A 57,671-nucleotide genomic window follows, 5' to 3' on the forward strand; every position below is an offset into this window, starting at 1 on the left:
CTTCTGCCATAACTGATACATTTAGGGTTACACTATACAAAGGTAACTTCAGCTTGACTATTTACATTCTCTTTGGCGTGATTTTTTTATCTCATGGGAATTTCATTTTAATATTCATTTTAATATTTATTTGTCCTTTTTTTATCTTGCTCCTGTTATTAGCGGTTCATAATCAGACATCTCATGTACCAGCCATTCACCATCAATATTGTCGTATAATACTGATGAACCTTCTTCCAGACGTTGGTATGTAGTATCGCATATTTTCACATTACCGTTTCCGAGACTGAAAGTGGCATTGTTTCTTGTATTTACAATACGTAGGCTTGCGGGTTTGCTAGGGTCAAGTTCCGCTTCTATATTCCATTTTTCACAACTGAATATATTACCTTTTCTGTTTACATTTAATTCTTTTTGTTCATCAGGTTGTATCCTTATAATGGTAAGAATGCGGTTGGCTTTACTTGGTTGGAATTTTGCTGTCATGTGCCATTGGTTTACGTATTTGTCTTCCTGACCTTTTTTCATCTTTTTGGGATCAGGTGGACATACGAATTGGTCTGTCTGGCTAATTTCGCAAGACTGGTTACTGAATATTTGTGCTATTGATGTAAAGTTCTTGCTGTCATATCTCGTAGTAAGTTTGTTATTTTTATTGTCGATATTGAATTTCACCGGACTATGAAGCATCCAGTCCCATGTGACAGGCTTGGTGGCTTCCAATTCATCATATATCACTACAATGTTTGGATGCAACATAAATATATGTCTTCTGTATTTTTTTAGTGGTGTCTCTCCGAAGCCATTCTCAGGAGTCTGAGTAATTCCAGCCTTCTTAAAGTTTTCTATCCACATAGGATATTCACTTGTTCCACAATATGCATTCGAAGCATCACCAAGTGCATAGGTGATGTTCTCGCCGTTCAGCATACGTGTTATCTTTCCGTAGGCACGTGTAGTGAAAGGCTGGCCTATTCCATCTACTAATATCGTATTATGTGCACGTGTATGTCTGTATGACATAAGGTTATGCGCATCACTGAAGTTCAGATAATATCCTGTAGAACGATATACCGGAACGCCTCTGAAGTGTAAGTTAAAGCTGTTCTGATCGGCCAAGGTATGACTTCCTGAACCGAACTGGCTTGAACGGAAACTGAGAAAAAGATTTCGGTTGGTGTTTTGTATGGCAGAATGTGCCAAAACTTCACCTATATCTTCCAGCCATACAGCATTAGGTCTGTCTTTAGGTAATTCCTTGCTTTGTGAATATGTTTTGTTGCTGCGGGCCATACGGTACAGTCTCATTTCAAAGTCACTTCTAACTTGTCTGCTACAGTGATTTGCATACCATGCAGCATATGGATTGCCTGTTTCACGCGCAAGAAAATCTACGAATGCCATTCGTTGTCTGTCAGGAATAGGTTGTCTTTCGTTACCATCACCAAATCCTGCACTCATAGTCCCTACAGGAAAAGCATATAACAGTGAGCGTCCAGCATTCTGATACCATGGATGTTTGAGAAAGTCTGTCCCTGTTATATAGGAAAACAAACTTGGTACATAATATAGGGTATGAGTGTTAGCGGTAAAATATCCGGTTCCGTTATGCCATTCACCATCGCGGTTGAAACCTGATGCAGGAGCTCTTGCAGTCCACACTTCATAGCAGTACTCCAGCATTTCGTATGCGGTTTTGTTTTTGTCTGCAAACATTAAGCCTACCTGCATCATTTGTCTGAAACAGTGTTGCCAATAATGATTGTTGAATATATGTGTCTCTTCATGTCCTTGCCTTTGTACCATGTGGTGGCCTTTCGCTACCTCAAAGACCATAGCTTCAATTTTGTCAAGTTCATCTGTTGAAAGTATTTTGTTGCATGAATCATATATGTACAGAAGACTTTCAATAAGTTCTCCTGAATAGAAGTCATCTTTGAGTAGTTTGGGGTCTAATTTACTGTTTATGAGATTTCGTACATATGTTACCATTTTGTCGGAGTATTTTGTATCTCCGGTTAGAAGGTACGCTGTGTTAAGCCATACAATAAAAGAGTTATTCTTTCTTGCATTTCGATACGTGTTCTTGGCTGTGTCAAAATCTGATTTCATAGCTGTATTGGCACGCCCTGTCATATCTTTATATTCGGGATGCGACGTTATGTTTTTTCTTGCATCCTTCAGATCTTTTTCGAGGAAACAGTATAAGCGTGGATATCCTTTAGGCATATTTCTATAGAATACATCGAATTCTGGAGTTACAAATTGTGGCTCTTCGCCTGTTACGGTAAACTCGAAAGTTTCGCTCCATTCTTTTTTTTCGCCTTTAGATGTGATATTCCTTACTCTCCAGAACCATTTTCCTGTTTTAAGAATACGGTGAGGATTAAACATGAGCCATGGTTTGGGGGCTGAGGTGATTGTAGCATTTTCAGGAAAAGCGGAATCCATACTTAATTCGAATTGTATCAGTTCATCGGTTTTCATTCTTTCAGGGATAATAAGTGGCGACGGATTTATGTACAAGGTATGGAATTTTTGTGGATAGGCCGTTTCCCTTACATTTTCATGAACTCTCGTCAATGATGTTTTTTGTGCTAAAACGATTGTAGAAAACATCAACAAGCACAGTAGTGAGATGATGGTTTTGGATAAAAAATAATGTTTGTTCATAAAATAAGTTTTATTTAGGTAAAATGTTTTCTGCAAAAATAGTTCTCATGAAAGAGAAAGACTTTCGATGGTGTTTAAAAATATGGTGAATTTGTTTGATTCTGGATTTATGTTGATATTATATTATGTAAAAACCGGATTTAAAGTTAATTTTGTACACCGTAAAATCATAAATGACCATGAAACTACATTTGTTTTTTATACTTTCGTTTTTATTTTCTACAATAAGTGCCATCGAAAAAATTAAATTCTCAAAGATAGGATTAGAGGATGGATTATCAAACAGTACTGTAGTTGATATACTTCAAGATAATAAAGAGAGGTTATGGGTAGCTACATATAATGGATTGTGTCTGTATGACGGATATGAATTCATGGTATATCATCATGACGATGATGACTCTTTAAGTATAGGAAGTGATGTGATCCGATCGTTGGATATCGATTCCGAAGGTAAGGTGTGGATAGGTACAAGTAGTGGACTGTCTGTTTATAATTCTGCATTAGACAGATTTAGTAATTTCGTTTATACAAATGGTACAGCAAACGGAGTTTGGGATGTAGTATGTCTTGATAAAAATAAAGTGTTGGTTGCTACTGATACGGGACTGAAAGTATTCAATACCGTAAAGAATGTGTTCGAAGACATATCTTTATTAGCCAAATTCCCTCATATAAGACCGAGAACAATACGAAAATTCGATGATAAGCTTTATGTAGGTGCATATGAAGGTCTGTATGTTTATTCTTTGAAAGAGAAGGTGGTAAAGCCTATTATGAAGGGAGATTACTCTTTGCATATGATTTTATCGATACTTGAAGTTTCAGATTCTGAATTATGGATGGGAACTGAAGGGAAAGGACTTTACAAAATAAATCCAAAAAACGGCGAGTATAAAGTCTTTAATAGCAAAAATTCTAGATTGAGTTCTGATTATATACGTTCATTGTCATTGGATATGTTCGGTCACTTATGGATTGGTACCTTAAATGCTCTTAATATATATGATGAAAAGAATGACAGTTTTTCAATCTACAATAGCGAAAATACCAATGATGGAAGTCTTTCACATACATCAGTAAGGAGTCTGTTTAAAGACAGGCAGGGAGGTATGTGGATAGGTACATATTTTGGAGGATTGAATTACTATCATCCTTTGTCACAGAGGTTTACTAATATCAGAAATATACCATATTACAATTCTTTGAGTGACAATGTTGTAAGTTGTATAGTAGAAGATAAAGATTTTAATTTATGGATAGGAACTAATGATGGTGGAATTAATAAATACAATACCTTGAAAGATAAGTTTGTCCATTATACAGTAAAAGAAGGTCTCGCATCCAATGATATAAAGTCTATATATATAGATAGTGTAAATCAAAAAGTATATGTAGGAGCACATGCATCAAGGGGACTTGACGTAATAGACATTAAAACCGGAAAAATAAGTAATTATAGACCTGGAGATGAGATGCAGACCGGAAGAGGCATTTATGGTATATTGCCTATGAAAAACGGAGAGGAACTTATATGTGGCTCCGTAACTGGTAGCATTGTTTCCTTTAATATCAGGACAAAAAAGTTCAAACGTTTGAAATATGACGATGGAAAAGATTTTGAAAAGCGTATTGTGACGGTTTTTATGGATTCATTGGAACGTTTGTGGGTAGGAACGATTGAGGGGGTACGAGTTTATGAAATAAAAGATGATGTTCTGAAAGATTGCAAAATATTGCCAGATGATAATATCTTAGAGAGGACTCATATTAATGTTATAACAAAAGACAGTAAGGGAAATTTTCTTTTAGGAACACGAAAAGGGCTATATATCTTTGATGAAAGGCAGGCCAGCTTGAAAAATTATGATGTAAAGGACGGACTTCCGAATAATGTAGTATATGGAATATTGGAAGATGATGATAATAATCTTTGGATAAGTACTGATTATGGTTTGTCATGTTATAATCCATCAGAAAACAGTTTCCGTAATTTTACGAATATAGATGGCATACAAAGTAATCAGTTTACATCATATTCATACTGTAAGACTAAAAGTGGAAAAATGTATTTTGGCGGAATAAATGGAATAACAGTCTTTAACCCTTCTATATTTCCTACAAATCCTTTCATTCCGTCTGTATTGATATCCGATATGCAGATAATGAATAAAAGTGTCCATCCGGATGATAATACAGGAGTGTTGACAAAACATATCAGCGAGACTGATAATATAACATTGAAATCAGACCAGACTATGATTTCTCTGTATTTTACAGTTGCCGATTATATCTCAGGCAAACATAATCAGTTTGCTTATAAACTTGAAGGCTTGGATCAGGATTGGGTTTACACTGATAATAATAAACGTTCGGCATCTTATTCAAATCTTGAGCCTGGTAATTACTCATTTAAGGTAAAGGCATCAAATCGTGACGGAGTGTGGAACGATAATCCTACTACATTGAATATAGAAGTCCTTCCGGCATGGTATGTCACATGGTGGGCAAAACTTTTATATACTATTATATTTATTGCGCTATCTGTACTTTTATTCAGGTATTTCTGGATGAAAAAGAGTATGAGAATTCAGCTTGAGATGGAACGGGTTGACAAAGAGCGTATAAAAGAGGTGAATGAGATGAAGTTGCGTTTTTTTATAAATATTTCTCATGAATTGCGTACACCGCTTACTCTGATTCTTGCGCCTTTATCAGACTTGTTAAAAGATATAACCGATAAGACTGTCCTTTCAAAAATTAAATATATAAATGATAACGCCAACAGGTTACTGCATCTTGTAAATCAATTGATGGACTATCGTAGGGCAGAGCTTGGAGTCTTTAAGTTAAAGGTAAAAAAACAAGTATTGGATAATACCGTATTGCGTATATTCAGATGTTATGAATCACTGGCAAACTCATCAGGTATAGATTATCATCTGGAAAATATGCTTGATGGAAAAGAAGTGTGGTGTGATGCAAACTATATTGAGTTGATACTGAATAATTTGTTGTCAAATTCATTTAAGTACACTTCTGCCTGTGGCTCTATAACAATAAAGGTAGATGAGGAAAATGGTACACTTTTATTTGAAGTAAGCGATACCGGTAAGGGTATTCCTGTTGAAAAGCAGAAGTTCATTTTTGAGCGTTTTTATCAGATTGACAATGAGCATGTAGGAAGTGGTATTGGTCTTTCGCTGGTAAAAAAACTTGTCGAATTGCATCATGGAGAAATAACTTTTAAAAGTGCTTTGGGTGAGGGATGTACTTTCTATATCAAACTTCCTTCCTTGGAAAGGGCTTATTCTAAGGATGAAATTTCTTATTCAGATGGTATTGTAAACGAAAATGAACAGGTGTATTCTACCAATTCACAGGAGATGTACCTTGCCTCTGCCGAAAATCATGAAACAGATGAGGCTTTACAAGAAGAAAATACGTCGGCTGATGTAAACACATCTGCAAATAATAAAAGACCGGTTATACTTGTTGTGGAGGACAATATTGATATACAGAATTATTTGGTTGATGGGTTGTCTGGCATTTTCGATGTTATCAGGGCTAACAATGGCAAGGAGGCACTTGATATGCTGGAAGAATGTGATGTAAATTTGATATTGTCGGATGTGATGATGCCTTTGGTGGATGGTATAAAATTGTGTCGTGACGTTAAAAGAAACATCAGGACATGCCATATACCTGTTATAATGCTTTCTGCCAAGACTGAAGTAAAAGAACAGTTGGAAGGATTGAAAGTAGGAGCGGATGACTATATATCGAAACCGTTTTATATGGAAGTTGTACTTACGAAAATAAAGAATATTTTGCGCACATATTCTTTGGCGGTTGAGTATTATTCCAAATCTACTAATGTAGAACCGGAAAAGCTGGCTTTAAATACTTTGGATAAAGAATTTTTGGAGAAAGCAGTTGCTGTTGTAAAGAAGAATCTTGACAGTGTTGTTTTTTCTGCAGATTTATTTGCATCGGAAATGAATATGTCACGTTCTACTTTGCATTTGAAAATGAAGGCTATAACAGGTGAAAGCACTACTGATTTTATAAGGAAAATACGTTTTTCCGAAGCTTGTAAACTACTGAAAGAGGGTAAATATAGTATAACTGAGGTAAGTGAAATGGTAGGTTTTAATACTCCGGCATATTTTGCTACGAGTTTTAAAAAATACATGGGTTGTATGCCTTCTGAATATGTAAAGAAAGGGTAAGGCGTTTTTAAAACGCTTTTCCTTGAATCAGCTTTGTGTATTAATGCTGTGTGTTGGTCAGGATTCAGACTGATTATAATTTACAGCTTGCCCGCAAGAATAGATAGGATGAATGATATCAGAAAAATAGTTGCGTTTTTTTAAAGCTGAAAAATGTTGCATTTTTTTATAAGCTCTATTTTTGTGTTATTGTAACTGAATTCATTATAAGTATTATAAGAAAAGACGGAAATGCAAAAACTGCGCTGTGTAGTAGAACGTATCACATACCAGAATCCTGAGAACGGATATTCGGTGATGAGGGTTAAGGTAAAAGGTTATGATGAACTGGTTACTCTGGTGGGAAATCTCCTGGAGGTACCGGCAGGAAGTGTGCTTTTGTGTGAGGGCGACTGGAAGGTAGACAAACGCTATGGCAGTCAGTTCGTGGCTCAGACATGGGAAGAGGTGATGCCAGCCACTCTTTACGGCATAGAAAAGTATCTGGGAAGCGGACTGGTGAAAGGTATCGGACCTAAGTTTGCACAGCTCATCGTGAGCCGTTTCGGTCTTGATACTATCGAAATTATAGAGACAGATATAAAACGCCTCTATGAAGTGCCGGGAATAGGCCAGAAACGAGTAGAGAAAATAGCTGAGAGTTGGGAAAAACAGAAGGACATTAAAAATGTAATGCTCTTCCTGCAGGGTTATGGGGTGAGTACCGCTTATGCCGCAAAAATTTACAGACAATATGGCAAGGAGAGTATCGACACAGTGAAAACCAATCCATATAAACTGGCAGATGATATTTGGGGAATAGGTTTCAAGACAGCCGACACTATTGCTTCTAAAATGGGGTATGAGAAGAATGACCTGCGCAGACTGAAAAGTGGAGTCACATACACACTGAGCCATATCGCTGAGGAAGGCAATGTCTATGCCGAGGAAGAGCAGCTTGTAAAATCTGCAATTGAACTTCTGGATGCCGATGAGGCTCCCGTTCGTCAGGCTATATCTGAGATGCTGCAGAGTGAAGACCTCATAGCTGATGCCGAAGCCATATATATGCCACCGTTCTATTATGCCGAAGTCGGTACAGCGAATCGCCTGAACAAATTGATGGACTGTGTGGAAGGCAGTCTGTTCAATATAATTCCTGATATTTCAGTTATATCAAAACAAACTGGTGTAGAGTATGACGAAGTGCAGGCAGAAGCCATTCGTGAGGCTGTATCTTCTAAAGTGATGGTTCTTACAGGAGGTCCCGGAACAGGAAAGACTACTACCACACAAGGTATTATAGCGGCCTTGAAAGCTATGGGCCTACGCATTCTGCTCGCGGCACCGACCGGTCGTGCCGCCAAGCGCATGAGCGAGGCTACCGGGATGGAGGCCAAGACCATCCACCGTCTGTTGGAGTACAATCCTAAAGATGGATATAAACGTAATGATGATAATCCTTTGGAAGGAGATGCTCTCATTGTAGATGAATGTTCTATGATAGACCTCCTGCTGATGAACAATCTGATGAAGGCAATTCCGGCAGGCATGCGTCTTGTATTGGTAGGCGACATTGACCAGTTGCCGAGTGTGGGTGCCGGAAACGTGCTGCGTGACATCATCGACAGCAAGAGAATACCCGTCATCCGTCTGACACGTATTTTCCGCCAGGCACAGGAAAGCCGTATCGTCATGAGTGCGCATGCCATAAATAAAGGTGTATTCCCAGATACAAGCAACGGTAAAAACACTGATTTTTTCTTTATTCAACAGGAAGATCCGGAACAGGCAGTAGATACAATCGTGAAGTTGGTGAAAGAGCGTCTGCCTAATGCGTATAAGCGTCCGACAAGCGATATACAGGTCCTTACACCCATGCAGAGAGGGGTAGTGGGGGCCGCCAATCTCAACATGGCGTTGCAGACTGTCTTGAATCCCGGGCAGGTGTCATTGAACCGCAGTGGATATTCATTCCGTCAAGGGGACCGTGTGATGCAGCTGCGTAATAATTATGATAAAGAGGTTTTCAACGGTGATTTGGGCTATATAGAGAGAGTAGATATGGAAGACAGAACATTGTTTGTCTGCTTCGACGGAAGAACGGTGGAATATGATGTCTCTGAACTGGACGAGCTGACACTTGCTTATGCTACTACCATCCATAAGTCACAAGGTTCTGAGTATCCCATTGTAGTAATGCCTGTGCTGATGACCCACTATGTAATGCTTCAGCGCAATCTGATTTATACCGGAATTACACGTGCTAAAAAAATCTGTGTTTTGGTAGGTACAAAAAAAGCATTAAGCTTCGCCATACGTAACTTGTCGGTGCTGAAACGAAATACGAAGTTGAAGGAACGCCTGAATGCGCTTGAAGTTCAGTCTGCAGAAATATATATGGCTGCCGAGCCGGATACAGATTATGGAAAGCGTGGATAATGTATATAATATTTGAAGCATCTAATTCAAAATATGATTTTCTATGAAAAGGAAACGTGACCGTTCAGAGTCTGGACATTTAAGGAGAAAAATTAATAGTTGGACTCGCTTTCTGTCAAAAGAAGGAGACTGGGATTATTCATTCATGATTGAAATGGAGTATATGAAACTCCGGCAGATGGAAGAATATTTTAAGGAAAGGGATACCTTCGTAGGTATTGAATATGTGAGGCGAGATTTGAAAATATGTCTCCGACTGTTGGATATAGTTCTTGAAAAAGACGACCTCAATATCGAACTCAGTCCTCTAAACCTGGTTCCGTATAAGGATGGAAAAGGGTGTAAACTTTATAGAGCGGATGAATCTTCCCGAATATTGTCATGCAGGAAACTGTATGTCAATACAAAGAATGCCAGACGTTTCGTTGAATTTGATTTTACGAATCCCAACTTAAATAATACTCTGTCAATAATTTATAAAGAACGTCTTCGTATTCATAAAGCCTGGCATTTATATAATCTAATCCGTACTTACAGGATGTTTTTATGGTGGGATTAGAACTGACCGTTTAAAATTTAATTTTTCAGCAATATCTTGCATATATCGTAAATACTCAGTACTTTTGCGCCAGAATTAAAAAACAGAGATCATTAACATGCGATGCCGTGAATAGCGGCCGTGTATTCTAGAACACCACGTAAAAAACAGGAACGATGAAAAAAGAAAATCTCGTATCAGTACCTTTCATGGTCTTGGGTATTGTGTTTTGTGTCTGCCTCGTGGCAGCCAATCTTTTAGAGGCCAAAGTCGTACAATTCGGTCCGATTTCCGTAACTGCCGGACTGATAGTTTTTCCAATCTCTTACATTATCAATGACTGTATTGCCGAAGTCTGGGGCTTCCGCAAGGCGCGTCTTATCATTTGGATGGGTTTCCTTATGAACTTCATGGTAGTAGCCTTAGGTAAAGTGGCAGTGGCTCTTCCTGCGGCTTCTTTCTGGGAAGGCGAACAGGCATTCGATTTTGTGTTCGGTCTTGCTCCGCGCATCGCGGCTGCCAGCTTGACAGCTTTCCTTGTAGGTTCATTCATCAATGCTTTCGTTATGAGTAAGATGAAGATTGCTTCGCACGGAAAGAACTTCTCTGCCCGTGCCATTGTTTCAACTTTGGCTGGTGAAGGTGCCGATTCAATCATTTTCTTCCCGTTGGCTTTCGGTGGACTGATGCCTGTGAACGAACTTTTGAAGATGATGGTAGTGCAGGTAGTTCTGAAAACGCTTTATGAAATCATCATTCTCCCTGTGACTATCAGGGTGGTGAACTACATCAAGCGTGTAGATGATTGCGATGTGTATGATGAGAATATCTCGTATAATGTATTGAAGATTAAGGAGATTTGATTATGACTATGAATAATGAGGCTGCACTGGTAGTGTTCAGTGGCGGCCAGGATTCTACTACTTGCCTGTTTTGGGCAAAGAAACATTTCAAGGAAGTTTATGCGCTTAGTTTCATCTATGGTCAGAAACATGTAAAGGAGGTGGAACTGGCGAGAGGGATTGCCGAAAGGGCAGGAGTGCATTTTCACGCAATGGATGTATCGTTCATCGGTCATCTTGGCAAGAATTCTCTTACTGATACTTCCATCGTGATGGACGAGGAAAAACCGGAAGGTTCTTTCCCTAATACTTTCGTGCCGGGAAGAAACCTGTTCTTCCTCAGTATAGCAGCCGTTTATGCGCGCGAGCATGGCATCAGTCATTTGGTGACAGGGGTTTCGCAGACAGACTTCAGCGGCTATCCGGACTGCAGGGATTCGTTTATCAAGTCGCTCAATGTCACTCTTAACCTTGCTATGGACGAGCAGTTCGTGATTCACACTCCGCTGATGTGGATAGACAAGGCACAGACATGGGCTTTGGCTGACGAGCTTGGAGTGCTTGACCTGATAAGAAACGAAACTCTGACATGCTACAACGGGGTGCAGGGCGACGGATGCGGACATTGCCCGGCGTGTAAGTTACGTCGCGAGGGACTTGAAAAGTATTTGAGCTCGAAAAATAAATAATCTGCTTTTTATTGCTGATTTCCGATAAAGAATGTTTATCTCCACACGAACGTGATGAGATCTCCACACGGCCGTGTCGAGTTCTCCACACGAGCGTGTCGAGTACTCCACACGTACGTGTGGAGATAATTGTTGCGGACATTATATCGTATAAAAGGAAAAATTATATATACAATGGAAAGAAAAGAAGAACTGACATTGCTTGGCGGTAGTACTGTCTATCGTCAGGACTATGCTCCGGAGGTACTTGAGGCTTTTGTAAACAAGCATCCGGAGAATGATTATTGGGTACGTTTCAACTGCCCTGAGTTTACGAGTCTTTGTCCTATCACCGGGCAGCCTGATTTTGCTGAAATCCGTATAAGCTATCTGCCTGATGTCAAGATGGTGGAAAGCAAGAGCCTGAAACTCTATCTGTTCAGTTTCAGAAATCACGGAGATTTCCATGAGGACTGTGTGAATATAATCATGAAGGATCTTATCAAACTGATGAATCCTAAGTATATCGAGGTGACAGGTATATTCACTCCGCGTGGAGGTATCTCTATTTATCCTTATTGCAACTACGGACGTCCTGGAACGAAATATGAGGAATTGGCTGAGTATCGTATGCGCAATCACGATTTATAATTTTATAGCATAAACCAAAAAGAAACAGCTTCATAAACTATCAATCTGAGTTGAATGTTTATGAAGCTGTTTTGCTTTTATAAGTGTTTGTTTCTATGATAACTCCAGTCCAAATTCTTCTTTCAGTTTCAGCAAATTAGGGTTTTTCTTGCTCATCATCTGGAAACGTTCCACATGGCTGTAGGCTCTGATATTCTCATCGGCTGCACTTACGCGTACAGTCATCTTGATTTTTCTGTTGTGAAGCTGTTCCCTCAAGTGATTCTCTATCTGTGGTGCCAGTTGCAGCATATATTTCTGAACCATTTCGTTATCTACCGCCACTTCGAATGTAGTCTGGTCGTCAAGAAGTTTCGGCGACATGTTCATCATTCGTCCTGCATTAGCAGCTTCTTCTTTAGGAAGACGGGTTGCAAATTCTCTCCAGTAGTAGTTCAGGTCCTTTTCATACACATCGTAGTCTTCCCATTCCTTTTCTACCTGCTGGACTTGTGCTGCAGGTTTCTGTGCGGCGGCTTCCTCCTGATGTTGTGGCCTTTTCTTTATTGACGGTCCGAGTATTCCCGCTTTTACAACAGGTATTTTCTTTTCCTGGGTAACTTTTAATCCGTCGGGTAGTTTATGTACCTGCTGTTGTGCAGGGTTATTGCCGTATTGTGGTTGAGATTCTGAAGTGCTTTGCTGTACCTGTTGTTGTACGTTCTGAACTTGTACCGGTTGCTGAGCTACAGGTTGTTGCTGCGTTGCTACCGGAGCAGTCTGCTGGTTGAAGATAGGTTTTATCACTTTAGGGCTACGCCCATTGCTGATATCGTCTTCTTCGGATGTAATCTGTGCCAGTTGTATTAGTGTCAGCTCTACCAGAAGTCGCTTGTTCTTGCTCTGTCTGTAGTTCAGGTCGCAGTCATTACACAGCTTCATTGCCTTGTAGAGGAACTTCTGTTCGCATTTCTGTGCCTGAGTCTTGTATCTTTCTCTGATTGAGGCACCTACTTCCAGAAGCTGCAGTGTCTGTTCGTCGCGGCTCACAAGTAGGTCGCGGAAGTGTGAACTCAATCCGGTGATGAAGTGATTACCGTCGAATCCTTTCTTCAATACCTCGTTGAACAGAAGCATGCATTCCGAAACCTTGTTTTCCAGAATATAGTCTGTCAGTTTGAAATAATATTCGTAGTCAAGTACGTTGAGGTTTTCTATGACACTCTTGTAAGTGATATGCCCGTTGGAGAAACTTGTCACCTGGTCGAAGATTGATAAGGCGTCGCGCATACCACCGTCTGCTTTCTGTGCTATTACGGTCAGTGCTTCAGGTTCAACGTCTATACCTTCTTTCTGTGCCACTCCCTGAAGATGTTCCACTGTATCAGTAACGCTGATACGGCTGAAGTCATATATCTGACATCGGCTCAGAATAGTAGGCAGAATCTTATGTTTCTCTGTTGTGGCAAGGATGAATATGGCATGATGAGGCGGCTCTTCAAGTGTTTTCAGAAAAGCATTGAAGGCAGCCGTTGACAGCATGTGTACCTCGTCGATGATATATACCTTGTATTTGCCTATCTGTGGCGGGATGCGTACCTGCTCTATCAGTGAGCGGATATCTTCCACAGAGTTGTTAGATGCGGCATCCAGCTCATGGATATTGTATGAACGCTGTTCGTTGAATGCCTTACATGATTCACATTCGTTGCAAGCCTCGCCGTCAGGTTTCGGTGACAGACAGTTTATGGTTTTTGCAAAAATACGTGCGCATGTGGTTTTTCCTACTCCTCGCGGTCCGCAGAAAAGATAGGCGTGGGCCAGCTTGTTGTTGGCAATGGCATTCTTCAGAGTCGTTGTGAGTGCACGCTGTCCTACTACGGTGTCGAATGTGGCAGGGCGGTATTTACGTGCTGATACAATATAGTTGTCCATAATCAGGATTAGTTTTTCTTGTTTTGTTAAGTTAATGACAAAGATAATGCAAACCGAGTGAAGTACAAAGTGAAAATGATGTTTTCAACTTCTAATTCCGAGTAGCAGACTGTTCTATAAAGATATATTTTTAACAGCCAAATTAAGACATACGTCCTGTTTCTATTTCTTTTTCGAGGAAATCATAAACATACAACGGGCTTTGGAAATATAGTCCTGTTTTGCTGTCTTTCAATTTTTGAAAGGTGTCGGATGTATAAATAGTATCCAATGCCGTTTCCAAATCCATATTCCGTCGTTCCATTAACAATAGAATAAGGTCTTTTGTCATACATTCAGTCATATATTCAATATCTGTCATAACTTTTTCAGGAATTTAATAGCACGTTCTGTTCCGAAGAAATATTGGAAAGTAATACCTTTCATGTATTTTAGCCGTTCCAGGAAAGTCTGTAAATCAATATTATGTTCCATATAATTACGTATCTGTAAACCTACACGGTCATTTGCTATTGGACCATAAACTATATCGTAATCATGAACGGGGACATTTGAATTTACATTGTTGCGGTTTTCGAAAATAAAATTAGCCCATTCCTCATCGTATTCTTTGAAACATTTGATTTTTAAACCATGGGAATTATTGGTTAGTATTCTTTCATCAAATTCATATATGTTTACAACGGGTTCCATATCCAGCTGCATAGCTTTGTATGCTGCCATGTCGTATGCCTGTTGTCTGTTGTCAGAAAGATAAAATCCTTTGCCAAAATCTTTATTTGGCTTTGATTTTGAAAGGTCAATATTAGTAATATCTACAGTGGAACCATGATAAAGTTTCATGCTATCGCCCCTCCGTGGCGTTTGCAATATGCTGTGATATCATCCAATACATCCTCCATTCTTAAAGTATGGGCAATCTTATAATGCATATTGATAAAGCGTATAGCATCAAACCGACGCAGGTAACGGTATGCCTGACTTTCGGAAAGGTGCTTGGCTTTAGCAAACTCTGATATGAGAGCTACTATATATTCGGCTTTATCACGTGCTTCGGTACTCATGGTTATATTTCACTACTATAATTATTATGACAAAGATAATTATTTCTGCCGACAATTCATTATGCTGTATGAAAGAATTGGGGCTTACAGCATTTATTCTTATATTTGCACCAATAATAATTCTTTGTCATGAAAGAGAAACTGGAAAATATTTGGAATTTTGTGCGACTTCACAAATACGGTGTCACATTGGCTGTATTTGTGCTGATAATTGGTGTTCTGGATGAGAATAGCTGGATTCGCCGTTTGGAACATCGCGCTGAAATAAACAGACTGAATACGGAAATCAGGCATTATAGAAAGCAGTTTGAAGAGGACAGCAAGTTGCTGAAGGAAATATCTACCAATCCGGAGGCACTGGAGAAGGTGGCGCGCGAAAAATACATGATGAAGAAGGAAAACGAAGATATATTTATTTTTGAGCAGGATTTGGAAGATGAATAAACTGGATAATATAATTGCTGTAGCTGGTGCTGTGGTGTTGTTTGTTGGACTGATATTGCAGTTCGTAAAGTTTGAATATGCACCGTATATTTACATTGTCGGGGCACTGATGTTCGGGTGGATCCAGGCAAAGACAGGAAGATACTTCGGTAAGAATATAGTTCTAAAACGACTGAAACGTCAGCAGTTGATAGGGGCTATGCTGCTTGTTATAGCGGGTGTGATGATGATTGTGTGGCATCACAACGAATGGATTTTATGTCTGAGTGTAGCAGCAGTGCTTGAACTATATACAGCATATCGTATCCCGTACGAGGAGAAGAAAGAAGAATAACATGACATTCAGAAAATATTAAAGAGCCGTTCTATGCAAGTATTGTGTAGAGCGGCTCTCGAATTTTATATCAGTTTGTTGCCTTGAATATAGGGATACCTCCCTGTTCGTCAGGATTGAAGGCATACCATATATAATGGTCGTTGTCATCAACAGGCAACTTGCACAGACGCAGATGTTCGTCGTATGTTCCGTAGGCGACTTCCCATGAATCTGGCGGTGTGACATGTTTTGTTCTTATCGCTTCTGCAGGTTCTTTCTTGAGCGACATTCCTGCTTCTATCCATGCCTGAGTGGCATCCAATGTGTATTCCGGATAATTACTCTTGCAGAACTTGTAAAGAATTATTCCTCTTCTTTCCAGTCCCATAGGCTGGTCTATCACTCCGATGTTTGTGAGATGTTCAAGGAAGCGATACAGGAAGTCTTCGTTCTCTACTATCAGTCGGCGTGTAAGTCCCTGCCATGCCTTGGCATTGTAGAAACCGTCCAAAAGTCGTGAAAGGAGTCTGGCTGTCTGTAGTTCGTCAGATGTAATATCGTTCGTCTCGAGTACTTCGTATGGTGGCAGGGGAGAATATCTTATTCCTAGCTCTTCAGCTCTTTTTCTCATTTCAGTTCCCGGAAGCAGTTTCAGTGATTCCAGCTGAATCTCTCCTGCATTAAGTCCTGCAAGTGTGCGCACGTCTTCGAAAATCTCATTCAGATGATAGTGAGGCAATCCTGCAATAAGGTCAGCATGAGTTTCCATATTCTCTAGTGAACACAGAAATTTCAGTCCTTTCATCGCATCGTCAAGTTTTCCGGCACGTCGGCTTGTGGTAAGCACTATTTCTCTCAGACTTTGTATTCCTGCTTCCAGATGCAGAAGTCCTTTAGGCATTGACATCAATTCTGCTTTCAGTTCGTCTGACAGTAATGCCGGATGGATTTCAAGATGGAAATTCATGTCCGGATACTCACGAAATAGAGCAAGAAGTTCTTTCGCGTATCTGGTATTGTAATTGAAAGTACGGTCAAGCACCCTTATGTTTTTAATGCCGTGACTATGAATGATTTCTATCCTTTCTCTGATTGTGTCTATGCTTAGGTTTCTTACAGGTTTGTCGCCTCCACTGACGCAAAAGGCACAAGTGTTGAAACATCCTCTGGTTGTCTCCAGTTGTACGAATGGTTTGTCCCAGTTGAACAGTTCGCTCCTTTCAGGATATTCCAGTGCAGTGAAGTCCGTTACCCTTGCAATACCGTTGTCGTGGTATTCTCCATTATCATCCATATAGCACAGTCCGGCAATGTCCTTCCATTCCTCCTTATTGTCGAAATGCTTCATCCACTGCTTGAATCCGGTTTCACCTTCACCCCTGAAAACTGCTTCTACAAAATCGTTCGTTATCAGGAATTTTTTATTGTCTCCCAGAAACTCCGGACCTCCGAGGATTATCCGGCATTGTGGCAGCAGAGATTTCACACGGCATGTGATATGCAGCAGTGCCTCGTGGTTGAAGAGCCAGCATGTAGATGCTACAATATCAGGCTTGTGTTTATAGATTTGTTCTGCCACCATTCCCGGGTTCTCGTTGATGGTAGCCGAAACCTTTACCCACACAATGCTTTTGTCGTCTGCCATCTGTGCATGCAGAGCCGGCAGAGCAAGTGATGAATGTGCATACGAACTGTTTAAATCCAACCAGAGTAGTTTCATAAATCAAAAATGAGAGTAAGTAGGATATTACAAAAGAAAGCGAAGAACCACAATAAGCCGTCTGTATCAGGCTTTATGATTCTTCGCTTTATATTTTTTTATCGTGTTATGAATATTATTGAATCAGATACTGAGAACTGATTGATTCGTTAGTCATCACGCGGCGGATAGTTTCAGCGAACATATCTGCAATTGAAAGCTGTTTAACCTTAGCGCAACGGTTTGCATAAGGAATACTATCTGTGAATACAATTTCTTCCAATTGAGAGTTCTGTACACGTTCAGAAGCAGGACCTGACATTACGCAGTGCGAAGCTATAGCTCTTACTGAGTTTGCTCCGGCTTCTTTCATGATGTCGGCAGCCTTAGTGATTGTACCGGCTGTATCAACCATGTCGTCAATAAGAACAACATCTTTTCCTTTTACGTCACCGATAATCTGCATTGAAGCTACAACGTTTGCTTTTTCACGGGTTTTGTGACAAAGTACCAAAGGAACGTCGAGGAACTTGGCATATGTGCTTGCACGCTTGGAACCGCCAACGTCAGGAGTAGCGATTACAAGATTCTCCAGATTTAATGACTGGATGTATGGAGCGAAGATTGTAGATGCATACAAGTGGTCAACAGGAATATCAAAGAAACCCTGAATCTGGTCAGCATGAAGGTCCATTGTTATCAGACGGTCAATACCTGCTACACTTAATAAATCTGCTACTAATTTTGCGCCTATAGAAACACGTGGCTTGTCTTTACGGTCCTGACGAGCCCATCCGAAGTAAGGTATTACGGCGATAATGCTCTTTGCAGAAGCACGTTTAGCAGCATCAATCATAAGGAGCAATTCCATAAGATTGTCAGAATTTGGGAATGTAGACTGTACTATGAACACATGCTGACCACGGATTGACTCTTCGTAAGATACGGCGAACTCTCCGTCAGCAAAGTGAGTAATCTTCATGTTACCAAGTTCGCATCCTAAACTGTTGCAGATTTTTTCTGCCAAGTATCTCGAGTTTGTACCTGAGAATACTTTAAAAGGTGATTGTACGTTCATTATAAATAGATATATTGCCTTGATTTGTTTGCAAAGTTATACCATTTATATAAGTAAGGCAAACGTTTTGCAGGAAAAATACAATAAGTATTAATCTGCAAGGCGTTTTAACTTTCTGAAATGGTCTATAAGTTCTTGATAATTGTTGTCAAAGTTATGATTGAATTTCGACCAAAGTCCACCCAAAATAGCAGCTCCTCCAAATCCGAAATCCTTAACTCTTAGGATATTTTCTTCGTCTATACCTCCTAAAGCAATGACTTTCTTGTCGATGATGTCAGCTTTAACAGCTTCACGTATTGCTTCCGGTGTAAATTTAGATGAATACCCTTCTTTTGAAATACTGTCGAATATCGGACTAAGGAATACGTAGTCGCAAGTTTTTTTGTCCTCCTGTACTTCTTCAAGAGTATGACAGGAAGCACTTATATGTCCTGAATAATTGTCCGGGGCAATAGGATTGCGGCTGTTCAGATGAATACCTTTCAACTTATATTCGTTGCATAAGTAGAAATGGTCGTGTATAACTATTTTCTTATGATATTTTTCCGGGATGAGTGTAAGCAGTCTTTCTGCGTAAACCGCTTCTGTTCCGGGTTTGCGAAGATGTAATATGTCTAACCCTTCTTCGAAGAGTGCATTTAGTATTTGGTCCTCCTCTACAAAATATTCTGGAGTAGTTATCAATATCAGTTTCATGTGTGTACCACTAAATCTGAGTGCAAAGTTAGTAACCAAAATGAAATATTCCTAATCTTTACAGTAAAATCGTATTTGTTTGCAGTGTTTTCAGGTCAATAAACCATAGTTTGCCCGAAAGAATTTCGCCAAAACCGCAGATTATCTTGATTACTTCGTTTGCCTGCACGCAGCCGACCAGGCCCGGGGTTACTCCGATCACTCCTTTTGGAGGGGCTGGCATCGACAGCATTTCTTCTTCATCGGGAAACAGGTCTCTATAGTTTCTCCCGCCCTGGTAGTTGAACACGGATACCTGCCCGTCGAAAGCTCTAATTGCACCATAGACGTATGTTTTCCCAAGCTTGACGCAAGTGTCATTTATGATGTATCTGGTTTTGAAATTATCACATCCGTCAACCACTATATCGTATTTGCCGATTATCTCTTCGGCATTTTCTTTTGTCAGACGTGTGTTGTATGCATCTATTTTTATCTGACTGTTCAGAGCATTCAGTCTTTTCTGTGCCTGAATGGCTTTCGGCATTCCTACTTCGGCTTCGGAATACAGGACTTGTCTTTGCAGGTTGCTCTCGCTCACCACATCATCGTCTATCAGACCTATGTTTCCCACTCCTGCACCTGTAAGATATAATGCTATAGGCGAACCAAGACCACCCACACCTACAATAAGTACCTTGGCATTTTTTAGTTTCTCTTGCCCGCTTTCTCCTAATTCCGGTAGAATGATTTGTCTGTTATATCTTTCCATCTTTATATTTAAGTAAAAAAAAAAACGGCGGCATCAGATATATTGGTTATACCGATGCCGTCGGTCCTGAATATGCTTGATCAGACAGCCTTTCCTGTCTTTATGCAGTCGAACGATGCATCCCAGTCCTTCCATACCGGTTCACGTCCCAATGCTTTTAAAGCTTTGTCTATTTCTACGGCTGTGCGTTCGTCGCTTACATGGAATTGCTCAAGTGCCTGAGGATATGTGTAGTAACCTCCGGGTTCGGTCTTGCTCTCCGCACTCATGGTTGTAACACCTAGCGAAGCCATGTTGTCGCGGATATGTGCCGGCTCGCGTGTAGAGTAGGAGATATCTACATCGTGGTCGAATATACGCATGGCGAAAGTAACCTGGGCCAGCTCCTTGTCACTCATGATGACATTAGGCTGGAAACCTTCGTTTTCTGCCGGACGCATACGCGGGAAGTTAACGCTGTATTTAGTCTTCCAGTAATGCTTCTGCAGATAGCGTAGATGGTATGCCATCATGGTTACGTCTGTACGCCAGTCTTCAAGTCCGATAAGTACACCCATACCGATGGAGTGAACACCTGCCTGTCCCATACGGTCAAAACCGTTTACACGCCATTCGAATTTCGATTTCATACCTCTTGGATGGTAGATATTGTATCTGGCTTTGTTGTATGTCTCCTGGAAACAGATAACTCCGTTCAGTCCGTGTGTCACCAGCTCGGCGTATTCCTCAGTCTTTAAAGGCATCACCTCAATCTTAAGATTTGAGAAGTAAGGTTTTGCCAAGTCAAGTGCTTTGGCTATGTATGGTACACCTGCTTTTGCCGGATTTTCACCTGTTACGATAAGCAGATTTTCGAACGGGCCTAGTTTCTTTATGGCTTTATATTCGTTCTCAATTTCTTCAGGTGTAAGTATGGTACGTGCCATCGGGTTACTGATGTGGAATCCGCAATACACGCATGAGTTTGTACATGAATTTGTTATATACAATGGTATAAACATAGACATTGTACGTCCGAAACGTTCCTCAGTGTATTTTTTACTGAGTCGCGCCATCGGTTCAAGAAATTTTTCTGCAGCCGGAGAGATGAGTGCCATAAAATCATCTACATCGCAGCGGCTTTTACCGAGGGCACGTATCACGTCTGCCTCGGTCTTGGAGTAGATGGCTTTGGTTGTTTCCTCCCAGCTTATTTTTTCAAGTTCGTCACTAAACATGTTGGATAATTAATAATTAAAAATTAATAATTAAGAATTAAATGTTGCTGTCAGTCAAATTATTGTTTTTGATGTTTGACTTACAGGATTTTATTATGCTTACCAACAATTTGATAATTTCATTACAATCTGCATCTATTGATAAATATGAAGCTTTGTCAATGTAGTTAGACTCAGATAGTAGCAGGAGCCAATAGCTTGTTTCGTTGGCTTCTTTCAGCGCAATATGCAGTTTGTGAATGAAGTCGTTTTTACTTTCGGCAAATTCCGCTTCTTTTATCAATGCTCCTATTGCTGTACCGCTGCGTAATAACTGCTTTGACATTACCAGTTCTTTCTTTTCAGTAGAGAGAAACTGGTATGCTTTTATTATTCTTAAAGCAAATTGTACAGATTTATTATCAATTAAATTGTCAGTACTCATATTTGTTTGTGATAATATGGATGAATATTATTCTAATGAAAATATGATACATTATGTAAACATCCACCCATTATTAATTTTTAATTCTTAACTTTTAATTGATTTAAGATCGCGGCTAAGCTTCATTGCGCAGAAGTTAGGACCGCACATTGTACAGTATTCACCGTCAGTGTGGCGTCCTTCGTTGAAATATTCAAGAGCACGGTCAGGGTCCAAAGAAAGATGGAACTGGTCGCGCCAGCGGAATTCGTAGCGGGCCTTGCTTAGTGCATTGTCGCGTATCTGTGCTCCCGGATGTCCTTTTGCAAGGTCGGCAGCATGAGCGGCAATCTTGTATGTGATGACACCTGTGCGTACATCCTCGCGGTTAGGCAGGCCGAGGTGTTCCTTCGGAGTCACATAGCAAAGCATTGCGGTACCCAACCAACCAATCTGGGCAGCACCGATAGCTGATGTGATATGGTCATAACCCGGAGCGATATCAGTTACAAGCGGGCCTAGTGTGTAGAACGGAGCATTGTGGCACGACTTGATCTGGCGTTCCATGTTCTCCTGTATCTTGTGCAAAGGTACATGTCCCGGTCCTTCGATGAATGCCTGTACGTTTTTGTTCCATGCACGGAGTACCAGTTCACCCAGTGTATCAAGCTCTGCAAACTGAGCCTCGTCGTTGGCATCGTAGATTGAGCCGGGACGAAGACCGTCACCCAATGAAACTGCTACGTCGTACTGTGCAAGGATATCACAAATCTCGTCGAAGTGTTCATAAAGGAATGATTCCTTATTATATATCTTACACCATTTGCTCATGATACTTCCGCCACGGCTCACGATACCGCAAAGACGTTTGTCGGCAAGGTGTACATTGTGCAGACGTATTCCGGCATGGATAGTGAAGTAGTCAACACCCTGCTCGCACTGTTCTATCAGTGTATCCTTGTAAATCTCCCAGTTGAGGTCTTCCACCTTACCGTTTACTTTCTCCAAAGCCTGATAGATAGGCACAGTACCTACCGGAACAGGGCAGTTGCGTACAATCCATTCGCGAGTCTCGTGGATGTTTGCACCTGTAGAAAGATCCATCAGTGTGTCGCCACCCCATTTGCAGCTCCATACAGCCTTATCCACTTCTTCGTCGATGCTTGAGGTAGTGGCAGAGTTACCGATGTTGGTATTGATTTTCACAAGGAAGTTACGTCCTATAATCATAGGTTCCGATTCCGGATGATTGATGTTTGCAGGCAATACAGCACGTCCGGCAGCAATCTCGTCGCGTACAAATTCCGGAGTGATATATGTTTCGATACCAAGTTCGCGGCAGTTCATGTTCTCGCGGATGGCAACGTATTCCATCTCCGGAGTTACGATACCCTGCTTGGCATAGTACATCTGCGTACAGCACTTACCTTCCTTGGCACGGTATGGCAATGCGATATGCTCGAAACGGAGATGATCGAGCGACTTATCATCACGGCGCATCTTTCCGTATTCTGAAGTGATTGAAGGCAACTGTTCCACATCGCCGCGTGATGTAATCCAGCTCTCACGCATACGTGGTAATCCTTTCTTCAGGTCTATCTCAATATTTGGATCGCTGAAAGGACCGCTTGTATCATATATATATACAGGGGCGTTCGGTGTCATCACTTTCTCGCCGTCAACGATGTTGACAGTAGGAGTGAGGTTTACTTTCTGCATACCTACTTTTATGAAAGGGAACATTGTACCTTGCATGTAGGCCTTTTCTGCATGGGCGTATGCTTTTTTATCTTTTTCCTTGTCCATGTAAATTGTAAAGTTTATTCGTTTAAGAATGAAGTTAGAGGAGATGAAGCAGAAGCTACAAGGTTGTCAGCCTGAATTCCCAATCCTGCTTCGTATGCACGGCGACCGGCGATGACAGCTTCCTTAAATGCTATGGCCATTTCCACTGGATTACCAGCAACGGCGATTGCAGTGTTTACTAGGCAGGCTGCTGCACCCATTTCCATAGCTTCGGCAGCATGGCTCGGAGCACCGATACCGGCATCGACTACTACAGGAACATTGCTCTGTTCGATGATGATGCGAAGGAAATCGCGAGTCTGCAAACCTTTGTTTGTGCCTATAGGAGCAGCTAGAGGCATCACAGTAGCCGCACCAGCTTCTTCCAGACGCTTGCAGAGTGTAGGGTCGGCCTGGCAGTAAGGAAGGACTACGAAACCGAGTTTCACCAGTTCCTCTGTCGCTTTAAGTGTTTCTGTTGAGTCCGGCAACAGATAGCGAGGGTCCGGATGAATTTCCAGTTTCAGCCAGTTTGTGCCGAATGCCTCACGGGCCATCTGTGCGGCGAAGACAGCTTCTTCCGCTGTACGTACACCTGAAGTGTTTGGCAACAGTTGTATATGCGGATGAACGATATGGCGCAACATATCGTCTTCCTTGTCTTCAAGTTCGATACGTTTCATGGCTACAGTTACCATTTCTGTGCCGGATGCCAGGATGGCTTCTTCCATCTGCTGGTTTGAGTTGAATTTCCCTGTTCCCAGGAAAAGGCGGGATTCGAATTCACGACCCGCAATAATAAGTTTTTCCATATATGTTATGAGTTTTTGAGTTCTTAAGTTAAGAAATGAGTTGACAAGTTGACGAGTTGACAAGGTTACCATCCGGATGGCTCTAACAACTAACAACCAACAACTAACAACTACTTCTTTCCACCATTTCTACAATCCTACTCGTTTCTTCTGCCGGATTTTCAGCCCTGAGTATAGTTCCGCTCAGTGCAATGCCTGTCACACCGGTTTGCATTATTTCCGGAATGTCATCTATCGTGATACCTCCTATAGCTACTATCGGCAGGTTGATGTCTTCCTCTTTCATCTTTTGGATGATGGAACGGTAGCCTTCAAGCCCCAATATCGGACTTAATTTCTTCTTGGTAGTAGTGAAACGGAACGGACCGCAGCCAATATAGTTGGCACCTGAAGTGTAATGTGCCTTTACATCGTCGAAAGTATTTGCTGTTCCACCTATTATGAAATCATCTCCCAATATTTTTCTTGCTTCAGCTATAGGCATATCATTCTTTCCGAGATGCACACCGTCGGCTTTCAGCTTTTTTACGAGTTCTACACGGTCGTCTATGATGAATGTAGCGCCATGTTGTTTGCACAGTTCCTGAACCTTTATGGCAATGGCTTCCACCTCCTCGTCGGAAGCGTCCTTCATGCGCAGCTGAACCCAACGGCAACCACCTTCGAGAGCCATACGTGCCGAGTCTAAATAAGAATACTGTTCGGTGAAATGAGTGATGAACTGAAGTTTGAATGCTTTTATATCCATGTCATTATCCTCCGCAAGCTGCTTTTATTATAACAAGACTGTCGCCTTCCTTGATTTCCTGCTCAGCCCACTGGCTGCGTGGAATCATACGGTTGTTAAGAGCAACTGCCACTCCCTGCAGTGGAAGTTCAAGCTGTAGTGCAAGCGATGCAATATTATTGCCTAGAGTGAGTTCTGTCTCTTTGTTGTTTACTTTTATTTTCATAAGTGATAGGTATTATAGTGTTTTGCAAAGCAAACACAAAGAGAATACTGGAAAACAGTTTGAGAGAATATCTTATGACGGATGTCTTTTTTGAGGACAATCCCTTCGTCGGTATTAACCGCATCAGGTTCATAGGGTATAATCTCAGCCCGGGTTTGTTTTTTGGGCACCCCTTTGTCTTTACTTCGGACGCAAAGTTAAACAAAAGATTGAAAAAGCGGATAATAATTTATATTTTTCTGTCCAATTTTACTTCTAACTCAAGTTAAACTTCGTTGATCATTGGTCCAGTTCTTAAAATAATAAAGTTTTATCATATTGTCAAAATGATAACTCAAGTATGCGACAATGATAAAATACGAACCCGATGCAAAGTCTGATTGAAAAATCCTCATTCTTGTTGCGGTTCGAAAATGCAGAATGAAACGAATTTATTGCATATACGGTATATATGGTGTATATAATGGCAAATAAATAACGAATTGATATAAATTAATTAAATATTTCGATATAATGATACGTATAAAAATTCCAGTTTCAAAGTAAATGTAGAGTCAAAAAACATCATTTCCAACCTTATTTGTGCCTAATATAACAAATGAGTAAACCTTTAATAAAATGACAAGGCATTTCAATTAAGATTTCAGCACGTTTTTAATGAAATGACAGGTCATTTTTCATCGTCACAGTCCTTAATAAACAATGTAATTTTAACGATTTCGTAATATTTAATTGTGATATTAACAACCTAAAGCGAATGTAAAATTAACTTTTTATTCTGTTTCGACAAAATCACTCAACTGGTAAAATAGGAAAAGCATCATAAATCAATCATTTTTATATAAAACAAGCGAATATACTTTCTTTTTGTATGAAAAACTATTCATTGTATAATTCAATAGATATTAAAGCGATAAAGACGAATAATTAATAAATCGTTCTTTGACATATATATGAAAAATAAGGGTGACAGATGATAAAAAACTCTGATTGGAGACTTGATACAAACGGATTTTTTGTAAATTCGCTAAATTCTTAGAAATTTGAAATGATAATACAAGGTTTTGAAATATACTATGCGGCGGCATGTCTGATTATGGTATGCTCGTCGTTGTTCTGCGCCATGGTGCGTTATTTCCACATGTGTCGTCCTTTCGATGAACACGAGGAATATTTCTATCCTGCACGGAAGCTGATAACGTTTGTCTATGCATGTTTCGCTATGCCCGCAGTATGGCTTTTCCGCATGGACAGTCCCGACGCGTGGCTTTTTGTACAGGTCTTTCTCGTTCTGTTCCTTCCCGGAGCCGCCGTTATTTCCTTCCGCCGTTTTTTCTTTTATGAGAAGAAACATCGTTTGCCGGTGTTCTTCATTGTCGGTATCATGCCTTTTCTGCTGATAGCGGCATTGTGGGCTTTTGCGTGGATTGGGGGCGATGTGCTATATCGTCACCGTGGAATATTGATGCCTTTCATAGGTGCGTATTCCTTGCTTATAATGTTTGAGTTGCTTCACGTCACGTTGCGGCTTTACCGTCAGATAAGGAAACATCACAGAGAGGAATATTCCAACGACGATGATTTTCCTGTGCGTTTTGCCGGTTTTGTGGTGTTTCTTCCGTTGGTTTATATCATTGCCTCATGGATACTTTTCGTTTCCGGCAGTCGTGCCTACAACATGCTGCTTCAGGTTTGCGTTGCTGTCATGCATGTTGTGATTCTGATTAAGATACTTCATCAGCAGCGTAGCGGTCTTGGTAATGTGGTGGAAGAGACCGGAGCCGCAATTACCGAAAAAATTGAGGAGATTATTTCTTCCGTTCAGACTGCGGACAAGGATAATACCTTCACGCTTCCTGCCGCTACCATGGATGAGCTTGAGGAAAAAATCCGTCATGCTCTTACCGTACAGAAACTTTACCTTAATCCTAACCTTAAATTGTCGGACATTGCCGATGCGGTGGAGAGCAACAGTAAATATGTATCTTTGGTGATGAACGAACGTTTCGACTCGTTTTATGCCGAGGTGAACCGTCTTCGCATAAAGGCAGCCATCAAATATAAGGAACAGCATCCGTCGGCCGACAGGGAAGAAATAGCCGTGAACAGTGGCTTCTCGAATGTCAAGACATATAGCCGGAATTTGAAGTTGTATTCTTAAAATAACATGGCATTGGTGCGGTAAAAAAATACTGTTTTCCTTAAATTGTCCCTCATATTTTCATAGATTGTCCCTCGTGTGTCATTCATAGAGGTTAATTTTGCGCCGTTTTCCCGTAATAAGGGTGAACGGTTTTTTATTAACAGATTAATTTGAAAAATAGGATGAGAAATTACGAAGAGACAAAATCGGAGTGTAATATTTATGAGGCTCCCAAGTGTGAAATTATTGAAGTACAGAACGAGGGCGTGCTGTGCGGAAGCGTAGACAGTTATGGTTCCTCGAATGAATCTTTTGAAGAAACTCACTGGAATGGTGGATGGGACAACTAAAAAAACGGACGAAGACAATGAAAACAATGAAACATCTTTTCGGGGCATTGCCCTTAGTCGCACTGACGCTGAGCTTTACCGCCTGCGGCAACGACGAGACTTTCGGCGAACCGGAGACCACGCCTGCGGGAAACCAAGTGACCATGACCTTTACCGCCAACGCCCCCGCCCCGGCGGCCGGCACGCGCACCTCGCTGGTGGAGGGCACCCAGGTGTACTGGACTCCCGATGACGTGATAGGCGTATACTCCTGCACATCCGAAGAGTTTTATGTAGAAGAACCGGGCAGCCCCTTTACCACCGGCCTGTCGGCAGCCGCCCCCACCGCTACCTTTACCGGCACAGTCGAAGCGGATGCCCTGCAATACATAGCCGTCTATCCGCAAGACATGTTTGCGCTCTGTGTGTGGAGCAGTGGGAGTACGATGCTTGGGTTTACCCTCCCGCCCGTGCAGACGGCCGTGGCAGGAGGCTTTGCCACCGGGCTGAACCCCTCGCTGGCAATGACTGACGACATGGGAGGCGACCTGAGCTTCGAGAACCTCTGCGCGCTGGTGAAGTTCAGCATCAGCGGCGGAGATGCCGACAAACTGAAGAGCGTGACGCTGACCGACCTGGGAGGAACAGGCCTCTCCGGTACTGCACAGTATGTATATGCGCCGAGTATGGATATGGAAATGGTTATGGCGGTAGTTCCCTACGTGACCCTGACCGGGCCTTTCACTACCGGTGCGGACTATTACTTTGTGGTAGCGCCTTCGGTGAATACTGATAGCGGACAACCCGCCGCGCTGAAGAACGGTTTCTCCCTGACCTTTACCCGTCGGGACGGCACCTCTTTCACCAAGACTGCCAGCGGCGGCATCGGCGACGATACGGATCTCGCCGCAGGCATGATTCTCGATTTGGGAGCCATCGACCTCAGCGGCGCCACCTATCAGGAGGCGATTACCAACCTGGCGTTTATCAATGCGGTGGGTGACAAAGTGGGATGGGAAGTGACCGGTGGCGGTGGCACCGTGCTCCTGACCGAAGAAAACAAGCAAGCAATAGAAGCGGTAACATCACTGAATATCGAAGGTAAGAATCTGACCGATATTTCCGGCATAGAATACTTTACCAATCTGACAAGCTTGAATTGCGGTAAGAACCAGCTAACCGCATTGCCTGTGGAGAATCTGACCAATCTGACACTATTGTATTGCTCCTACAACCAGCTAACTGAGCTGCCTGTGGAGAAGCTGACCAATCTGACAGAATTGTCTTGCTTCGATAACCAACTTACCGCATTGCCTGTAAAGAATCTGACCCAGCTGACAAGCTTGCCTTGCAACAACAACCAGCTAACCGCATTGCCTGTAGAGAATCTGACCCAGCTGAAAAACTTGTATTGCAACAACAACCAGCTAACCTCGCTGCCTGTGGGGAAGCTGAACAATCTGAATGTTTTGAATTGTCACGATAACCGCCTTACCGAGCTTGATATCACGAGCGTTACGAGCCTGAATAGCTTGTATTGCGGCAACCAGACGAACGCCGCGGGCGAGCCCCGGACTCTGACACTTATCCTGACATCGGCACAGAAAGATACGTGGGATAAGAGGTGGGGCTCTTACGATGACAACGCACGCGTCTCTGCGGAAGTGAAAGATTTAGGCAGCACCGCCCACTGGTAAACCCCTTCCTCATAACTGATTTTTGAAAACCGTACAGCGGTCTTAAAATTTGCAGAATGTGAAAGAGTAATATATCAGGCAGAAAAACGAAAGAATAAAATTTACAGCTCTTTTGTTTTTCTGCCTATTTTTGTATCTTTGTTCCAAACGTACGCCCGTTATTAATTGTAAATTGGTATCGTTGACTTTAGCTTCGCTGACCGTTGGTTCAGTTCTTAATTTTTAATTTTTAATTATTAATTGAATAACATGAAATACCCCATAGGAATCCAGAGTTTTGAGCAGATAATCGAAGACGGTTATGTCTATGTTGACAAGACCGACCTTGTATATAAACTTACCCACGAAGGCAAGATTTATTTTCTTAGCCGTCCGCGTCGTTTCGGTAAAAGCCTTCTTGTCTCCACGCTGAAGAACTATTACTTGGGGCATAAGGAACTGTTCAAGGGACTGAAGATAGACAGCTTAGAGAAGGACTGGAATGTACATCCGGTGTTCCATGTGGATTTCAATGGTTCCAACTTCTTGGATGAAGGCGTTCTGGAGAAACGCCTGTACGCTTATGTGAGGGATTGGGAAAGGCAGTATGGTCTTGTTTCGGATGCTGACAGCCTTGATTTGGGAGGACGTTTTATGGAAGTCCTTCGTGTCGCTCATGAGCAGACAGGCCGTCGTGCCGTAGTCCTGATAGACGAGTACGACAAGCCTATCTTGGATGTTCTGGATACAGATTCCGGTCTTGAAGACCGACACCGTAACGTCCTGAAAGGATTCTATTCCGTGTTCAAGGTGGCGGACAGTCATCTACAGTTCGTGCTTCTTACGGGAGTTACCAAATTCTCTCAGGTTAGCGTGTTCAGCGGTTTCAACCAGCCTGACGACATCAGCATGGACGGGCGTTACGAGACCCTTTGCGGCATTACGCAGGATGAGCTCCGGACTTATTTCTCCGAGCCTGTCAGGGATATGGCGGCCGTTTACCATTGCACGGAGGAAGAGATGATGCAAAGGCTTAAAAATCAATACGACGGCTATCATTTCAGCGACAGCCTGACCGATGTCTATAATCCTTTCAGCCTGCTTAATGCTTTCAACAAGAAAAGTATCCGTGACTATTGGTTCAGTTCGGGCACCCCGACGTACCTTATCCGTCTGCTTGCCCATTTCAAGGAGAACATGAACGAACTGACAGGCAAGTATTATCGTACGGAAGAGTTCATCGATTACAAGGCTGATGTGGAACAGCCTTTGCCCATGATTTACCAGAGCGGTTACCTTACCATCAAGGATTACGACATGGAGTTCAATACTTTCCTGCTTGATTTTCCGAACAATGAGGTCAAGAACGGTTTCCTTACCGCAGTGGCTTCCTCGTATCTTAAGCCATCGGAGGAGACTGGCGGATGGATACGCGATGTTGTCCGTACGTTGCGTGTAGGCGATACCGACAGACTGTGCGGTCTTTTTACTTCATTTCTTTCGAGCATCCCCTATACTATGCGCCGCAAGGACAACGAGAGGGAGCGCGAACGCTATTTCCAATATACGTTTTATCTTATTCTCCGGCTGATAAGCGTCTATACCGTTTATGTTGAGAAGCAGCAGAGCCACGGCCGTGTGGACTGCGTGCTTGAAACGCCTCAATACGTGTATATCTTCGAGTTCAAGCTTGACGGTACGGCAGACGAGGCACTGTGTCAGATAGAAGAGAAAGGTTATGCCCGTGAGTATGCTTCTGATGCACGCACCCTTTATAAGATAGGTGCGAGTTTCTCTTCCGAAACTGGAACGATAGGAGAGTGGAAAACAGTCTGATGCGATAAAAACGCATTAGTGCCCGGTAACATCATACAGACACCGCAGCCCGCTACCGCAAGGTCAGTGGGCTGCATTGCGTAAGAGAAGATATTATAAATAACCTGCATTGTAATACGTCTATAATTTGCATATTTATGTAACTTTTTGTACTTTAACTATAGGGAATTATATCTTTTATCAATTAAATATTGCATATTGCTTGCATATGTCAATAAAAATACCGAATATTGCGCGATTTTTATTAGAAGTCTGGTATTAGTGGACTTTTGATAGCTAAATTTAAAGGATAAAGAATTGTTGATTGACAATAAAAAGGTATTTACATAATAAATAGGATTTAGTTACTATGATGTATGATTTGGAAATGATGAAACAATTTTATGTTTCATATAACGGTAAAGTACAGGATACACGAAAAAAATTAGGTAGGGCATTGACTTTGGCAGAAAAGATTTTGTATAGTCATCTCTACGATGCTAATTCCATCAAGTGTTTTGAGAGAGGTGTGGACTATGTGAATTTTCGTCCTGACAGAGTTGCAATGCAGGATGCCACCGCGCAAATGGCATTGCTTCAGTTTATGAATGCCGGTAAGAATGTTTCTGCTGTACCAGCAACTGTACATTGCGATCATCTTATACAGGCATATAAAGGCGCTTCTGTTGATTTGCCTGTAGCACAGACAACCAACAAGGAAGTATATGATTTTCTGAAGAGTGTAGCATCGAAATATGGAATCGGTTTCTGGAAGCCGGGAGCAGGAATCATACATCAGGTCGTTTTGGAAAATTATGCTTTCCCGGGAGGAATGATGGTAGGTACTGATTCACATACACCGAATGCCGGCGGTCTTGGAATGATTGCCATTGGTGTCGGAGGTGCCGATGCCGTTGACGTGATGACCGGTATGGAATGGGAATTGAAGATGCCGAGAATAATAGGTGTACACCTTAAAGGAAAATTGAACGGATGGGCAGCACCAAAGGATGTTATCCTAAAGCTGGCCGGCATACTGACTGTCAAGGGTGGTACAAACGCCATAATAGAGTACTTCGGGGAAGGTACTTCTTCAATTTCGGCTACTGGAAAGGCTACTATCTGTAATATGGGAGCCGAGGTAGGAGCGACTACATCTGTTTTTCCTTTCGATTATGAAATAGTTGAATATCTCAAAGCTACAGGACGTGAGGAAGTAGCCGATATGGCTCTAAAAGTAGCTGACGACCTGAAAGCAGATAATGAGGTTCTGTCATCGCCTGAAAAGTATTATGATAAGGTAATTGAAATAGATTTGTCTGCATTGGAACCGTATCTTAATGGTCCGTTTACACCGGATGCGGCGTGTCCGTTATCTGAGTTCAAGGACAAGGTCATTGCAAACGGTTATCCTCAACGTATGGAAGTTGGGCTTATCGGTTCATGTACCAACTCTTCATATCAGGATTTGGGAAGGGCTGCTTCGTTAGTTAGACAGTTGAAGGACAAAGGTCTGAAGATGGCATCACCATTGTTGGTCAATCCTGGTTCGGAACTAGTGTACTGTACATCAAAGCGTGACGGTATGATTGCTGATTTTGAGGAAGCAGGTGCCGTGATAATGACAAATGCCTGCGGTCCTTGCATCGGTCAGTGGAAACGTGAGACAGATGATCCTACAAGACCGAATTCCATTGTGACTTCGTTCAACAGAAACTTTGCAAAGCGTGCGGACGGTAACCCTAATACACATGCTTTTGTAGCATCACCGGAGATTGCTACAGCATTTGCTATAGCAGGAGACCTGTGCTTTAATCCTATGACAGATACTCTGATAAACGATAAAGGCGAGCAGGTGAAACTGGATGCCCCTACTGGTGACAAGCTCCCTGTGAAAGGATTTACAGTTGATGATAATGGTTATGTAGCTCCTTCGGCTGACGGATGTAATATTGAAGTTATCATTGATCCGAAATCAGAACGCCTGCAGAAACTTCAGCCGTTTGCTCCATGGGATGGTAAGGATTTATTGGATATGCCTCTGCTTATCAAGACCAAAGGCAAGTGTACCACAGACCATATCTCAATGGCAGGTCCATGGCTTCGATTCCGCGGACATCTGGAAAATATCTCCAAGAATATGCTGATGGGAGCTGTGAATGCATTCAATGGTGAGACGAATAAGGTTTGGAACTCAGCGGACGGCAGTTATGGCGAAGTATCAGCTGTAGCCGGCGGATATAAGGCTAAGGGTATTTCATCAATTGTAGTGGCAGAAGAAAACTATGGTGAAGGTTCAAGCCGTGAACATGCTGCCATGGAACCTAGATTCCTCAACGTAAAGGTTATCCTTGCAAAGAGTTTCGCACGTATCCACGAAACAAATCTGAAGAAACAAGGTATGCTTGCGCTGACTTTTGCCGATAAGGATGACTATGACAAAGTGCAGGAACATGACAAGATTTCAATCGTTGGGCTTGAATCATTCGCGCCTGGACGTAATCTGAAAGTGGTATTAACTCATGAAGACGGTACTCAGGATTCTTTCGAGGCCGTGCATACATATAATGAAATGCAGATTGAATGGTTCAAGGCCGGTTCTGCGCTTAATACATTTAGAAAATAACAATCAATATACAACTAATATAGGAGAAACTAGACAATGAGTAAAGTTCGTATGGAAGAAGGTAAACTTGTAGTACCTTCAAATGTTACTATACCTTTTATTGAAGGAGATGGTGTAGGAGCTGAGATAACTCCGGCTTGCCAGAAAATTGTAAATGAAGCAGTAAAGTTAGCTTACAAAGGTGAGCGCTCTATAGAATGGATGGAAGTCCTGGCCGGAGAAAAGGCTTATAAACAGGTTGGAGAGTGGCTTCCGCAATCTACAATGGATGTATTCAGAGAATATCTGATAGGAATCAAAGGTCCGCTTACTACACCTGTAGGAGGCGGAATACGTTCGCTCAACGTGGCATTGCGCCAGACATTGGACTTGTATGTTTGTCTGCGTCCTGTAAGATGGTTTAAGGGTGTAGTATCTCCTTTGAAAGAGCCTCAGAAAGTTGACATGTGTATTTTCAGAGAGAATACAGAAGATATATATGCCGGAATAGAATGGGAACAGGGTACTCCTGAAGCAAAGAAATTCTATGATTTCCTTTACAATGAGATGAAAGTTACCAAGGTGAGATTCCCTGAAACTTCTTCTTTTGGAGTAAAGCCTGTTTCAGTAGAAGGTACAAAACGTCTTGTTCGCTCTGCCATACAATATGCCTTGGATCATAAGCTTCCGTCGGTAACACTTGTTCATAAGGGAAACATCATGAAGTTCACCGAAGGCGGTTTCAAGAAATGGGGATATGAAGTGGCTGAAACTGAGTTTGCAGAACAGACATTCACCATGAACTATTATCAGCAGTTGAAGAAAGATTTGGGAGAAGAATCTGCAAAGGCTGCCATGGCTGAGGCTATCAACAAGGGAAAAGTAATAATAAAAGACTGTATTGCCGATGCTTTCCTTCAGAATACATTGCTGAAACCGGAAGACTATTCTGTTATCGCAACTCTGAATCTTAACGGTGACTATGTATCAGACCAGCTGGCAGCTATGGTAGGCGGTATAGGTATCGCTCCGGGAGCAAATATAAACTACAATAGCGGTCATGCCATTTTTGAGGCTACCCACGGAACAGCACCTGATATAGCTGGTAAGAATATGGTCAATCCATGTTCTCTACTTCTGTCGTCCGTAATGATGCTTGAGTATCTGGGATGGCAGGAAGCAGCCGACCTTATAACATCTGCCCTTGAACAGGTTTTTGAAAATTCTGAGGCAACTATTGATTTGGCTAGATTTATGCCGGACGGTAAAGTATTGAGTACAGAAGAGTTTACTGAAAGAATAATACAAAGTCTTTAATTCAACTATAACGAACTGAACATGAAAAAAGAATATATAGTTTACAAACTTTCCGAATGTGCTAAACAGGCGTGCAGAATAGACAACAGTTTATTTACGAGTTTTAATGTTAAGCGCGGACTTCGTAATGAAGACGGAACAGGTGTGCTTGTAGGACTAACCAAGATAGGAAACGTAGTGGGATATGAGAAAACGGAAGAAGGCCTGAAACCTATTCCGGGTAAACTCTTCTATAGGGGGTATGATTTGGATGATATTGTTCATGCTCTTTTGAAAGAGAAACGTTTCGGCTTCGAAGAGGTTGCATATTTGCTTTTGTCGGGCGAGCTTCCTGACAAGGAACAGCTGGCTTCTTTCAAGGAACTGATAAACGACAATATGCCGCTTGACAAGAAGACTACAATGAATATCATCGACCTGGAAGGTCATAACATAATGAATATCCTGGCCCGTAGTGTTCTGGAAATGTACACATTCGACCCTAATCCGGATGACATCTCTCGCGACAATCTTATGCGTCAGTCTATCGAACTTATCTCAAAGTTCCCAACAGTCATAGCATACGCATATAGCATCTACCGTCACAGTACACACGGACGCTCATTGCATATCCGCTATCCGGATGAGAAACTCTCGTTGGCAGAGAATTTTCTTTACATGATTAAGAAAGATTACACTCCTCTTGAGGCACGTATGCTTGACCTTCTGCTTGTCCTTCAGGCTGAGCACGGTGGTGGTAACAACTCTACATTCACTGTCAGGGTTACAAGTTCTACACGCACAGATACATATTCAAGTATCGCAGCGGGAATCGGTTCACTAAAAGGTTCATTGCATGGTGGAGCAAACATTCAGGTAGTAAAAATGTTCCATCATCTGAAAGAAGCCATTTCAGACTGGACAAATGTTGACGAGATAGATACTTACCTAACCCGTATGCTGAATAAAGAGGCTTACGACAAGAGTGGTCTTATCTATGGTATAGGCCATGCCGTATATACCATTTCCGATCCCCGTGCAGTTCTTCTGAAAGAGTTGGCTAGTGAACTTGTGGCTGAAAAGGGCTGTGAAAAAGAATTTGCCTTTCTGGAATTGATAGAAAAGCGTGCCATTGCTTGTTTCAAGAAAGTTAAGGGAGACAAGAAGAAAGTATGCTCTAATGTTGACTTCTATTCAGGATTTATATATGAGATGATGGGATTGCCTCATGAGATTTATACTCCTCTGTTTGCTATGGCGAGAATCGTCGGTTGGACGGCTCACCGCATCGAGGAATTGCATTTCGATGGTCGTCGTATCATCCGTCCTGCATACAAGAACGTACTTAATGAGGTACCTTACAAACCTATATCAGAAAGATAATAGTTAATAATGAAATAATTGATTGGTGAAAACTGCCGGCTGGTTCGTTCTGAACCGGTCGGCTGTTTGGTTATTGTTAAACTTTAAGGCATATTCCCACACCCTTCAGTACATTCAGTGATACATCTGTGTCTTTAGAAAGATATTTTCTGAGTTTCGTTATGAAAACATCAAGGCTTCTGGATGAATAGAAATCAGAATTACCCCAGATTTCATTAAGGATGTTTTCCCTGCTTACAACTTTCCCTTTTTCGCGGCAAAGCATTTCAAGTATTTTGCTTTCCTTGGCTGTCAGGTTGTGTTGTTCATTTTCGAATATTAGCAGGTTCTGTGTCGGGTCGAAACTGTATTTGCCTATTGTAAATATAGTATCTTCATCATTGCCAGCAGGACTTTCTGCCTGAGTGTTATGCCTCATTCTTAATACTGCCTGAATGTGTGCGTCAAGTTCCTCTGGAAGGAAAGGCTTCTTTATATAGAAATCGGCTCCGGCCTGATATCCGTTTATTACATCGCGGGCCGTAGTAAGACCGGTAATAAAAATTATGGCTAATGACGGATGATTCTTTCTGATATGCTGTACCATAGTCACTCCGTCCATTACAGGCATTTCCACGTCCGAAACTATTACATCGAAGTTTTCATTTATAAGCATATCCAATCCGTCTTTGCCGTTGGCGACGGATACTACCTCATAACCTCCAATCATCTGTTCCAGACTGCTTTTTAGTATGAAACTCAGATTTTTGTCATCTTCCACCAGTAATACTCTTGTCATCATTCATCAGTTTTTTATAGGTAAGGTTAATATGAATTCGCTGTATTCTCCTTCTATGCTGTTTAGCGAAACGCTGCCGTTCATAGCTGTTATGACTTTATATACGTAGTTCAGTCCAAGTCCGAAACCTGATACTTTATTGTCTTTTCTATATTCCAGTCCGCCACGTTGGAACTTCTCAAATATCCGTTTCTGTTCTTTCAGTGGAATACCCCATCCATCGTCTCGGACTTTTATCAGGATTGAACTTCCATGCTCTTCTGCTGTAAGTTTCACAGTCACTTTTTCGTCAGAGTATTTCAGGGAATTGTCTATCAGATTGCTTATAGCTTCTTTCAGATATTCCTTGTCTGCCATCAGGCTTGATGTGATACTGACATCTTTTATGAAAGAAACATTCTTGTCCGATTTAAGACTGAATTTCTGTATCAGTTCATCAAACATCGAGTTCAAATCTATTTCCTCGTTATTGAGTTTGAGCCTTGACTGCTCAAGCTTGGCTATTGTAAGTATCTTTTCTGCAAGATTCAGAAGATGCATACTCTCTTCTTTCAGTATGGAGAAATATTGCTTTTTCAGTGTCGGATTACTGTCCATCATACCACTTTCAAGTACATGACCGGCCATCGTGATAGTGTTTATCGGCGTTTTCATATCGTGAATCATGGCATATGTGAAGTCCTGTCTCAGCATGGCTATCTTGTTCTGTTTTATGATGATTTTTATCTGATAGATTATGCATCCGGCTACAAAACAGATAAGCAAAGCTGTAGCAATGAGCAGTACACTCATTTCGCGGATTGCTATCCAGTACGGATTTACGATAACAGCCTGTACGCATTCTGTCTTGCCCTTGTTAAGTGCTACGACTGAAGTCTTTATAGTCCTCATTGCATTTATTCCGGAAATCTTTTTTTCACCGTCAATAGGAATTCCTGTAGAATCTACCTTCATACAGTATAGCTCGGCATTATATCCTTCTTCTTTCATGTCAGCCTTGAAGATGGAGTCCAATAGTTGTATGGATACGTGCGACTGGTATAATGAATCGGCATAATTGTTCAGAAAGGATATCAGATGTTCTTTCAGAGTCTTGTCGCTGATGTTTTCGTCATAGTCCATGTTGGTTGACAGGTTTAAGGTCTTATCTTCACCGTATGATTCGGTTATGATACTGAGCCTTTCCAACACTTCGTTCAATACGGATTTGGGAAATATACGGTTTCCGGATTGAGTCAATTGCAGCTCTATCAGCTGATATGTTTTTACCAGCCATACACTTTGGATAATCACAATTACAAGCAATCCAAGAAATGTTATTATTTTGATATACTTTCCGTTCATATTTTGATATTTTGTCGCACAAAGATATAACAATAAATTAACAATATTGAATATGATAACAATAATATAACAAAAGCATAACAGCCGTATAACGTATTATGATGAGCGTTTTGGGTTACTTTGCATCACGAAAACAAATAACTATGTTTTATGAAAACTTTAGTGATTATTATCTCTTGCATGATTATATGCATAAACAATGTCATGTCGCAGAACGTGAACGGAAAAGTGGTCAATAGAAACCAGCAACCGGTTGAGGCTGTAACTGTAGTGATGCAGTCTGAAGACTCGGTGTTTGTGGATGCAGTGATAACAGATGCTCAGGGAAGGTTTGTGTTCGATACTGGTCTTAAGTCATTTCGACTGATATTCCAGCATATTCTTTACGAAACGGTTTCCAGAGATTTCAACGAACCGAATGTTGGTGTGATAACAATGAAGGAACAGAATTATAGTCTTGATGAAGTAGTGATAAAAGGAGAACGTCCTTTGGTGAAGGCAGAAAACGGATTGCTGTCATATGATGTATCTGTAATAGCAGAAAAATCATCGGTAAGCAATGCCTACGAGGCTGTAACACGTCTGCCCGGAGTGATGGAACAGGATGGCGGATTGCAGCTCGTTGGAGCAGGTAGCCCAACCATAATATTGAACGGACGCCCATCGTCCATGACTGCCGAACAGTTGGTAAATCTTCTGAAGAATACTCCTGTTTCGAATGTAGAGAAAGCGGAAGTAATGTACAGTGCTCCTGCAAAATATCGTGTAAGGGGAGCAGTTATAAATATCGTATTGAAAAAGAACAAGCCTGAAGAGCCTTTGTTGCGTGGTGAAGTAGGGGGTAACTTCACTCAGGGTATATATTCACGAGGTGGAGGTAATATGAGTATGTCCTTTTCCGGTGAGAAACTGTCGGCAGATATACTTTATTCCGCAGATTATTCAAAAATCAGGTCTTCAAACGATTTTATCTCACATCATACATTAGGCGATAAAGTGTATGATATATCACAGTATAATACCGGTAATCGACAGAGGCTTACTCATAATATGCGCGCTTCCATTGATTATAGAATAACTGATGATGATAATCTGAGTGTGGCATATACATCGGCTATAAGTCCAAATAGTAAATCTACAGAAAATTCTAATGGTACTCTCTCCGAATCTTCAAATATAAGGACGGGAGATGAACAGATGCATAACTTCAGCGCTGATTATACTTCAAGATGGGGTACGAATGTAGGTATGGATTATACTTACTATGCTTATCCTAGTGTGCAGAACTTTAATGATAAGTCGTCTCTCAAAGAGCAGAAATTTATTCTCAACAGCAGTCAGTATGTAAACCGTTGGAATGTATATGCAGGTCAGACTCACGCATTACCAAAGGGATGGAGCGTAAATTATGGTATCAACTTCTCATTTGCCAATGAAAAAAGCTTACAGAAATATACACCTGCAGACGGAACTGATATGTCAGATATGAATTCATCATCAAATCTTGAAGAAAAGACTTATAATTTTTATGGAGGTTTTGAAAAGTCATTTAATGAAAAACTTTCCTTATCCATGTCGCTTGCCGGAGAATACTATAGACTTGCCGATTATACAGACTGGTCTGTATATCCCACAATGCAGTTAAGTTATGTTCCTTCTGCTGCACACATCTTTCAATTGTCTTTCTCTTCCGACAAGACATATCCTGATTACTGGGATATACAGAATTCTGTAAGCTATCTGAACGGATATTCAAAAGTGTTGGGAAATCCGCAATTGCGTCCTTCTACTGATTATATTGCAGACCTAACTTATGTGCTTAAAAGCAAATATATGTTCAGTGTATATTATACCCATATAAAGGGCCTTTTCGGACAGTTGGCATATCAGAGTCCTGACGAACTGGTCATGATATATCAGTCTGTAAACTATGACTATCAGAGGAACTACGGAATATCTGCAATAATACCATTTACAATAGGAAGTTTTTGGAATTCGCGTATCACACTTGATGGTTCCTACTTTAGGCATGTATGTCGTGATTATCATGGTATAGGCTTCGACAACTCCGTATGGCGAGGAGTCGCTATGATTAACAATACATTTACTTTGTCCTCCAAGCCATCCATCAGTCTGGAGTTGAATGCTATGTATGTCAGTCCGTCAATTCAAGGCAATTACGATCTGTCTTCAATATGGAAAGTGGATGCCGGCTTGAAATGGATATTTGCAAACAGGAATGCTGAGTTTCGCCTGACAGGTAATGACCTGTTTAATACAGCTACGCCGAATGCAACCGTAAATGACAGAGGACAACGCTTTGAAATAATACAGCATGCAGACAGCCGTTACGTTTCGCTGTCGTTTACATACAGGTTTGGCGGATTTAAATCTAAGGAACGCAAGAAGGTTGACACTTCAAGGTTTGGATATTAATAAAAAAAGGACTGGCTTCCCTAAAAGAAAGTCAGTCCTAAATTTATATCATGGATATATCATTTTGTGATAATCTGTTTAGCCCATTCTTCAGCCTGTTTGCTTCCTCTGTTGAACAAGCGGCCTTCTTTCCAATCCACTTCTGGATACAGCTTCTTCAGTTGTTTAACACTGTTGTTGATGGAGCTTCCGCCTGATGTAGCAAAAGGAATAACCGTCTTGCCGGAAAGATTATACTTCTCTATGAATGTATTTACCGGACGCGGACATAAATCCCACCAGATAGGGTAGCCTATAAATACAGTGTCGTAGTTATTCATATTAACAGTTTCACCACCAAGTTCAGGTCGTGAATTGTCGTCATTCATTTCTATTGAACTTCTGCTGTTTTTGTCTCTCCAGTCAAGGTCGGCAGAAGAATATGCTTTCTTTGGAGTAATTTTGTACAGTGTTCCACCGGTAGCTTTTGAAATTGATTTGGCAACGCTTTCGGTGTTTCCCGTACATGAAAAATAAGCCACAAGGATTTTAGTTTCCGCATTATCCTTCTTTTGCTGTGCGTTTGACTGGCTGTTCAAGCAAAAAAGACTCATAATTATCAGTATTAAAGTTCTCATGTTATTTCAGTTTTGAATAATCTTTGTCATTTACCGGTTCCAGCCATTCGTTACTGCATTCTTCACCCGGAATTTCCATAGCAAGATGTGAGAACCAGCTGTCAGGAGCGGCTCCATGCCAATGCTTGACTCCGGTCGGAATATATATAACGTCGCCCGGATTCATTTCTATTGGTTCTTTACCCCATTCCTGATAGTAGCCACGTCCGCCTACGCAGATAAGAGTCTGTCCTCCACCTTTATTGGCTTTATGGATATGCCAGTTATTACGGCATCCAGGCTCAAATGTTACATTGGCAACGGGAACTCCTTCTGCAACTATAGGAGCCAGATAGCTTTGACCTACGAAATATTTAGCGTATGCATCGTTAGGTTTGCCTACAGGGAAGATAATTGTCTGAGCGTATGCGTCGAGTGATGTGCTTGCTATACTGTCCGCATTCTCAGTCCATACTTCTTTTGCTATACGGAATGCAGCCCATGCTTTAGGCCAGCCTGCATAGAATGCTGCATGAGTAAGTATTTCCGCAATTTCAGTTTTAGTCACTCCGTTCTTTTTTGCGAACTCAAGATGGTGTCTGAATGATGAGTCAGTCAGACCTTGCGACATAAGTGCAACAACGGTAACGATTGAGCGGTCGCGCATGGGAAGCAAGTCATTGCGGCTCCATACTTCACCAAAAAGGATATTGTCGTTCAAATGTGCGAATTCCGGAGCAAATTCTCCTAATACATCATGTCCTGCAGTTTGCTGGACTTTTACCTGTGATTTAGCCATATTCGGAAAAATTAAAATTGATAATGTAATCAGCAATAGTAAATTAGTTTTCATTTGATACGGGTTTTTGTAATGAATAAAATTATATGTATGATTTATCAATCAAGTTCAATTAATTCATATTTCTGACTCCCCATTCCAAGTGCTTCAGCATGATCCAGAGTATGCATGCCATGACGTGAATCAATACGTTCAATCAAGTGTTTTTTACCATGGTCTTTTGAGGAACGTACCAGATCTGTACATGCACGGTCTAATGCAACCGGGTCAAGAGATGCCAGAATACCTATATCACCCATTTTAGGATCTTCCGGTGAAGAATCACAGTCGCAGTCAACAGAAAGATTGTTAGCTACACTTATGTAGAGTATATTTTCTCCGCAGTGGTCTGCTATTGCTTTTGCAGCTTCAGCCATTGATTCCAGGAAATCATCCTGTTTCGGGTTGCCCCAACTTGTGGTACTTTCTCCAGCAGAATGTATCAATCTTTTACCATTGGACGATGCAATTCCTATAGACATGTTTTTGATTGCACCACCGAATCCTCCCATGGCATGTCCTTTGAAATGAGAGAGGATTATTGTGAAATCATAATTGAGAAAGTTCTTGCCGACAATATCTTTTGTGAGATGCTTTCCGCCTTTTACTGGAAGTTCAGTTTCTCCTTCGGCATCCATGATGTCAACATTCGCGATTGCGGTGAAACCATGATCGGCAGCGGCTTTCAGATGACTTTTTGTATTGGAACGTCCGCCGCCATACGCAGTATTGCATTCTACGATTGTTCCGTTAACTTTCTGTACCAGTCCTTTTATAAGTTCCGGCTGCAAAAAATTATGACCGCCTGGTTCTCCGGTAGAAAGCTTGACAGCTACATTACCTTTAGCTTCGCGTCCTAATGCCTCATAGATTTTAATAAGATTCCCGGATGAGATATTCTTGTACCAGTAAACTTTAGGGGTATCAGTCGTTTCCGTATTGGCTGATTCCTGCACTTTTGGCGAATGTCCGCAACTTGGGGCTACGAAAGCGATTGCCAAAATAATTGTTAGAAAGATCTTTTTCATATCTTTAAGTATTTGTAGATTGTTTAGAAATTGATATTCACACCACCCATAACTGTTGCTTTAGGCATAGGGTAACCGGCATTGATTTCATATTTTTGTGCAAGCAGGTTCTCTCCGCGCACCCAGATGTCGAGCCATTTTGTAGCATGGAAAGAAGCTCTTATATTCCACAGGACGAAGTCTTCCGTTTTCACAGGGTCGGTCTGTGTATATAGTCCTGCTATGTACTGTATGCCTGTTGATATGTTCCAGCGTCCGCATGAAAAGTTTGCTCCTCCGTAAAGCTTATGTTCCGGTGCGGCAATCACAGGCTCTTTCATGTGCAGATAACTGTAGTTTCCGTCAACTGACCATTGTCTGTTTATGCGGTATGCGGCCTGTACTTCGATACCTGTATTGTCTATCTCGCCAGAATTCTGGTTCAGCATTCCGCTACCGTTTGGATTAGGTAGTGTCATAATCAGGTTCTTGCCGTCTATATAGAAGAGATTTACTCCATAACTAAATTGTCCGTTCATCAGTCGTTGCGAGAATGCAAGTTCGTAAGTCCACATAGACTCGGGTTTCAAATCAGGATTCTGCGGTGGAAACATATACATTTCCCTAAGGATAGGGTAGCGGAATCCTTTTGACGCAGATGCTTTCAGTTCCATGGCGTGAGGAAGATGGAAAGCCAATCCTGCCTGTGGCACCCATTCTGTTCCTATGCGTGAATGATGGTCGGCACGGATACCCACATTCAGTGTGATAAAGGAATTTATATCCTGACGCACATCTATATATCCGGCAAATTCATTTTCCTGCTTGTCAACCAGATCGGATGTAGTTCCTGCCTTTTCACCACTGATATACTCATTCCATGCATGGCCTCCATAGTTGAACCAGTCGAATCCGGCTGTGATGCGGTTGCCTTTGAAGAACTGCATACTTTGATAAACAGATACTCCCATCATCTTGTCGAATGACAGGAAGCGGTCGTCCTGCGGCCCTTCTCCCTCAGATGGTGTATAACCGTCATTAATCCAGTGGTCTCCCCAGTTGTAAAAGAAACTTACCGCTCCTGAGGTCTTGTCGTAATTGTTTTCAATGGCAAATGAAGTCATTCCGCGTGTAATTCTCTGGTCTCCATCCAGAAGTGGAGAACTCACAGGTCCAGGGTATGAAGCGTTGAAGTGGGTAATGTTTACGTCTCCTCTAAGATTCCAGTTGTTTGTCATTTCATAACCCAATTTCGAATATCCGCCGTATTGTTCGAAATTCATATCGGCACGGTGTCCGTCAGTGCGGTTGTACGAACCTGATATTACGCTGGAAAATCGTCCTTTACGTACACGGTTTGTAAGTTCCGTCTCAAGTGTATTGTATGAGCCATAACCTGCATGGAGGTTTGTGTTTACTCCGTCTTCCTGCATTTTGCGTGTTACGATATTAACTACACCTCCCATAGCGTTGGAACCGTAAAGCACTGAAGCCGGACCTCTCAATACCTCTACACGTTCTGCGAGGAATGACTGGTAGGCATCTGATATCGGATGTCCGAAGATACCGGCATATTGCGGATGACCGTCAATCATCACCATCAGTCGTCCTGAACCACCGCTCAGTCCACGCAACGAAATACCTCCCGCAGCACCGTTTGACACTCCATATCCCATAATGCCACGTGACGTTACGAAAAGTCCCGGAACCTGTTCGGTAAGTACTGGCAGTAGAGAAGGCTGCATGGCACTTTCTATACGGTCACGACCTACCACAGATACCGTCTGCGACAGATGACGTACATCCGTTTCGCTACGGCTTCCTGTCACTACCACTTCATTGATGTTATAAACCCGTGTGGAGTCGATTATGATTTGTGCCGACAGACTGAGTGGGGTAAATAATGCAATGTAAAATATATTTCTTTTTATATTGGGGATTATTGTTCTCATGAAATATTCTGTTCAGTTTCTATAAATTATGTCTCTATAATTTTTAAATTTGTTTTGATGCTACAAAGTTATCATACATATAGTATAAATACGTATATCTATTACTGCATTATTTACCCAAATTACAGATATTTGTATTTTCCTTTTATCTCCATCCCATGAACATGCGTACGGTATCGGCATCATGATGGTCGAAGAAAAGACTTTTTCCTGTGTCCAGTCCAGCTATATTTCCCATGTCTTCCTGTGACAGTGAAAAATCGAAAATTTCAATATTTTCTTTCATACGTTCGATATGAGTAGATTTCGGTATGATGATAACTCCACGTTGTATTAGCCATCTTAATGCTACCTGTGCAATGCTTTTTCCATACTTTGCTCCAATATTGGCTAATATCGTATTATTAAAGAAATTGTTGCGTCCTTCAGCAAGCGGTCCCCATGACATGATTCTAGTACCGAATTCCTCCATGATTTTCTGTGCTTCAATCTGTTGGTCGAAGACATGCGTCTCCACCTGATTCACAGCCGGTATTATTTCCATGTTACTGGCTATATCTATAAAGTGATCAGGATAGAAATTACTTACACCGATAGCTCTGAGTTTACCTTCCTTGTATGCTTTTTCAAGTGCCCGATATGCTCCGTAGCGGTCACAAAACGGCTGATGCAGTAGCATCAAATCAATATAATCTGTTTGTAGTTTCTTTAAACTTTCGTCTATTGATTTGCGTGCATTCTCGTAGCCGTAATTTGATATCCAAACTTTGCTTACAATGAAAATTTCATTTCGTTTTATTCCGCTGTTTTTAACTGCTTTTCCTACACCTTCTTCGTTATGGTATGCTTGTGCCGTATCAATCATACGGTAGCCACATTCCAAAGCGTTGCTCACACAACGTTCACATTCTGAAGGAGAGACCTGATATACTCCATAACCAATCTGTGGCATTTCGACGCCATTGTTTAATCTTACTGTTTTCATATTTTCAGTTTTAATTTATTTTGATAATTTTGTTCTTTGTGCAAAGATAGATACATGGTAATATAGGACTTAAACAAAAAATGCGGATATAATTACCATTTTTACAGTTCTTGCTAGTAATTGGAGGATATTTATATGGAAGAAAATAAAGAAATATTCGTAGCCCATAGACTTGGAGAAATAAAAACAGATTCGGACGAGGAGTATCTTGCCCATATGCTTTGTTTGGAAGGGACATGTAAGTACCGTTTCAACAGGCAGGATTTTGAATTGCATGCAGGCGATCTGTCCATAATACGCAAGCGTAAAATGATAGAAAAGATAGAAGCATCAGATGATTTCCGATGCAGAATTATTTATGTAAAACCGGAATTTGTGACTCTATGCACTCCGCAGAGTAATTATGGAACTAAGGGACAGTTGGCCTTGTTTCTGAATCCTGTGATGCACTTAAATCGTGAGCAACAGGATATATGTCTTCGTGATTTTGAACTGCTTGAGCAAAGGATAAACGACACAAGTCATCGTTTTTATCGTGAGACGGTTATTAATGCGATGCGGATGGCAATTCTTGATTTTTTTGATTTCCATGCACGTATTTATGGTGAGAATGATATTACCACACAAAATGCATCCATTATGAATAGATTCCTGAAGATGCTGGAGGACGGAGCATACCGCGAGCACAGAGAGGTGACATATTATGCGGATTGCCTTTGTGTCACATCAAAATACCTGTCCGAAGTTTCAAAGAAGGTTAGCGGATACGGAGCCAATTATTGGATCAATAATTATACCATACTTGATATAACTCGTCTGCTTCGCGATAAATCTCTTTCGCTAGTACAGATATCAGATATGTTCGGGTTTTCATCTATGGCCTATTTCAGCCGTTATGTACAACAATATTCAGGTATAAAGCCTTCTGATTACAGAGAGTGATGGGCATGATTAAGTGCTAAATGTCATTCCTTTTCTGTTTTACATACTCTGTCGGGGAACATCCGCAACATTTCTTGAATAATCTGCTAAGGTGTTGAGGATAGTCAAATCCCAGATTATATGCTACTTGTGATGCAGTTGCTCCGCTTATAAGTTCATTTTTGGCACGTTGAATAATGTATTGCCTGATATGGTTGCTTGCTGTATCGCCTGTAGTCTTTTTTATAAGGTCTCCAAAGTAGTTTGACGACATACATAATTCATTTGCGCAATACTGCACAGTGGGTAATCCGAGTGTAAACTGTATTCCTTTTTCATAATAATCCTGTAACAGGGAATTGAATCGCATCAGTATATCTGAATTTTCCAGCTTTCTGGTCAGGAACTGGCGATTGTAGAAACGTTGGCAGAAATTAAGCATCAGTTCTATGTAGCCCACTATAATTGCATTCTGTTGTTCATCGTGTTTTTTTGATAACTCATCTCTCATTTGGTGCATTAATGACACCAAAATGTCATGTTCCTCTTCTGACATATGTAGAGCCTCGTTTATTCGGTAATCGAAAAATGTATAATTCTTTATAGTCTTTTCCAGTGCTGAACCTTGTAGTATATCAGGATGGAAAAGCAGTGCCCATCCGGTCAGCATAACCTGTTCACCGTTGTCTTCCTTTCCTCCAATCTGCCCCGGAGCGACACAAATTACAGTACCTTTCTTGTAGTCATACTTGCCACACCCGTATGTCAAGTCTATTTCTGCTTCATCATGAAAGAATATTCCGTAAACACTGTAGTTGGCCAGACAATGACGTATAGGGGAGACTTCCTTGTAGTCAATTACACAAACCTGTGGGTGTTGGCTTTCATAACCAAGCCAGTTACAATAATCGTTTACATTTTTTACTTTCAGAATTTTGCTCATTGTGCTATGCTTTTATCCATGTCACGGCAAAAATAAAACTTTTCACTTAATCTTAAAACTCAATAGTGGCATTATCAGTAAAAATGATACAAATGTCCCACTTATTGTTACTTCATTGTTATCTGGGGCAAGTAACTTTGTGATATCAAAAAAACAGTGAAAAATGGATAGGCAAATCATCATTTCTCCCCAATTATTTGAAGACGAGGTCGTTTGTTTTATTGCAGACCGTTATCACATTAATCCACAAACACTTTTGCAGCTTTTTCTGACGCAGAATGGAATTATAAAAGATACAGATAATGTGGAATGTGAACTACAACTTGAAGATAATGAAATAGAAATATTACGTGGTTTGACAGGTTTTGATAATAGTAATTAATAATGGTTTATAGAATATGGACAGAAGAAATTTTTTGAAACTATCATCTGTGGCAGTATTATCTACCGCAGGTTCTTTGACTGGCATATCTAAGGTGATAGCCGATGGTACTTCTGAGTCTGAGAATGTAGATAAAGATATAAATGAAGTATCTTCCGGAAGTATAGAACGTAGAAAACTCGGAGGAATAGAAGTATCTGCAATAGGTCTAGGATGTCTGCCAATGGTTGGTTATTATGGTGGTAAGTATGAAAAGAAAGATATGATATCTCTTATCCGCCATGCTTATGATATGGGAGTAACGTTCTTTGATACGGCAGAGGTTTATGGGCCATATACCAGTGAGACATGGGTGGGCGAGGCTTTAGCTCCTTTTCGTGACAAGGTGAAAATTGGAACGAAATTTGGTTTCGGAGTTGAAGAAGGTAAACCGACAGCTTTAAACAGTAGGCCGGAGCATATTCGCAGAGCTGTGGAGGGCTCGTTAAAGCGTTTGCGTACTGATTATATTGATTTGTTGTACCAACATCGTGTTGATCCTGAAGTTCCAATGGAAGAAGTTGCAGGAGTGGTTAAAGATTTAATGCAAGAAGGGAAAGTTTTAAATTGGGGCTTGTCTGAAGCCAGTGCCAGATCTATCAGAAAGGCTCATGCTGTTTGTCCGTTATCAGCAGTTCAGAGTGAATATGCTATCTGGTGGCGTGAGCCTGAAACTAAGATATTTCCTACACTTGAAGAGTTGGGTATTGGTTTTGTGCCATACTGTCCGTTGGGACGGGCGTTTCTAACTGGTGTGATAAACGAAAACAGCACTTTTCATAAAGGAGACCGTAGATGGAATTTACCGCAGTTCACTCCCGAAGCTTTAAAACATAATATGCCACTAGTGAAGCTAATTCGTAAGTGGGCTATGCGAAAGAATATGACTCCGGCACAATTTGCCCTTGCGTGGATGTTGTCGCGTAAATCGTGGATAGTTCCTATTCCCGGTACAACAAACCCTCAACACCTGGATGATTTACTTGGAGCTGGAACAGTACGTCTGGCTGCATGGGAAGTTGAGGAGTTTGATCGTGAATATGCAAAGATAGACCTTATGGGACATCGTGCAGATCCGTTTACTGAAAGTCAGATAGATAAATAATGACGATGCAAGGCTTCGGTATTTTTTAGTTATCATATAATAATCGGTATTTTTTTAAGATTTAAAAGTTAAAAAATGAAGATATTATTTTGTCGTTTGTTGTTTCCTTTATTTATGCTTCTGAGTGTAAAATCCGAAGCACAGGAGAAGAGTATAAATATATGTGATTCTTATTATATGGAAAAACAAATTATATGTCACAAATTGCCGATGGAGGCAGACGGCATAGTCCGTCTATCGAAAATAGAGGTATATCCGGAATTCCTTGATGAATATATTAAATATGCTGTAGAAGTAGGGGAGATTTCCTTGCTTACTGAACCCGGGGTGTTGACTATGTATGCTGTGAGTGAAAAAGATAATCCTTGCAAGGTTACCATTCTTGAAACCTATGCAAGTAAAGCCGCTTATGAACAGCATATAGCTTCAGAACACTTTCAGAAGTACAAGCAAGGAACACTCCACATGGTAAAAAGTCTTTTACTTTCCGACCAGATACCTCTTAATCCGAATAGTCATATCGATAATGTTATCCGGCGGCTGTATTAATGTTCCATTTTCCAACCGTTATCATTATGATATACCATCAGTATGCCCATTCCTCCGTCTATCGTGAGGTTTGTTCCGTTGATGAAACTGTTCTTTTCGTCGCACAGGAACATAACGGCTCTGGCAATATCTTCAGGCTCGCCTATGCGCTGTGACGGATGTTGCATGATGTCGGCTTCCGAGTAATTAGGAACTTCTGTATCCTTGTGGAAACGTGCGGTCTCAATCCATCCTGGAGCAATGGAGTTCACTCTTGCTATACCGCTGAGGCTTACAGCGAGAGCATGAGTAAGTGCTGTTATACCGCCCTTGGCCGCAGTATAGCTTTCTGTATCGGCTTGCGACTGGAATGCCCTGCTTGAAGATATGTTGACGATGGACGCACCTTTGGAGAAATGTTCCTTGAATAATACAGTCAGCCAGTAAGGGGCAGCCACACCGACTTTCTGCACATACATGAAATCTTCGTATGAGCATCCGCTTAATATACCTCCGTTCATCAGACATGCATTGTTTATAAGGAAGTCAATTCTCTCTTCTTTTGACAATACCCATGCGGCAAAACTTTCCAGTACTTCTTTCTCTGAAATATCCCCTTTGTAGCAGAATATATTTTCGTCAGTATCGTGGTCAATGTCTCTGTCTATAACATATACTCTGGCACCTTCTTTACTGAAACTCTCAGCAATACATCTGCCTATACCGGCATTACCTCCGGTTACTATACATACCTTGTTGTCGAACTGCATATCTTTATGAAAAAAGACGATATTATCCGTTTTAAAAGATAATATCGCCGTTATCAGTTATTGTTTTAGAATTGGAATTTTTCAAGTTTCATAGCTGCAAGGCTCTCAATTTTTGGAACCAATGTAGTGAAGTGTACACTTTCTGAATGAGCTTTCAGAGAGGCCTCGTCTGTCCATGTTTCACAAATCATATAAACATCTTCACGTGTAGCGCTCTTGAAGAAATCGTATGCTATGCATCCTTCATCTTTCAATGATGCTGCTACCAGTTCTTTAGCTGTTTTTTCCACTTCTGCCTTGTTTTCTTCCGATACTTGGATAAATACATTTAATCTTAGCATAATCTTGTCTTTTTAGTTGTTTGTAAATTAATTATTATATCTGCATTTGCATTATATTCTTTATCTTCCCGGCATTATTGTAGGGTTGCCGCCCTGATTTTTAAATTTTGCGCTTCTTATTATCTCATAAAGAATACCTCCTACGTCCAGTCCTATTTTGGTCTTATTAAATTTGTAATAAGGTATTGCAATAGGGCGTGTGTCCCATCTTCCTCTCATAGGGTCATATATCCTTTCTGCACCGACTTCCATTCCCCATCTATCGTTGAACTCATAGCCTATGGTTCCTCCGAAACTGCTCATTTGAAATCCGTATGCACTGGCCGGAGCATATGAACCGAAAGCCCTGAAACTCAGTCTCTCATTCGGCCTGTAAATTACAGCTCCTGATGTTCCGAAAGACTGACCGGTACTGAACGGGAAATTAAACTTGGTAGCATTCAGTCCTGCCTGTATTTCCCAATAATCATTTATATTGTATTGGTACATCAGTGACGCTTCGTTTATTCTTCCAATCCCTGGCAGCGTTGATTGCGAACCGTAACCATACAGATTGGGAGCCATCATTCTGCCGGTACTGTAATCACCGTAGAACATAGGAGAGGGGTTCGTATGGTACGGCATGTAGAACGGGCGGCGCAACTTTATTTCCTGTATTTCCATCTGTTGTATTTCCGTTTCGGCTTTTACTTCAGGCTTTTTCATATCATTATTTACAGGTGACATTTCCAGGATGCCGAGACTTTCATTAGTTATGGCTCTCAGGCTGTCCTTTCTCAACTTTGAGTTGTCTTCCTGTGCATATATGCCTACCGAGAGAAGACAAAATGCAGATAGTATGATAATCCTGAATTTCATATACAGATGTTTTTACAAATGGATATAAAGTCTGATATTTTTATCAAAGTTAGGGAAACTTGTAATAATTACAAAACATCTTCTGCATCTTTATTATTTGTTTTTCGTTTTTTACAAATCTGCCAATAGTAAATACCGTTTAAATGGCATTTAAATGCTATTTAATGGTATTCCAGTAGTATTTGAAAATGTTTTGCAAAGAGATAAGTTGGCTAAAAACAAAGGTAGCACCCTGGTTGAGAGTGCTACCATCATATATATTATAATATTATTAGTCTATGCTTCTTTTGAGTCTTATTTTACAATCTTGGTCAGCAAAGTCTTTCCGTATGATTTACCTTTTGTGTCGTAAGCCTCAGACTTTACGAGTCCTACACCTTTAGCATACCATTCAGTGATTCTTAAGGTTGTAGTCTTCAATACAATCTTGGTACGTTTCAGATACGATATTTTAATACAGTCGAATTTACCTGCTGTAGTGCTTACTGTTTCATTACCCATATATGCGGCTCCGGAAATATTGATTTCGTTTTTCAGCATATTGAGAATAAGCTTATATGAACGGTTCGGCATAGATTCACCGGCTTTGGCATTATCAGACAATGTGAAAGAGTTGTCTCCATCAAACTTTTTGTCTTCCTGCAGAGCTGCTTTAGCTGTAGGACCGTACTTGGCAGGATCGGAGTCCGAAGCAATATAAAGTTCGTACATCAGATCTTCAGTACAAACGGTATTGTTACCGTCGTAGCTCCATTGTGTCAGTGAATAGGAAGTGTTGTTTTTAGTCTTGGTTGTCACTGTCTTGCTGTAATAATCAGCAAGAGTCTTACCGTCTTCATTTGTAACGTTCTTTACGGTGGTAGTTACATTAGAAATACTCTGGCCAGCTTCGTCATAGTTTACGTAATGCAGTTCCGTACCGTTCTTTGTGCAGAAATACTGTGCATTAGCCATTCCGCAGATGAGTAATGCACTGACGAATAATGCTGTTTTTTTCATAATAGAATTGTCTTTTATTTGTTTAAATAAATCAAGTTATATTCCAAATTGGCTGCGAACTTACAAAAAATATGATAAATCTTTTACTGACATGAAAGAAATGTATATTAAAAAATGAATATAAAGCAAAAAATCCTCAAAGTTATGAAGACTAAATGTAACAAATAATGTTTGTACTTTTTTTGTTGTGATATAAATTGATAAGTAAAAAGTATTCTCCATAAGATAATTCTGTGTAACTTTAACCACGGATGGATATATTACATCATTTGTTATTTTAGAACTTCTACAATGAAAAATATTATAGAAACCATCAGAAAGCATTATCCGGTGTCAGATCAGACAATTCAGGAACTGGAATCATATTTAACGCCTTGCCGTTTTCCGAAAAAATATCAGCTTATTAAGGGGGGCTTATATTGTAAGTATGCCTATTTCATAGAGAAAGGTATGTTGAGGGCATATTGGATCGTCGATGGGGAGGAATATACAACATCTTTTGGTGCGGAAGGCTGTATGGTTTTCAGTATGGATGAACTTTATTATAACAGAAAGAGTGAGGAATATGTTGAGACGCTGGAGGATGTGGAAGCATACAGAATAAATATATGTGATCTTAAAAGGCTTATGGAAACAAATCTTGAACTGTGCAATTGGGGAAGGATAATACATCAGAATGAGTACAGAAGATTGCACCGAAGCCATAAGGAGCGACTGGCTCTTCCGGCAAAAGAACGTTATGAGGAGTTTCGTAAGCAATTTCCCGAAGTATGTAAAAGGGTTAATCTGACATATATAGCATCGTATCTGGGGATAACCCTTTCTACACTCAGCAGATTGAGAAACGAAAAACCATAATTTGATTTAGGACAAATTTTTATTGGATGATACTGTGTATATTTGCGCATATTTACAGTAGCATTTAATATTATTATCAACATGACAGGAAATATTTCATCAGCCGCATTTTCCGATTCCAAGCCTCATTATGAACTCCTTGACGGACTGAGGGGAGTAGCAGCTCTGCTTGTAGTGTTTTATCATATTTTCGAGGGATTCTCTTTTGCAGGAGGAGGAACACTCATTACTACAATTAACCATGGTTATCTGGCAGTAGATTTCTTCTTCATTCTTTCTGGATTTGTTATCGGATATGCATACGATGACAGATGGAAAAAGAATATGACGCTGAAGAATTTTTTCAAGCGAAGGCTTATCCGACTTCACCCTATGATAATAATGGGAGCTGTAATAGGTTTCATAGCATTTTTCATTCAGGGAGGTGTGAAATGGGACGGGACTCATGTAGCTACATCTATGGCCATGCTGGCATTGTTGCTGACTATGTTCTTTATTCCTGCATATCCGGGAGCCGGGTATGATATTCGTGGTAATGGGGAGATGTTTCCTCTCAACGGACCAAGCTGGTCACTCTTTTTCGAATACATAGGCAATATTCTTTATGCTCTTTTCATTCATCGTCTTGGGAATAAGGCTTTGACAGTGTTGGTTGTTCTTCTCGGACTTGGACTTTCATGGTTCGCATTGTTTGATGTAGTGGGCTACGGGATGATAGGTGTAGGATGGACTCTTGACGGTCTGAACTTTTGGGGCGGTATGCTCAGGATGTTGTTCCCTTTCACTCTCGGTATGCTTATTTCAAGAAATTTCCGCAGTTTCAACATAAGGGGAGCATTCTGGATTTGTACTGTTGTACTGATTGCAATTTTCTGTGTTCCATATATTGAAGGAAAATCACCTGTATGTCTTAACGGAGTGTTCGAGATGATATGTATTGCAATTGTATTTCCTGTTCTGGTATGTATAGGTGCGTCAGGTAAGACTACCGACAAGAAATCAACAGCTATCTGTCGTTTTTTGGGTGACATATCATATCCTCTATATGCCGTTCATTATCCTGTGATGTATGTGTTCTACTCTTGGCTTATAGAGAACAAATTCTATACAATGGGGGAAACATGGATGGTTTCGGCAATGGTTTATTTTGGCAGTATAGTATTGGCATACGCGTGTCTGAAACTTTATGATGAACCTGTAAGGAAATGGCTTGGCAATAAGTTTGTTAAATCAAAACCGACTGTATAGTTTTTTGCTTGTATTTGTTCTCAAGTTTTATTACCTTAGGGGAACAAAATATTATAGTATGGGAACTTTAGGATGCATAAACGATATGATGCGTCGTGACAAGGAGAACCGTGAGCTGAGAAACAGAAACCGTGAGCGGATGAATGATACGCGTAACCGTCTCATAGAGGTGGGGAGGGGACGTGAACTTCCGGACATGTCGGCCGACAGTATAGACCATATAAGGAAAAATACAGTGGAAAAGGAGAGGGCTGATAACGACAAGTTGTTTCGTCTGAAACTGAAGTTTGCTGTGATTGTTGGTGTGGCGCTGTTGCTATGTTATGTTGCTTACGTGCTGATAATAAAATAGGTAGCACTTTGGGAGAAGTACTACCTAAACACTTTTTAAATGATGCTTAAAACTGAAACGACGAAGTTACCGATTTGTTATACGGATTATAAGTAGTGGTTCCGCATGAACTGAGACATGCGGAAATACAAAATAATGCGATGAATATGAAAAGTTTCATTTGAATTAAGAATTAGAAATAATACGTCAGTGAAACTACAAACGTTCTGTTTTTGGTTTCAGGGTTGTTCATATAAGAATTTTTCATGCCCCAGTCATATCCTATGGCTATCTGTGTGTGACGCGCAATTTCCACTCCGGCACGGAAACCTATTCCCCAGTCGAAGCGTGGTGAGAGTCCGTCTTTGAACATATTGTTTGATGATATTCCTGTTTCCGTTTTGCCGTCTGGATATGTAGTCGTGTAATTCATCTTGCCGAACATTCCGATGTTGAAGTACGGACCGGCGTTTACGAAAATGCTTAGATTGTCATTGACCTTGAATTTATAACCTAAGTGGATTGGTATGTTCAGGTAGTAAGGTGTTGTGTCCCATTCTAATTCTTTTCCGGTTCCGTTCTCGTATGCAGGTGTGGATTTCCAACCGTATGATGAAATCATCAGTCCGAAGTCGGTGTACAATCCTTTCTGGGCGTCCCTGAAAGCATATTCACCTTTCAGTCCGGCATGGAAACCTGATTTTGATTCGTTCGCTATCATAGAGTTAAGGTTATAGCCGCCGGAAAGTCCGTATCTGAATTCCTGTGCTTGTGATGTCGCGAATACTATTGCAGATATTGCGATTGTAAGTAAAAGTTTCTTTTTCATAAGTCTATGTTTAAATAATTGATTATTCTTCGTTCTCTTCATTTTTCAGGTTCTCTATCCAGTCGGTTTCGTAAATACTGCATCCGCCTAAAAGACCTATACCGTTTTCTATGTTTGTGTAGTGGCTGCGGATAGGGGCAAGGCCGTATTCTCCTAAATCATTGTTATCTATGTCGTTTATAGATTTCAGATATTTGTACATTTCTTCCGAAAATCTGTAGAGGTAGATCTTGAAAAAATTGACTGTGCTGTTGTATTCATTTACGCTATCTTCGCTATAATTTGTACCGAGATGTAATGTGTAGCTTTTGCCGTTAAGCATGGTATCGTCCCACAAATAGATCTCCTGATAATGAAGTTTCGAAATATCGAATATCTCGTCAAAACCTACTTTCTTTGACAGCAGTGGCTCTTCGTCAAGATTGAACTCTATGCCCCATAATTTATCATAGTCTGCCCCAAGATTGTAATTAGGATAATAATTGTGATAACTGATTTTCCTTATTATTCTTACACCGTAATAGTCTTTTGTATCGGCATTATCTGTAAATGATATGCGGAACTGTATTTCCCTGCCGTATGAACCGTCCTTTAGAATCATATCCCATTTGTCCAATGGAAAAGGCTGTGGTATTACGGTACTCGATTTTGCCGTAGGCATATCCGGGTATGATGCTTCCATATCTATCTTGTCGCCTTCTTTCAGTTTGCCAAGAACATAGTATGAATTTGCAGGGAGCAAGTCTGTCGCTTTGTCAATATATTTTATTTCCTTTTCCACTCCGTTCAACTTAAATGTTATGTCCGGTTTGGCAGAAGAGTTTGTACCTTTATTGTTTACATTCATGCTTTGCGATACCTGTATCAGTGTAGTATCTCCAAGTGTGTTTGGCATACAGAATATTACCGGCTTTCTTTTAGCTTCCACATCATCTATGTTGAATTCGTATGTGCACGATGATAATATAATCAGTAGTGATGCAATATATAATTTCATACGTTTTTGAATTTTTAAGTTCTTGAGTTTATAGGTACTAAATACTTGTATGTTTAAAATTTAAGTGTATAACTGAATGACGGAATTATAGGGAATACTCCATATGCTTTTCCCACGAAACTTCCGTCTTCTTTTTGTGTTACAGTGGCATATAGCGGATTCATCCTGCAATAGGCATT

Annotated in this window: 52 protein-coding genes, 1 pseudogene and 1 riboswitch (1 of these 54 running past the window's edge); of the genes and pseudogenes, 23 read left to right on the forward strand and 30 right to left on the reverse strand. The window is 40.9% G+C overall.

Going from position 1 to position 57,671, the window contains the following annotated elements; genetic code table 11:
• Positions 1–141: 141 nt before the first annotated feature.
• Complete coding sequence (locus OCV82_RS10765; protein WP_262543521.1) at positions 142–2,673, reverse strand: DUF4962 domain-containing protein; 2,532 nt, start codon at positions 2,671–2,673, stop codon at positions 142–144.
• A gap of 179 nt (positions 2,674–2,852) precedes the next feature.
• On the opposite strand from OCV82_RS10765, the gene OCV82_RS10770 reads away from it, so the two are divergent.
• From OCV82_RS10770 to queF, 6 genes are all read left to right on the forward strand, one after another.
• A complete protein-coding gene (locus OCV82_RS10770; RefSeq protein WP_394802659.1) occupies positions 2,853–6,905 on the forward strand; it encodes a hybrid sensor histidine kinase/response regulator transcription factor in 4,053 nt (1,350 codons plus the stop codon).
• Positions 6,906–7,136: 231 nt separating this feature from the next.
• The gene (gene recD2 / locus OCV82_RS10775; RefSeq protein ID WP_154044387.1) at positions 7,137–9,326 is read left to right on the forward strand and encodes an SF1B family DNA helicase RecD2; all 2,190 of its coding nucleotides are present in this window, start codon (positions 7,137–7,139) and stop codon (positions 9,324–9,326) included.
• A 43-nt stretch (positions 9,327–9,369) separates the two neighbouring features.
• Positions 9,370–9,885, forward strand: coding sequence for a hypothetical protein (locus OCV82_RS10780; RefSeq protein WP_154044388.1), 516 nt, complete (start codon positions 9,370–9,372; stop codon positions 9,883–9,885).
• Positions 9,886–10,040: 155 nt separating this feature from the next.
• Complete coding sequence (locus OCV82_RS10785) at positions 10,041–10,727, forward strand: queuosine precursor transporter (protein ID WP_154044389.1); 687 nt, start codon at positions 10,041–10,043, stop codon at positions 10,725–10,727.
• Between the two features lie 8 nt (positions 10,728–10,735).
• Complete coding sequence (gene queC, locus OCV82_RS10790; RefSeq protein ID WP_154044464.1) at positions 10,736–11,395, forward strand: 7-cyano-7-deazaguanine synthase QueC; 660 nt, start codon at positions 10,736–10,738, stop codon at positions 11,393–11,395.
• A 174-nt stretch (positions 11,396–11,569) separates the two neighbouring features.
• Positions 11,570–12,025 carry a preQ(1) synthase gene (queF, locus tag OCV82_RS10795; protein ID WP_154044390.1) on the forward strand — a complete coding sequence of 152 codons (456 nt, stop codon included), beginning with the start codon at positions 11,570–11,572 and terminating at the stop codon, positions 12,023–12,025.
• A gap of 93 nt (positions 12,026–12,118) precedes the next feature.
• Here queF and OCV82_RS10800 read toward each other — a convergent pair whose 3' ends face one another.
• From OCV82_RS10800 to OCV82_RS10815, 4 genes are all read right to left on the reverse strand, one after another.
• Positions 12,119–13,939: a DNA polymerase III subunit gamma/tau gene (locus OCV82_RS10800; protein WP_154044391.1), complete on the reverse strand. Its 1,821-nt coding sequence runs from the start codon at positions 13,937–13,939 to the stop codon at positions 12,119–12,121.
• 142 nt (positions 13,940–14,081) lie between these two features.
• On the reverse strand, positions 14,082–14,300 hold the full coding sequence (locus tag OCV82_RS10805) for a hypothetical protein (RefSeq protein ID WP_154044392.1): 219 nt from the start codon (positions 14,298–14,300) through the stop codon (positions 14,082–14,084).
• Positions 14,297–14,782 (reverse strand): DUF3990 domain-containing protein, encoded by a 486-nt coding sequence (locus tag OCV82_RS10810; protein WP_154044393.1) that lies wholly within the window; start codon positions 14,780–14,782, stop codon positions 14,297–14,299. The genes OCV82_RS10805 and OCV82_RS10810 overlap by 4 nt, the downstream gene beginning before the upstream one ends.
• Positions 14,779–15,003 (reverse strand): DUF3791 domain-containing protein, encoded by a 225-nt coding sequence (locus OCV82_RS10815; RefSeq protein WP_154044394.1) that lies wholly within the window; start codon positions 15,001–15,003, stop codon positions 14,779–14,781. Before OCV82_RS10815 ends, OCV82_RS10810 begins: the two co-directional genes overlap by 4 nt.
• Before the next feature lie 129 nt (positions 15,004–15,132).
• Between OCV82_RS10815 and OCV82_RS10820 the strand changes: the two genes are divergently transcribed.
• Positions 15,133–15,447: an FtsB family cell division protein gene (locus tag OCV82_RS10820; protein WP_154044395.1), complete on the forward strand. Its 315-nt coding sequence runs from the start codon at positions 15,133–15,135 to the stop codon at positions 15,445–15,447.
• Complete coding sequence (locus OCV82_RS10825) at positions 15,440–15,781, forward strand: hypothetical protein (protein WP_154044396.1); 342 nt, start codon at positions 15,440–15,442, stop codon at positions 15,779–15,781. Before OCV82_RS10820 ends, OCV82_RS10825 begins: the two co-directional genes overlap by 8 nt.
• A 70-nt stretch (positions 15,782–15,851) precedes the next feature.
• Here OCV82_RS10825 and OCV82_RS10830 read toward each other — a convergent pair whose 3' ends face one another.
• The 10 genes from OCV82_RS10830 to thiS all read right to left on the reverse strand — a co-directional run bounded on the left by OCV82_RS10830 (position 15,852) and on the right by thiS (position 25,160).
• Positions 15,852–17,483 (reverse strand): B12-binding domain-containing radical SAM protein, encoded by a 1,632-nt coding sequence (locus OCV82_RS10830; RefSeq protein WP_154044397.1) that lies wholly within the window; start codon positions 17,481–17,483, stop codon positions 15,852–15,854.
• A gap of 115 nt (positions 17,484–17,598) precedes the next feature.
• Entirely contained in the window at positions 17,599–18,540 is a 942-nt protein-coding gene (locus tag OCV82_RS10835) for a ribose-phosphate pyrophosphokinase (RefSeq protein WP_154044398.1), read from the reverse strand.
• Positions 18,541–18,630: 90 nt separating this feature from the next.
• The gene (locus OCV82_RS10840) at positions 18,631–19,239 is read right to left on the reverse strand and encodes a thiamine phosphate synthase (RefSeq protein WP_154044399.1); all 609 of its coding nucleotides are present in this window, start codon (positions 19,237–19,239) and stop codon (positions 18,631–18,633) included.
• A 58-nt stretch (positions 19,240–19,297) separates the two neighbouring features.
• Positions 19,298–19,990: a HesA/MoeB/ThiF family protein gene (locus OCV82_RS10845; protein ID WP_154044400.1), complete on the reverse strand. Its 693-nt coding sequence runs from the start codon at positions 19,988–19,990 to the stop codon at positions 19,298–19,300.
• Positions 19,991–20,070: 80 nt separating this feature from the next.
• Positions 20,071–21,207, reverse strand: a complete 1,137-nt coding sequence (gene thiH, locus OCV82_RS10850; protein ID WP_154044401.1) for a 2-iminoacetate synthase ThiH — start codon at positions 21,205–21,207, stop codon at positions 20,071–20,073.
• A 37-nt stretch (positions 21,208–21,244) separates the two neighbouring features.
• Entirely contained in the window at positions 21,245–21,631 is a 387-nt protein-coding gene (locus OCV82_RS10855) for a four helix bundle protein (RefSeq protein WP_154044402.1), read from the reverse strand.
• Positions 21,632–21,718: 87 nt separating this feature from the next.
• Positions 21,719–23,416, reverse strand: a complete 1,698-nt coding sequence (thiC, locus tag OCV82_RS10860) for a phosphomethylpyrimidine synthase ThiC (protein ID WP_154044403.1) — start codon at positions 23,414–23,416, stop codon at positions 21,719–21,721.
• Positions 23,417–23,430: 14 nt separating this feature from the next.
• Positions 23,431–24,207, reverse strand: coding sequence for a thiazole synthase (locus OCV82_RS10865; RefSeq protein WP_154044404.1), 777 nt, complete (start codon positions 24,205–24,207; stop codon positions 23,431–23,433).
• A gap of 103 nt (positions 24,208–24,310) precedes the next feature.
• Complete coding sequence (locus OCV82_RS10870; RefSeq protein WP_154044405.1) at positions 24,311–24,955, reverse strand: thiamine phosphate synthase; 645 nt, start codon at positions 24,953–24,955, stop codon at positions 24,311–24,313.
• Between the two features lie 4 nt (positions 24,956–24,959).
• Positions 24,960–25,160, reverse strand: a complete 201-nt coding sequence (thiS, locus tag OCV82_RS10875) for a sulfur carrier protein ThiS (RefSeq protein ID WP_154044406.1) — start codon at positions 25,158–25,160, stop codon at positions 24,960–24,962.
• Between the two features lie 83 nt (positions 25,161–25,243).
• A riboswitch (TPP riboswitch) is annotated at positions 25,244–25,344 on the reverse strand.
• Between the two features lie 864 nt (positions 25,345–26,208).
• On the opposite strand from thiS, the gene OCV82_RS10880 reads away from it, so the two are divergent.
• The 7 genes from OCV82_RS10880 (at position 26,209) to OCV82_RS10910 (ending at position 36,407) form a co-directional block, all read left to right on the forward strand.
• The gene (locus tag OCV82_RS10880; protein WP_154044407.1) at positions 26,209–27,321 is read left to right on the forward strand and encodes a hypothetical protein; all 1,113 of its coding nucleotides are present in this window, start codon (positions 26,209–26,211) and stop codon (positions 27,319–27,321) included.
• A gap of 164 nt (positions 27,322–27,485) precedes the next feature.
• Positions 27,486–27,653: a hypothetical protein gene (locus OCV82_RS10885; protein WP_262543531.1), complete on the forward strand. Its 168-nt coding sequence runs from the start codon at positions 27,486–27,488 to the stop codon at positions 27,651–27,653.
• Positions 27,654–27,670: 17 nt separating this feature from the next.
• Positions 27,671–29,329: a leucine-rich repeat domain-containing protein gene (locus OCV82_RS10890; RefSeq protein ID WP_262543533.1), complete on the forward strand. Its 1,659-nt coding sequence runs from the start codon at positions 27,671–27,673 to the stop codon at positions 29,327–29,329.
• A 249-nt stretch (positions 29,330–29,578) separates the two neighbouring features.
• On the forward strand, positions 29,579–31,144 hold the full coding sequence (locus tag OCV82_RS10895; RefSeq protein WP_154044409.1) for an ATP-binding protein: 1,566 nt from the start codon (positions 29,579–29,581) through the stop codon (positions 31,142–31,144).
• A 349-nt stretch (positions 31,145–31,493) separates the two neighbouring features.
• On the forward strand, positions 31,494–33,749 hold the full coding sequence (locus tag OCV82_RS10900; RefSeq protein WP_154044410.1) for an aconitate hydratase: 2,256 nt from the start codon (positions 31,494–31,496) through the stop codon (positions 33,747–33,749).
• A 36-nt stretch (positions 33,750–33,785) separates the two neighbouring features.
• Positions 33,786–35,045 carry an NADP-dependent isocitrate dehydrogenase gene (icd, locus tag OCV82_RS10905; protein ID WP_154044411.1) on the forward strand — a complete coding sequence of 420 codons (1,260 nt, stop codon included), beginning with the start codon at positions 33,786–33,788 and terminating at the stop codon, positions 35,043–35,045.
• 21 nt (positions 35,046–35,066) lie between these two features.
• Positions 35,067–36,407 carry a citrate/2-methylcitrate synthase gene (locus tag OCV82_RS10910; RefSeq protein WP_154044412.1) on the forward strand — a complete coding sequence of 447 codons (1,341 nt, stop codon included), beginning with the start codon at positions 35,067–35,069 and terminating at the stop codon, positions 36,405–36,407.
• 76 nt (positions 36,408–36,483) lie between these two features.
• Here the strand turns inward: OCV82_RS10910 and OCV82_RS10915 are convergent, their stop codons facing one another.
• Positions 36,484–37,188 carry a response regulator transcription factor gene (locus tag OCV82_RS10915; protein ID WP_154044413.1) on the reverse strand — a complete coding sequence of 235 codons (705 nt, stop codon included), beginning with the start codon at positions 37,186–37,188 and terminating at the stop codon, positions 36,484–36,486.
• A gap of 3 nt (positions 37,189–37,191) precedes the next feature.
• Entirely contained in the window at positions 37,192–38,529 is a 1,338-nt protein-coding gene (locus tag OCV82_RS10920) for a sensor histidine kinase (RefSeq protein ID WP_154044414.1), read from the reverse strand.
• 150 nt (positions 38,530–38,679) lie between these two features.
• Here OCV82_RS10920 and OCV82_RS10925 point away from each other — a divergent pair, with 150 nt between their 5' ends.
• Positions 38,680–40,965 (forward strand): TonB-dependent receptor domain-containing protein, encoded by a 2,286-nt coding sequence (locus OCV82_RS10925; protein ID WP_154044415.1) that lies wholly within the window; start codon positions 38,680–38,682, stop codon positions 40,963–40,965.
• A gap of 59 nt (positions 40,966–41,024) precedes the next feature.
• On the opposite strand, the gene OCV82_RS10930 is transcribed toward OCV82_RS10925, so the two are convergent.
• The 5 genes from OCV82_RS10930 to OCV82_RS10950 all read right to left on the reverse strand — a co-directional run bounded on the left by OCV82_RS10930 (position 41,025) and on the right by OCV82_RS10950 (position 46,343).
• Positions 41,025–41,582 (reverse strand): flavodoxin, encoded by a 558-nt coding sequence (locus tag OCV82_RS10930; RefSeq protein ID WP_154044416.1) that lies wholly within the window; start codon positions 41,580–41,582, stop codon positions 41,025–41,027.
• A 1-nt stretch (position 41,583) separates the two neighbouring features.
• On the reverse strand, positions 41,584–42,360 hold the full coding sequence (locus OCV82_RS10935) for a carboxymuconolactone decarboxylase family protein (protein ID WP_154044417.1): 777 nt from the start codon (positions 42,358–42,360) through the stop codon (positions 41,584–41,586).
• A 98-nt stretch (positions 42,361–42,458) separates the two neighbouring features.
• Entirely contained in the window at positions 42,459–43,427 is a 969-nt protein-coding gene (locus OCV82_RS10940; protein WP_154044418.1) for a DUF362 domain-containing protein, read from the reverse strand.
• Between the two features lie 23 nt (positions 43,428–43,450).
• On the reverse strand, positions 43,451–45,358 hold the full coding sequence (locus tag OCV82_RS10945; protein ID WP_154044419.1) for a TonB-dependent receptor: 1,908 nt from the start codon (positions 45,356–45,358) through the stop codon (positions 43,451–43,453).
• A gap of 145 nt (positions 45,359–45,503) precedes the next feature.
• Positions 45,504–46,343 (reverse strand): aldo/keto reductase, encoded by an 840-nt coding sequence (locus OCV82_RS10950; RefSeq protein ID WP_154044420.1) that lies wholly within the window; start codon positions 46,341–46,343, stop codon positions 45,504–45,506.
• A gap of 135 nt (positions 46,344–46,478) precedes the next feature.
• Between OCV82_RS10950 and OCV82_RS10955 the strand changes: the two genes are divergently transcribed.
• Positions 46,479–47,285 carry an AraC family transcriptional regulator gene (locus OCV82_RS10955; protein ID WP_154044421.1) on the forward strand — a complete coding sequence of 269 codons (807 nt, stop codon included), beginning with the start codon at positions 46,479–46,481 and terminating at the stop codon, positions 47,283–47,285.
• 16 nt (positions 47,286–47,301) lie between these two features.
• On the opposite strand, the gene OCV82_RS10960 is transcribed toward OCV82_RS10955, so the two are convergent.
• Positions 47,302–48,207 (reverse strand): helix-turn-helix domain-containing protein, encoded by a 906-nt coding sequence (locus OCV82_RS10960; RefSeq protein ID WP_154044422.1) that lies wholly within the window; start codon positions 48,205–48,207, stop codon positions 47,302–47,304.
• 163 nt (positions 48,208–48,370) lie between these two features.
• On the opposite strand from OCV82_RS10960, the gene OCV82_RS10965 reads away from it, so the two are divergent.
• The 3 genes and pseudogenes from OCV82_RS10965 to OCV82_RS10975 form a co-directional block, all read left to right on the forward strand.
• Entirely contained in the window at positions 48,371–48,589 is a 219-nt protein-coding gene (locus OCV82_RS10965; protein WP_154044423.1) for a hypothetical protein, read from the forward strand.
• A 223-nt stretch (positions 48,590–48,812) separates the two neighbouring features.
• A complete protein-coding gene (locus OCV82_RS10970) occupies positions 48,813–49,733 on the forward strand; it encodes an aldo/keto reductase (RefSeq protein ID WP_394802660.1) in 921 nt (306 codons plus the stop codon).
• A 195-nt stretch (positions 49,734–49,928) separates the two neighbouring features.
• Positions 49,929–50,282: pseudogene (locus OCV82_RS10975) on the forward strand (putative quinol monooxygenase); the annotation flags it as partial.
• On the opposite strand, the gene OCV82_RS10980 reads toward OCV82_RS10975, so the two are convergent.
• The 4 genes from OCV82_RS10980 to OCV82_RS10995 all read right to left on the reverse strand — a co-directional run bounded on the left by OCV82_RS10980 (position 50,279) and on the right by OCV82_RS10995 (position 53,229).
• Positions 50,279–51,031 carry an SDR family oxidoreductase gene (locus OCV82_RS10980; protein ID WP_154044425.1) on the reverse strand — a complete coding sequence of 251 codons (753 nt, stop codon included), beginning with the start codon at positions 51,029–51,031 and terminating at the stop codon, positions 50,279–50,281. The pseudogene OCV82_RS10975 and the gene OCV82_RS10980 overlap by 4 nt on opposite strands.
• Positions 51,032–51,096: 65 nt before the next feature.
• Entirely contained in the window at positions 51,097–51,372 is a 276-nt protein-coding gene (locus OCV82_RS10985) for a putative quinol monooxygenase (RefSeq protein WP_154044426.1), read from the reverse strand.
• A gap of 60 nt (positions 51,373–51,432) precedes the next feature.
• The gene (locus tag OCV82_RS10990; RefSeq protein ID WP_262543543.1) at positions 51,433–52,230 is read right to left on the reverse strand and encodes a hypothetical protein; all 798 of its coding nucleotides are present in this window, start codon (positions 52,228–52,230) and stop codon (positions 51,433–51,435) included.
• Positions 52,231–52,524: 294 nt separating this feature from the next.
• Positions 52,525–53,229: a TapB family protein gene (locus OCV82_RS10995; protein ID WP_154044427.1), complete on the reverse strand. Its 705-nt coding sequence runs from the start codon at positions 53,227–53,229 to the stop codon at positions 52,525–52,527.
• A 291-nt stretch (positions 53,230–53,520) separates the two neighbouring features.
• Between OCV82_RS10995 and OCV82_RS11000 the strand changes: the two genes are divergently transcribed.
• From OCV82_RS11000 to OCV82_RS11010, 3 genes are all read left to right on the forward strand, one after another.
• Positions 53,521–54,087, forward strand: a complete 567-nt coding sequence (locus tag OCV82_RS11000; RefSeq protein WP_154044428.1) for a Crp/Fnr family transcriptional regulator — start codon at positions 53,521–53,523, stop codon at positions 54,085–54,087.
• 81 nt (positions 54,088–54,168) lie between these two features.
• Positions 54,169–55,335, forward strand: coding sequence for an acyltransferase family protein (locus OCV82_RS11005; RefSeq protein ID WP_154044429.1), 1,167 nt, complete (start codon positions 54,169–54,171; stop codon positions 55,333–55,335).
• 58 nt (positions 55,336–55,393) lie between these two features.
• Positions 55,394–55,687: a hypothetical protein gene (locus tag OCV82_RS11010; RefSeq protein WP_154044430.1), complete on the forward strand. Its 294-nt coding sequence runs from the start codon at positions 55,394–55,396 to the stop codon at positions 55,685–55,687.
• A 172-nt stretch (positions 55,688–55,859) separates the two neighbouring features.
• Here the strand turns inward: OCV82_RS11010 and OCV82_RS11015 are convergent, their stop codons facing one another.
• The 3 genes in view from OCV82_RS11015 to OCV82_RS11025 are tightly spaced (at most 53 nt apart) and all read right to left on the reverse strand, a layout consistent with a single transcriptional unit that may run on beyond the window.
• On the reverse strand, positions 55,860–56,495 hold the full coding sequence (locus tag OCV82_RS11015) for a porin family protein (RefSeq protein ID WP_154044431.1): 636 nt from the start codon (positions 56,493–56,495) through the stop codon (positions 55,860–55,862).
• A gap of 22 nt (positions 56,496–56,517) precedes the next feature.
• Positions 56,518–57,492: a DUF4249 domain-containing protein gene (locus OCV82_RS11020; protein ID WP_154044432.1), complete on the reverse strand. Its 975-nt coding sequence runs from the start codon at positions 57,490–57,492 to the stop codon at positions 56,518–56,520.
• A 53-nt stretch (positions 57,493–57,545) separates the two neighbouring features.
• On the reverse strand, positions 57,546–57,671 hold the final stretch of the coding sequence (locus OCV82_RS11025; protein ID WP_154044433.1) for a carboxypeptidase-like regulatory domain-containing protein. 2,445 nt of this gene lie beyond the right edge of the window; 126 of the gene's 2,571 nt are visible here — the last part of the coding sequence; its start codon lies beyond the right edge, outside the window — the gene reads right to left on this strand; its stop codon occupies positions 57,546–57,548.

This window comes from Bacteroides cellulolyticus (assembly GCF_025567135.1).
In the GTDB taxonomy this organism is placed as follows: Bacteria; Bacteroidota; Bacteroidia; order Bacteroidales; family Bacteroidaceae; genus Phocaeicola; species Phocaeicola cellulolyticus.

Bases quoted from the DNA above. Each gene is read 5' to 3' on its own strand.
- OCV82_RS10835 (WP_154044398.1), bottom strand. From the start codon at position 18,540: ATGAACGTACAATCACCTTTTAAAGTATTCTCAGGTACAAACTCGAGA.
- OCV82_RS10845 (WP_154044400.1), bottom strand. From the start codon at position 19,990: ATGGAAAGATATAACAGACAAATCATTCTACCGGAATTAGGAGAAAGC.
- OCV82_RS10985 (WP_154044426.1), bottom strand. From the start codon at position 51,372: ATGCTAAGATTAAATGTATTTATCCAAGTATCGGAAGAAAACAAGGCA.
- OCV82_RS10930 (WP_154044416.1), bottom strand. From the start codon at position 41,582: ATGAGAACTTTAATACTGATAATTATGAGTCTTTTTTGCTTGAACAGC.
- OCV82_RS10915 (WP_154044413.1), bottom strand. From the start codon at position 37,188: ATGATGACAAGAGTATTACTGGTGGAAGATGACAAAAATCTGAGTTTC.
- OCV82_RS10890 (WP_262543533.1), top strand. From the start codon at position 27,671: ATGAAAACAATGAAACATCTTTTCGGGGCATTGCCCTTAGTCGCACTG.
- OCV82_RS10865 (WP_154044404.1), bottom strand. From the start codon at position 24,207: ATGGAAAAACTTATTATTGCGGGTCGTGAATTCGAATCCCGCCTTTTC.
- OCV82_RS10900 (WP_154044410.1), top strand. From the start codon at position 31,494: ATGATGTATGATTTGGAAATGATGAAACAATTTTATGTTTCATATAAC.
- OCV82_RS10955 (WP_154044421.1), top strand. From the start codon at position 46,479: ATGGAAGAAAATAAAGAAATATTCGTAGCCCATAGACTTGGAGAAATA.
- OCV82_RS10815 (WP_154044394.1), bottom strand. From the start codon at position 15,003: ATGAGTACCGAAGCACGTGATAAAGCCGAATATATAGTAGCTCTCATA.
- OCV82_RS10770 (WP_394802659.1), top strand. From the start codon at position 2,853: ATGAAACTACATTTGTTTTTTATACTTTCGTTTTTATTTTCTACAATA.
- OCV82_RS10820 (WP_154044395.1), top strand. From the start codon at position 15,133: ATGAAAGAGAAACTGGAAAATATTTGGAATTTTGTGCGACTTCACAAA.
- OCV82_RS10940 (WP_154044418.1), bottom strand. From the start codon at position 43,427: ATGAAAAAGATCTTTCTAACAATTATTTTGGCAATCGCTTTCGTAGCC.
- OCV82_RS10895 (WP_154044409.1), top strand. From the start codon at position 29,579: ATGAAATACCCCATAGGAATCCAGAGTTTTGAGCAGATAATCGAAGAC.
- queF (WP_154044390.1), top strand. From the start codon at position 11,570: ATGGAAAGAAAAGAAGAACTGACATTGCTTGGCGGTAGTACTGTCTAT.
- OCV82_RS10910 (WP_154044412.1), top strand. From the start codon at position 35,067: ATGAAAAAAGAATATATAGTTTACAAACTTTCCGAATGTGCTAAACAG.
- OCV82_RS10830 (WP_154044397.1), bottom strand. From the start codon at position 17,483: ATGAAACTACTCTGGTTGGATTTAAACAGTTCGTATGCACATTCATCA.
- queC (WP_154044464.1), top strand. From the start codon at position 10,736: ATGAATAATGAGGCTGCACTGGTAGTGTTCAGTGGCGGCCAGGATTCT.
- OCV82_RS10990 (WP_262543543.1), bottom strand. From the start codon at position 52,230: ATGAAATTCAGGATTATCATACTATCTGCATTTTGTCTTCTCTCGGTA.
- recD2 (WP_154044387.1), top strand. From the start codon at position 7,137: ATGCAAAAACTGCGCTGTGTAGTAGAACGTATCACATACCAGAATCCT.
- OCV82_RS10765 (WP_262543521.1), bottom strand. From the start codon at position 2,673: ATGAACAAACATTATTTTTTATCCAAAACCATCATCTCACTACTGTGC.
- OCV82_RS10785 (WP_154044389.1), top strand. From the start codon at position 10,041: ATGAAAAAAGAAAATCTCGTATCAGTACCTTTCATGGTCTTGGGTATT.
- OCV82_RS10780 (WP_154044388.1), top strand. From the start codon at position 9,370: ATGAAAAGGAAACGTGACCGTTCAGAGTCTGGACATTTAAGGAGAAAA.
- OCV82_RS11000 (WP_154044428.1), top strand. From the start codon at position 53,521: ATGAAAAATATTATAGAAACCATCAGAAAGCATTATCCGGTGTCAGAT.
- thiS (WP_154044406.1), bottom strand. From the start codon at position 25,160: ATGAAAATAAAAGTAAACAACAAAGAGACAGAACTCACTCTAGGCAAT.
- OCV82_RS10945 (WP_154044419.1), bottom strand. From the start codon at position 45,358: ATGAGAACAATAATCCCCAATATAAAAAGAAATATATTTTACATTGCA.
- OCV82_RS10950 (WP_154044420.1), bottom strand. From the start codon at position 46,343: ATGAAAACAGTAAGATTAAACAATGGCGTCGAAATGCCACAGATTGGT.
- OCV82_RS10980 (WP_154044425.1), bottom strand. From the start codon at position 51,031: ATGCAGTTCGACAACAAGGTATGTATAGTAACCGGAGGTAATGCCGGT.
- OCV82_RS10825 (WP_154044396.1), top strand. From the start codon at position 15,440: ATGAATAAACTGGATAATATAATTGCTGTAGCTGGTGCTGTGGTGTTG.
- OCV82_RS10970 (WP_394802660.1), top strand. From the start codon at position 48,813: ATGGTTGGTTATTATGGTGGTAAGTATGAAAAGAAAGATATGATATCT.
- OCV82_RS10800 (WP_154044391.1), bottom strand. From the start codon at position 13,939: ATGGACAACTATATTGTATCAGCACGTAAATACCGCCCTGCCACATTC.
- OCV82_RS10885 (WP_262543531.1), top strand. From the start codon at position 27,486: ATGAGAAATTACGAAGAGACAAAATCGGAGTGTAATATTTATGAGGCT.
- icd (WP_154044411.1), top strand. From the start codon at position 33,786: ATGAGTAAAGTTCGTATGGAAGAAGGTAAACTTGTAGTACCTTCAAAT.
- OCV82_RS10920 (WP_154044414.1), bottom strand. From the start codon at position 38,529: ATGAACGGAAAGTATATCAAAATAATAACATTTCTTGGATTGCTTGTA.
- OCV82_RS10870 (WP_154044405.1), bottom strand. From the start codon at position 24,955: ATGGATATAAAAGCATTCAAACTTCAGTTCATCACTCATTTCACCGAA.
- OCV82_RS10995 (WP_154044427.1), bottom strand. From the start codon at position 53,229: ATGAAAAAAACAGCATTATTCGTCAGTGCATTACTCATCTGCGGAATG.
- OCV82_RS10805 (WP_154044392.1), bottom strand. From the start codon at position 14,300: ATGACAGATATTGAATATATGACTGAATGTATGACAAAAGACCTTATT.
- OCV82_RS10960 (WP_154044422.1), bottom strand. From the start codon at position 48,207: ATGAGCAAAATTCTGAAAGTAAAAAATGTAAACGATTATTGTAACTGG.
- OCV82_RS10935 (WP_154044417.1), bottom strand. From the start codon at position 42,360: ATGGCTAAATCACAGGTAAAAGTCCAGCAAACTGCAGGACATGATGTA.
- OCV82_RS11020 (WP_154044432.1), bottom strand. From the start codon at position 57,492: ATGAAATTATATATTGCATCACTACTGATTATATTATCATCGTGCACA.
- OCV82_RS10810 (WP_154044393.1), bottom strand. From the start codon at position 14,782: ATGAAACTTTATCATGGTTCCACTGTAGATATTACTAATATTGACCTT.
- OCV82_RS10925 (WP_154044415.1), top strand. From the start codon at position 38,680: ATGAAAACTTTAGTGATTATTATCTCTTGCATGATTATATGCATAAAC.
- OCV82_RS10965 (WP_154044423.1), top strand. From the start codon at position 48,371: ATGGATAGGCAAATCATCATTTCTCCCCAATTATTTGAAGACGAGGTC.
- thiH (WP_154044401.1), bottom strand. From the start codon at position 21,207: ATGTTTAGTGACGAACTTGAAAAAATAAGCTGGGAGGAAACAACCAAA.
- OCV82_RS10840 (WP_154044399.1), bottom strand. From the start codon at position 19,239: ATGAAACTGATATTGATAACTACTCCAGAATATTTTGTAGAGGAGGAC.
- OCV82_RS11005 (WP_154044429.1), top strand. From the start codon at position 54,169: ATGACAGGAAATATTTCATCAGCCGCATTTTCCGATTCCAAGCCTCAT.
- OCV82_RS10855 (WP_154044402.1), bottom strand. From the start codon at position 21,631: ATGAGTACTGACAATTTAATTGATAATAAATCTGTACAATTTGCTTTA.
- OCV82_RS11010 (WP_154044430.1), top strand. From the start codon at position 55,394: ATGGGAACTTTAGGATGCATAAACGATATGATGCGTCGTGACAAGGAG.
- OCV82_RS11015 (WP_154044431.1), bottom strand. From the start codon at position 56,495: ATGAAAAAGAAACTTTTACTTACAATCGCAATATCTGCAATAGTATTC.
- OCV82_RS10880 (WP_154044407.1), top strand. From the start codon at position 26,209: ATGATAATACAAGGTTTTGAAATATACTATGCGGCGGCATGTCTGATT.
- thiC (WP_154044403.1), bottom strand. From the start codon at position 23,416: ATGGACAAGGAAAAAGATAAAAAAGCATACGCCCATGCAGAAAAGGCC.